The following is a 57,671-nucleotide window of genomic DNA, read 5'->3' as shown; positions in this document are numbered from 1 at the left end:
CACATCCAGCCCCTCAATCCCTTTCTCGGCGGCCTGGGTGTTACGGTTGATCAGGCTGGCGGCGTTGAGCGTCACCGTTGCGCCGCTGCGCATCAGCCCAAGCGTATTGTCGATAACCCCCGAAACGGCGTTGACCATCAGGTTACCGAAGGATTGTATTTGCCCCTCGTGGTTATCAAGGCGTTCGAGATTTAACGCGATCGCCTGCTCGCTGACCACGCGCCCGCCAGCGCGGTTATCCAGCGACGCGGCGTGCAGCGTGATATCGCTCTTTGCGCCAATCGTGCCATTCTGGTTATTCAGGATGGCAGTCGCCAGCTGCATTGACGCCAGGCTGTAGAGCGTGCCTTGCTGGTTATCCAGCTGATATCCGTGTGTATCCAGGAAAATGCCGTTGCCCTGCATCACTCCCTGACGGTTATCGGTATCGCTGCGCGTTGCAAGCGTGAGCGCGTCCAGCGCTACCAGCGTGCCAGCAATGTTGCTGAAGCGGGTGGTGTCTAGCGTCGCCTGTTTCCCCGCCAGCACGACTCCCGTATCGTTTTGCACCTCGGCGGCCAGAATCGCTATGTTCCCCTGGCTGACGATCCCGCCAGTGTCGCCGCTTTCGCGGTTGCTGATGTGCTCAACGTCCAGCGTCAGATCGCCGCCGCTCTGCACCAGACCGCCACCGTCGTTATCAAGACGTTGCGCCGTCAGCGTAACATCGCGTTGGGCGGCGATGAGCCCTCCCTGATTGACGATTTGCGCGGTTTCTATATGTGCGTCGTCACCCGAGACCAGCGTTCCCTGTGTATTCTCAAGCGTCCCGGTACGTGCATTAAGCGCTCCCGTCGCGCTGACCGTACCGAACCGGTTGTCAACGGAGAGCGCATCCAGCTGCAGGGTGGCTTCAGAGGCCAGTGTGCCGTTGCGGTTATCCACGCGGGTGGCCTGAATCGTGCTCTTTTGCGCACCGGCCAGCATGCCGTACTGGTTATCAATGGTGCTGGCACGAACGTCCAGCTCGCCAAAGCTGACGATGCCCCCCGTGGCGAGGGTGTCCTTGTTTGAAATCGCATTGCCGCGCGTGTTGATGGACATTGCCGAACCGGACTGGATAAGACCGGAATTATTATTCAAGGCACCGCTTTCGAGGGACAGCGTGGTGCGGGCGGCGATTTGTCCGCTGACGTTGGTAATCGGCTTAACGCTGGCGAGCGCGACGCGGCCCTTTTCCGCGGTAATAAGCCCGCTGTCATTGAACAGCTGGTCTGCCGTCACGCTAACGCTTTCTGCGGCGGCCAGAACACCTTCGCGGTTATCCGCCGCACCCGCGGTCTGTAACGACAAGCTACCCGCATCTGCCGCCAGGATCTGGCCTTTACGGTTATCCAGCGCGGCGGCACTAAGGGTTACAGCGGCGTTTGCGGCAATAGTACCGTCGCGGTTATCTATACCGTCCCGGTGGTTAAGTTCCAGCGTCTGCGTTCCGCTCTGGCTTATCTGGCCTTTCTGGTTTTGCAGCTTTTTCGCCGTGAGCGTGACGCGGTCGGCGGCAAGCAGGCCGCTGCTGTTATCGAGGGTGCCGTACGTGGTGACGCTGAGCCGGTCATTCGCGACGATTTGCGCGCTGGTGGTGCTGATATCGCCTTGTCCGGCATTGAGCGTAATGTTTTTTGCCTGCGTCAGGCTCCCGGAGGCATCAAGACCCAGCCCGGATGCGCTTACGTTTCCGCCCGCCGCGTTCAGGCCATGCATCTCAAGTTTTCCGCTGGCGTTGAGCGTTATGTCGCCGTCGCGGCCTAATGTGCCGTCCGGCTGTACGCCTGCGGCCAGCGTGCCGGTGCTGGCAATCGTGTTGCCTGTCAGGCTGACGTTACGCTGAGCCGCGATGGATCCGCTGTTTTGCATGGAAGCGCTGCCGGAGAGGGCAACGTCAGTGGAAGACCAGATTGCACCGCTGTTTTCGATACGGCCATCGGCTGAGAGAGTAACCATCCCGGCCTCTGCGCCAATATTGCCCGCATTACGCACGCCGACGCCTTTTTCCGTCCCGCGAAGGCGAATTTTGCCGGCGTACATGCCGCCCACCTGCGATACGTCCAGCGCCAGGCTGGGCTTTGCCGTGCCGTTATCCGCGAGCGCAGCGATCTGTTCATGAGCGGCATCCACGCTGTTTCGCCCGGTCGTAACGCGTAAATCCTGTGCATGAATGGCAGCATTTATCTGCACCGCTCGGCCAATGATATCGGTGTGGCTCTGCCCGGTAGCGTTCATTCCGTTACCGCTGATGTGGATTTCACCCTGCTCGACCCGGTAGCCCGTTATCTGACCGTTCTGCATTTGCGCCGTGCCTGTGGTGAGCGTGGCGCGCCCGGCGTTGATAAATCCGCAGCCGTTGCAGGTAATGCCCGACGGGCTGGCGATGACGACGTCCGCCTTTTGTCCTGCCACTTCGATAAAACCGTTAAGGTGGCTCGGATCGCGGGCGTTAACCTCGTTGAGGATAATTTTCGCTTCGCCTTTTGCCAGCCATGGGTTGGCTGCCACCATTCCGCCAAGCTGGGTGGCGGCATTTTTATGGGAGTTGTTAAGAACCACACCACTCTGGTCAACGTCGAACTGACTGAAGGTATTGCGGGAAACGCCGCCCGCTGAAGGGGTCTGGATATTCACCTGCGGCGTACCGTTGGCGGTGCTGATGATGGTAGGCTGCTGTTTATTGGGTGCAGATTTATCCGCCACAATCCCTGCGGCCTGTACCGTTACTGCTCCGCCTGCCAGCCACAGGCTGAGGCTAATCGCCCCGATACGGCAGATAAGCCGCTGGTGGCAATGTTGGATACCGGAAGAGGGCGCGCTGCCAGAACAGCCGCGAGCCAGCTCCGATACCACCATCAGCATGCCGCGAGCTTTGTTAAAGACGATACGGTAAAGGCGTTTGTTCATGTGAAAATCCTTTTATGTTTTATCCGTTCAGCGGGTGCGTCTTTTTCCAGTGCAGCAACGCGTCGCGCGTGACCCGTTTGCCGTAAAACGTTTTGATGCGGCGTCCTTTTTCTTCACCGCGATGCCAGAGAGAGCGGGCCATGTGATGCGGGAAAATCTCTTCGCGTAACAGGCGGAACATGTCCCGCGCGTGGCCAAAGGGAGCGATAAAGTCGCGAAACCACAGGCGATCGCCGCTGCACCAGTCTTTCTCCGGCAGAAAAATTGCGGCTTCGTTGAGGTAGCGGCGTTCAGCCTCTTCGTTCATCCACGCCCAGCTCAGAAAAAAGATCGGGCGACCTTCTTTTTCTACCAGTACGTACTGCTGGCGTTTGATGATGGGCAGAAGAACCACAGGCAGCACGTGCAGCGGCGCATCCCGGTGGTTGAAAGAATGCATCCAGAGCCAGACCGATGCGCCCAGCGCTTCTGCTTCGTTAAGGGTTTCACCCAGCATGAACGGACAGTGGACCGTGAACTCGCCATATCGCATCGTCAGAGATCCATATTCAGGTTGAAGCCGAAGGTGGCCGGGCTGGTTTTGAAGCCCTCGGGGCGAGAAAATGGCACGCCTGCAAACAGGTCGAAGCCGACTTTCCAGAGCGTGCCGCGTAGCCCGGCTGCGCCGCCGGCCAGATGATTTCCCGCCAGGTATTCCGTTCCGTTACCCGCAACTTCGCCGTAGTCGGCTGCCAGATAAAACTCGGTGCCCGGGAGAGGGGTTTGCCAGGAGAGATCGTTTCGCACCAGCCAGCCACGATCGGCATTCAGGGTGCGTTCGCCATCAAAGCCGCGCACTGTCCAGCGTCCGCCAATAGAGAATTGATCCTGCGAGGTCAGTGGAGTGGTGCTGGTCTGGCGCTGCCAGGCTATGTCGTAGCGGAAACGCTGGTCGATCAGCTCAAACGGCAGGCTCAGACGGGCATCCGTGCGAAGAATGCGCGTCAGCGCCGTGGCCTCATCGAAAACTTCTTCAGGCGCAGGCTGCGCGCCAAACCAGCGAGTACCGCGCTGATAGCTTATTCCCGCATCCAGCGTTGCCGGGCCGAAATAGTGACGGTGCGAAAGCCCTGCTTTCCAGGAGGAAACGTGGCGGCGTTGAACCTCAATTTCGGTGTCGCTGATGTAGTTTCGCGTTGTCCGGCTCTCAACGTCCCAGGTGAATGCGGTTTTTTGCGCGCTGTTGCGGTGCAGTACCCGGCTGATCTGGGCAGCCAGGCTCTGGCTCTTCCCGCTGTAGCGGTAATCACCGCTCAGTCCGGCGACCGTCTGGTGATAGTGGTAGTCGCTGCCGGTCAGGGAAAACCCCCACCAGCCAACCGGAACGGACCAGTGAGCGCTGAGGTTTTGGTTGCCTTTCTCCGGCCCGGTTTGCAGGTCGTGGTTAATGGAAAACCAGAAGAGATCGCTCAACGCCAGCGGGTTATCCAGTGAGAGGGTCAATCCACCCTGATAGCGCCCGGTTGATGACGAACCGGCGTCGTCAAGCGACAGGCCAAGCCGCCAGAACTTGCGCTGCTGGCGGGAAATGACAATATCGCTCTCGCCGGGCTGTTCGGCAGGAACAATCTCCATTTCCACCTGCACGGTGGGCAAACGCTGGAGGTTCTCAAGCCCTTGTTCAATGTCCCGTAAATCGAGCAGATTGCCGTCATGCGCCGGGAAGGCGCCGTAGAGCCAAATCCAGGGGCTGCTCTTGTCGGTTAAGGTGACGTGACGAATTTTTCCCGGTATCACGGCCAGTTTTAGATGGCCGCTTTTTATATCCTGAGCGGGGGCCAGCACGCGTGCGGTCGTCCAGCCGTGGGAAATCAGCCGGTTCTGAAGCGTGCTCATGAGGTGGTTAATCCCTTTCGCGCCGAGGCATCTTCCCACCGCCCGATCCGCGAGGCGTTGCAGCGGAAGCCAGTGTGGCAATGCCTCCTGTCCCGCGAGCGTGACGTCGTGAATAACAAAACAGGGTGTCTCGGCTGGGAATGTCGTGGTGATGGCTTTTTCGGCGGGGGGCTGCAGGCGAACGTCCGGTGCCTGCGGCGTCAGCTGGGCTTCCAGAGCATGCTGACGCTGTTGCTGAAGGATAAATTGCTCATCTGCCGGTGCGGCGACAGCCGCCGATGAAAGGCTGAGAACAGCGCAAATGAAAAAAGCGGTTCTGCCCGTCGTAAACAGTCGAAATTCCATTTCAACACTTTCCCTTACAAATAGTCATGTTTTGTTGCGAGGGATAGTGACGAAGTAATAGTGAGTTTTCTACGCGCAGCGCCTAAATAAAATCTGAAATTTCGCGCTATGGCAGGGGCTTGAGACGTGGGGAGGCGGATTTAAAAAAGCGGGAATTTACAGGCCGGGCAAGCGTGCGCCGCCCGGCACTGTCACAGGAGACTACTCCCCTTCACCCGGGAACAGGAACGGGTTAATCGAGCTGCGGGCAAAGCCCTCTTGCTCCATCTTTGCGTCCAGAATCAGCGAGGCGAGATCGTCCGCTACCGCTTCGACCTTCGGGTCTTTTTCCTGATACAGAATCTTCAGGTAGGTTCCGCAGTCGCCGCAGCTTTCGGCTTTCACCGCCGCGTCTTCATTTTCCAGCGACCAGTAGTTGAGATCGCGGGTCTGCTCGCAGTTGCTGCACTTGATGCGCACCACGTGCCACTCGGTTTCACACAGGTTGCAGTGCAGGTAGCGCAGCCCCTGCGTGGTGCCAATCTGTACCATGCTGGAGACGGGCATGGAGCCGCAAACCGGGCAGAACTGGCGCGCTTCGCCGTATTCGGCGCGGGCTTTTCCCGGGATAAGGCTTGCCATTTGCGCCCAGTAGAGCGACAGCGCGGCCCAGATAAACGGCGCTTTATCGCTGCTGACCAGCGAGAAGTCGGACGCGAACAGCGCGCTCGCCATCTCTTCCAGCTCCTGATCGGAGGCTTTTTCCAGGTTCTCAATGACCGCCAGCGCCGTGCCGCTCATCTCCGGCTTCAGCTCGGCAATCAGCGAATGCAGCAGCTTATGCCAGTGCTTGTCGCGCGGCAGGACGTGAATGTCCAGCGGCGGTTTGCCCTGCGCGTTGGCTTCTTTGATGCGTGCGGTCAGGTCCATTTGCAGCGGGTGGTCGTACAGCACCACTTCCTGCGCGTGGGCGACCAGCGCGGCAAAACGCAGAAAATCGCCCAGCGGGTTGTTCTCTGCCAGCTCGCGCAGACGCTCTGCGCGGCGGTTGTAGAGGTTCTTGAGTCTGGGGAATAACAACGGCGGAATATACTCCGCCGTGCGTTTCTCGCTCGACCCCAGCTCATCTTGCGGGATTATGCGAATACTCATTCAGTTTTCTTTTCCGTTGTCTTTCGGACTTCACGGTACCAGCGCGGGTGATGTTTCTTCGCCCACGTGCTGGTTACCCATCCTTCCACCATCGCGGTAATGGTGCCTTTCACCCAGAGGGCGGCGTAAATATGCACCATGATAACCACAATTAACGCCACTGCGGCAAATGAATGCAGCATCAGCGCGAATCGGATCACCGGGATTGAGAAAGCAGGCGCAAAGTACGGACGCCAGATGATCACGCCGCTCACCAGCAACAGGACCAGGAAGATAATCGCCGCCCAGAATACGCATTTCTGGCCGAAGTTATAACGCCCGGTATCACCTACTTCCTCGTTGACGACGATCTTACGAATATTCTTCGCCCAAAAGATATCATCCCGATTGATTAGGTTATGGTGCCAGTAGCGGAAAAACATGATGATAAACGAGGCAAACATCACCACACCCACGAATGGGTGAAGGATGCGCGCCAGCTGCGGCGTGCCCAGCACCTGCATCAGCCAGTTGAAGGAGGGGAAGAAGAACCCCAGCCCGCTTATCGCCGCCAGCATGAAGCAGAAGGCGGTGACCCAGTGGTTGATGCGTTCCGGTGCGGTGTAGCGCACGATGGTGTCACGTTTTCTCATTTGCGCACCTCGTCTTTCTCTTCATGCAGGTTGTCGTCTTCCTCTTCCGCGCGGTTCGGACCAACGCCGACGTAGTGGAAGATGCTCGCTGCGAAGGTGGCAGCAAAACCTACCGCTGCCAGCGGTTTCCAGATGCCTTTCCAGAACTTCACGGTGGCGCTGATTTCCGGGTTCTCCGGCAGGCCGTGATACAGGTTCGGCTTGTCGGCGTGGTGCAATACGTACATGACGTGCGTACCGCCAACCCCGGCCGGATCGTACAGGCCCGCGTTGTCGTAACCGCGGGTTTTCAGCTCGCCTACGCGCTCTGCCGCCAGCGTTTTCATATCCTCTTTAGAGCCAAAGTGGATAGCGCCGGTTGGGCAGGTCTTCACGCACGCTGGCTCCTGGCCCACGTTAACGCGGTCTACGCACAGCGTACATTTGTAGACGCGGTTGTCTTCCGGGTTCATGCGCGGCACGTCGAACGGACAGCCGGCGATGCAGTAGCCGCAGCCGATGCACTGCTCGGACTGGAAGTCGACGATGCCGTTGGCATACTGAATGATAGCCCCTTCTGACGGACATGCCTTCAGGCAGCCCGGATCCGCACAGTGCATACAGCCGTCTTTGCGGATAAGCCATTCCAGCTTGTCGTTCTGCTCCACTTCCGAGAAACGCATCACCGTCCAGGACTTGGCGGTCAGGTCTGCCGGGTTGTCGTACACCCCGACGTTGTGACCCACTTCGTCACGGATGTCGTTCCACTCTGAACAGGCCACCTGACAGGCTTTACAGCCGATACAGGTGGTCACGTCGATAAGCTTCGCCACTTCCTGCTGGTGGTCCCGCGCCTGAGGCGCGGGCGTGAAACCGTTAGTCGCGGAACGACGGATAATGTCTTGAGATTGATAAGCCATAAGTCGTCTCCGTTACACCTTTTCCACGTTCACGAGGAAGGCCTTAAACTCCGGCGTCTGCGTGTTCGCATCGCCGACAAACGGCGTCAGGGTGTTCGCAATGAACCCTTTCTTCGCCACGCCCTCATAGCCCCAGTGAATCGGAATACCGATAGTATCCACCTGCTGACCGTGAACGTTCAGCGTGCGAATGCGCTTGGTCACCACCGCCTTGGCTTTGATATAGCCGCGGTTAGAGGAGACCTTCACGGTATCGCCATGGGCAATGCCGAGCTTGTTCGCCAGCTTCTCGCCGATCTCCACAAACTGTTCCGGCTGCGCGATGGCGTTAAGCAGCGCGTGCTTGGTCCAGTAGTGGAAGTGTTCGGTCAGACGATAAGTGGTGCCCACGTACGGGAACTTGTCCTTTTTACCCAGCGCTTCAAAGTCACCCTTGAAGATACGGGCTGCCGGGTTAGAGACCACGTTCGGGTGCAGCGGGTTGGTGCCCAGCGGCGTTTCAAACGGCTCGTAGTGTTCCGGGAACGGCCCTTCCGCCATCTTGTCGATAGCAAACAGGCGCCCCATCCCTTCAGGCTGCATGATAAACGGCCCGACGTCGCTGCCCGGTGCGGCGGTGCTGTAGTCCGGAATATCCACGCCGCCCCATTTCGCGCCGTCCCACTTCAGAAGCTGACGCTTCGGATCCCACGGGTTGCCCTGCGGGTCAGCGGAGGCACGGTTATAGAGGATGCGGCGGTTAAGCGGCCACGCCCATGCCCAGCCCAGCGTATTGCCAAGACCCGACGGGTCGGCGTTGTCGCGGTTGGCCATCTGGTTGCCTTTCGGCGTCCAGCTACCGGCAAAGATCCAGCAGCCGCTTGACGTGGTACCGTCATCGCGCAGGTGTGCGAAGGTGCTGAGCTGATCGCCTTTCTTCGCCAGAACCGCGCCGGTAGCCGGGTCGATAACGTCCGCCAGCGCCTTGCCGTTGCTCTCCATCGCCACTTCTTCCGGCGCAGGGTTTTCCGGCGTCGAGTAGTTCCACGTCATGTTCAGCACCGGCTCAGGGTTCGCGCCGCCTTCTGCCGCGTACATCTTACGCAGGCGTAAGAAGATACCGGCCAGGATCTCGCCGTCGTTCATGGCGATGCCCGGGGCGTCCGCGCCTTTCCAGTGCCACTGCAGCCAGCGGCCGGAGTTAACGATAGAACCGTTCTCTTCCGCGAAGCAGGTGGACGGCAGGCGGAACACTTCGGTCTGAATCTTCGACGGATCGACATCGTTCGATTCGCCGTGGTTCTGCCAGAAGGTCGAGGTCTCGGTATTGAGCGGGTCAATCGTGACCAGGAACTTCAGCTTCGACAGAGATTCAACAACCTTGTTCTTGTTCGGGAACGACGCCACCGGGTTAAAGCCCTGGCAGATATAGCCGTTGACCTGGCCCTGGTGCATCATCTCGAAGTACTGGAGAACGTCGTAACCTTTGTCCCACTTCGGCAGCCAGTCAAAGCCCCAGCTGTTTTCCGCCGTCGCTTTGTCGCCGTAGAAGGCTTTCATCAGCGAGACGAAGAACTTCGGATAGTTGCCCCAGTAGTTCACCTGGCCTTCGAGCAGCGGTTTTGGCGTGCTGGCCGTCAGGTAGGTCTGCAGGTCAGGCTGTTTCTCGCTTGGCAGGTTCATATAGCCCGTCAGGCTCTGGGACAGCAGGCCGAGGTCGGTCAGACCCTGAATGTTGGAGTGACCGCGCAGGGCGTTCACGCCGCCGCCAGCCATCCCCATGTTGCCGAGCAGCAGCTGCACCATTGCCATGGTACGGATGTTCTGCGCGCCGATGGAGTGCTGCGTCCAGCCGAGTGCATACAGGAACGACGCGGTTTTGTCCTTCGCGCTGGTCTCCGCGATCAGCTCGCAGACCTTCAGGAAGTCCGCCTTCGGCGTGCCGCAGATGTTCTCAACAACGTCTGGCGTGTAGCGGGAAACGTGCTCTTTCAGCAGGTTCCACACGCAGCGCGGGTGTTGCAGAGTGGTATCGCGCTTCGCAAAGCCTTTCTCATCCAGCTCGTAGTTCCAGCTGGTTTTGTCGTATTTGCGTTTTTCCGCGTCATAACCGCTGAACAGGCCATCTTCGAAGTGGTAGTCCTCACGCACGATCAGGCTGGCGTTGGTATAGGCTTCGGTGTACTCGCGGTTATATTTTTCGTTGGTCATCAGGTACAGCAGTACGCCTGACAGGAAAGTGATGTCAGTACCTGAACGAATAGGAGTGTAGAAATCCGCCACTGACGCAGTACGCGTAAAGCGGGGATCGATCACAATCAGTTTCGCACCGTTGTGGATTTTGGCTTCCATCGCCCAGCGGAACCCGACAGGGTGCGCTTCAGCGGCGTTACCGCCCATCACCACAATGAGGTTGGCGTTCTTGATGTCGACCCAGTGGTTGGTCATCGCACCGCGACCAAATGTTGGAGCAAGACTTGCTACCGTTGGTCCGTGTCAGACACGCGCCTGGTTGTCGACCGCGAGCATACCGAGTGCGCGCGTGAATTTCTGGGTTAAATAGCCGGTTTCGTTGCTGGAGGCAGAAGCACACAGCATCCCGGTGGAGAGCCAGCGGTTAACCGTAACGCCGTCGGCGTTCTTCTCAATAAAGTTGGCATCGCGGTCTTCTTTAATATGTTTTGCGATGCGGTCAAACGCCTCTTCCCAGCTGATTTGCTGCCATTTGTCGGAGCCAGGCGCGCGATATTCCGGGAATTTCAGACGGCTTTCGGAGTGGATAAAGTCCACCAGACCGGCCCCTTTCGGGCACAGCGCGCCGCGGTTGACCGGATGGTCCGGGTCGCCTTCGATATGGAAAATAGACGCTTTGGCGTTTTTCGCACCGTCGCCGAGGCTATACATCAACAGCCCACAGCCGACGGAGCAGTACGTACAGGTGTTACGGGTTTCGCGGGTACGCAGCAGTTTGTACTGCCGCGTTTCCGCCAGCGCTACGCCAGGCGCAAAGCCCAGTGCCGCTGCCGTGGTGCCTGCCATACCGCCAGCGCAGATCTTAAAGAACTGCCTTCTGCTGACCTGCATGGGTCACTCCTTGTTCGACATTGCTTATATATGTAGTTTTAACTTCGCGGTTGAGAATTGACCGCAAAGGAGAAAAATTTGCGTTAATCCCTCATTTCTCCGAGGGATATCATCAGAATACCACAATGTCGGTATACCTGTTCCAACGGCGTTAATACAAAGTGAACGTATTATCACTGTGTTGATTATAAAGTGTGATACTGATCACACTATTAGCTCTGCATGTTAAAGGGGTGTAGCGGGGGCCGGGTTGCACCTCTTCTTAATGAGTAGGAGAATGAGTGTCGAAAAGTTGATCCATACTATGCGTAAGGCCTGTGGTTTATGCTGCAATAGCAGGCTTACTTCCGTGGTTGTTCAGGAATACCGCTGTGTCTAAACAAAACCGTGCTACCCGCTCATCGCCACTGCCTGCGGGCATTGTGGAACTGTCGGTACGCAGACCGCCCCACATTACCCATGCCACGCCCGATTTTTTGGCTGAAGAAGTGCCCGTTGCCCTCGTTTACAATGGTATTTCGCACGTGGTGATGATGGCTTCACCCAAAGATCTCGAACTGTTCGCCATCGGTTTTTCCCTTTCGGAAGGCATCATTGCGCACCCGCAGGAGATCTACGGCATGGACGTGGTGCAGGCGTGTAACGGTCTTGAAGTGCAAATCGAACTCTCCAGCCGCCGCTTTATGGGGCTGAAAGAGCGCCGCCGCGCGCTGGCCGGGCGCACCGGCTGCGGCGTCTGTGGCGTTGAGCAGCTTAATGATATTGGCAAGCCCGTCGCGCCACTGCCGTTTACCCAGACCTTCAATCTGGCGCATCTCGACCGTGCGCTTGAGCACCTCAACGACGTTCAGCCCATCGGCCAGCTGAGCGGCTGCACGCATGCGGCGGCGTGGGTATTGCCCTCAGGAGATATTGCCGGAGGGCATGAGGACGTAGGCCGCCACGTCGCGCTGGATAAGCTGCTGGGACGCCGGGCGCGTGAAAGTGAAGTCTGGCAGCAGGGCGCTGCGCTTGTATCCAGCCGCGCCAGCTATGAGATGGTGCAGAAGTCCGCCATGTGCGGCGTGGAGATCCTGTTTGCAGTTTCAGCGGCAACCACGCTGGCGGTAGAAGTCGCGGAGCGCTGCAACCTGACGCTGGTGGGTTTCTGCAAGCCGGGCAGGGCGACGATTTATACCCATCCACAGCGGTTAATAGTTAATCAGTAATTTTGAATGATAATAGCAAATCCTTCCGCTTTTAGTTGTTCAGAATGAGGGCTAGTATTTACCTCATCAAGGCACGGTGCCTTACCTAAACAACTTAATGAAAGGGTTTATATTATGAAAAGCATCAAAACTTTTGTCGCTGTAATCGCTCTGGCTGCTTCATTTGGTTCTTTCGCTGCACAGACTGTGACCGCAACCGCGTCCACTATTGATAGCGCAGAAGCGAAAATCGCGGCTCAGGCTCAGGAAGCGGGCGCGTCCTCGTACAAAATCACCCAGGCGTTTTCCGGCAACCGCGTACACATGACCGCTGAACTGAACAAATAAGTTATGCTGCCGCTGTCCCTGCTCTTCGGAGCCGGGACAGGTTTACTTTCTGCTGTTCCTTCCCCGAATCTCCCGCATATCTTCCAGGGTATTCCTGATTAACGAAACAATAACTGTAAAAGTTTCTCCTCTTTAGTTACTTTTGTTTGAAATTAAGCAATTCCATACACATTTCAAATATAAGGTCAGACCAGCCTTCTCCATATATTTATCAAAATAATACATTGTGTTTTTTTAATGCTATCTTACCGGTTTCACATTCAATGCAAATATGATTGATCTTGAGTTTTAAGGAATTCCTCAGGCGTAAATCCTAAAAGAATTTTGAAGCATTGATCGAGTTTATCTGTGATGCTATTTTCCAAAAACAAGCTGTTTTACGTAATAACCCCAGGCCAGATATTAATTATCTGGTTTATTTTGTATTTCACTTATATAAGGAAATTAAATGAACGCGATGTTTAAAAAAGGGATGCTGGCGTCCGTGCTGGCTGTAGCAGCGTCTTCTGCAATGGCGGCATCCAGCATTGATATTCAGGTTACAGGTAAAATTGTTCCGGCCTCCTGTACGCCAGCCTTTGTTAGCGGTGGCGGGATTGCTGATTTCGGTACCATGAAAGTAGCTTCACTGAATTCGACGAAGGCAACGGCGCTGGCTGATGTGAAAATCATCCCTATTTCTATTACCTGTGAAGATGCGACCCGTATTGGCGTAACGTTTAACGATGCGCATGCTGACTCTGCGCCTACTGGGGACGTTCCTGTCGCTTTCATTGACCCGGACTTTGAAACATCAGCACGAAACACGGCGGGTTTAGGGATGTATAACGGCAAGAAAATTGGTGCCTATTCATTAGGTATTCAATCTGAAGCCGGTACGGTAACGAACGATGCGGGCGATAATCTCTACCCGATTTTCTCTAAGGACGGCGCCTCGTGGGGGAGTAAATCAGGTTTCCGCTATCTGCAAATCGCGACTGACAAGAGTGAAATTTATTCCTTCAGTGACGTTCCTTCTGGTCAACCTGTCGCACAAACTAAGGTTAACTTTAACGTTGGCGTCGCAGCACAGATCAACCCAACCAATGATTTAAATATTACGGATGAAGCCACGCTGGATGGTTTAACCAACGTTGAGCTGGTTTATCTGTAATTTGAGTTTTCACAAAATCATTTAGTCATAAGCCGCAGGTTAATATTTTCTATGCGGTAGCTATTTAATTTGAATAAGGAAATGAAATGAACGCAATGTTTAAAAAAGGGATGCTGGCATCCGTGCTGGCTGTAGCGGCGTCTTCTGCAATGGCGGCATCCAGTATTGATATTCAGGTAACGGGTAAAATTGTTCCTGCTTCCTGTACACCAGCCTTTGTTAGCGGTGGTGGTGTTGCTGATTTCGGTACGATGAAAGCGGCTGATTTGAATTCTACAGCGCAAACAAAACTGGCAGACTTGAAAGTAATCCCTATTTCGATTACCTGTGAATCCGCTACGCGTGTAGGTGTTACGTTTAATGATGCCCATGCTGACTCTGCGCCAACTGTTGATGTAACCACGAACTTCGCTGCACCAGATTTACAGCTTGATCCTCCATATACTGCCGGGCTGGGCATGTACAACAGCAAGCCAATCGGCGCCTATTCCATGGGTATTGATAAAAGAGCAGGTGCAGCGACTAACGCTGACGGTGATAACCTTTATCCTTTATTTTCATCAAACAATGGTGAAGTCTGGGGTAAAAAAGGTCTTGATTACATTCCTGTTAAAACAGACAAGAGCGAAGTATATGCATTTAGCGATGTACAGGGCGACTTAATGCCTTCTGCGCAAACTCAATTTAACTTTAATGTGGCTGTGTCTGCGATCATCAACCCAACTAACGATCTCAATATTATCGACGAAGCTACGCTGGACGGTTTAACCAACGTTGAGCTGGTTTATCTGTAATAGCATCAAATTAAACACTCCACATCCGTGGAGTGTTATTTCAATATTAATGGACTAATATTATGCTGCTTTTAAAAAGAACGCTGATTTGCGCTTGCCTCTTAGCCTCGTTTAATACGCTGGCCGCCGGAATGGTGCCAGAAACGTCGCTGCTGATTGTGAAAGAAGACGAGCAGGGTGCCAGCATGGACGTCAAAAATACGGATGCTGACGCGCAACTGCTGTATACCAAACTGGTCGACTTGCCAGATGACCCAAAACCCAGCCTGATTGTGACGCAGCCGGTGGTGCGCGTGGACGCGGGCAAAACCCAGCGTGTGCGCTTTGTGCTGAAAAACAGCGCCGAACCGCTGAAGGTGGAGCATTTAAAACGCGTTATCTTCACCGCTATTCCGCAGCGCGAAAAAAATAAAGTCAAAGTAACCTTTAGCCAGAACCTCCCCGTGATTATTCGCCCGGCAGGGCTGGCGCTCAATCTGGAGCCCTGGAAAGATCTGACCTGGCAGGTAAATAACGGTAGCGTGATTGTCGAGAATAAAACGCCTTACGTTGTGCGCATGGAGCAAAAAGCAAAATTATTGCCATCAGGTTCCCTTGCTCAGTTCCCTAAACCCTATATATTGCCCGGCGAGAAAATAACGCTCAGCATTAGAGGGAAAATAGCGCCTTCAGATAAGAAAATTGAAATATTACCGGCAACGCGTTATGGCTACAAAGCGCAGAGTTATGTTGCCGAGCTGAAATAATAGCAAAAATATAACAACACATGGAGTAGTTATGTTAACGGTTTCCTGTAAAAAGGGAATGCTGGCGTTTTGCCTTTCGGCGCTGGCTTTTAGCATTCGTGCGGAAATAAACCCTACCGCAAACGAGCCGATGGAACTGGCGAGAGCGATATTCGATGCAGACGCATTAAAAAACCAGGGCCTTGACCCTGCGATTGCTGAATACTACTCCATGGCACCGCGTTTTACGCCCGGCTACCATAACGTAACCGTGAATATTAACGGGAATAAGCGAACGCTGATGCCGGTGAAGTTTGATGAGGAAGGTACGCCCTGTATTGATGACGAGTTTCTGGAAAATGCGGGTCTGATTAAAAAAACCAGACGCGGTGATTGCCCAAAAATTCATCAATACTGGTCCGGCTCGACGATTCAGTCTTCCCCGGATATCGAAGAGATATCGGTCGTGGTTCCACCGGAAGCGCTGGATCCTGATTTCGGACGCCAGTTCGCGGAAGTTCAGGGTGGCCGTGCGGCAATGCTGAATTATTCCATGTTCGGCACCCATAACCAGTATGACGATGAAAACGCCGACCGTTTCCAGTCCACCTTCGAAATGGGCTTTAACGCCGGGGACTGGATTGTGCGCAGCACGCAGTTCATCAGCGACGGCAGCGATCAGAGCTTTGATGTCGATTCCTCTTATACCTACGCCCAGCGCACCTTTGCCGATTATGGCGTGATGGTGCAGGGCGGCCAGATTAACGTGGCCAGCAGTCGCTTCAGTATTCCGTCTATCTATGGGGTACAGATGATGCCGGATAACGCCCTCCAGCCGCAGGGCGGTACGGGCGTGGAAGTAAGCGGTATCGCCCGCAACCCTCAGGCGCGTGTGGATATCCGCCAGGGCGGACAGTTGATTTACTCGACGCTGGTCCCTGCCGGGCCGTTTAACCTGGATGACGTACCGCTGGCTAACCTCAACACCGACCTGAACGTAACGGTGACCGAGACAGACGGCAGCGAAAACCGTTTTACCGTGTCGGCGAGTACTTTCCGCAGCAATCACGTGGGCCGTGCACCGGGCTTTACCATGGCGGTAGGCCGTGTTGAAGACGACATGGGTTCGCGCTTCGAAAAGCCGTGGGTGGTGTCTGCCAATAACGGCTGGTCCATCAACAAGCGCGTAAATTTCCTCGCCGGAATGGTGATGGCGGATAACCACTATTACGGTTTCTCCGGCAACCTGGATACCGTCCCGGTGCAGAACCTGTATGCCTCACTCGGTTTTCTGGCGTCGATAGATAACCAGTCGCAAACGGACGGCAACAAAACGACGCTCGACCTGGGGTATTCTCTGCCATGGGGGATCGGCATTTCGATGGGCGGCAGCTACGGCACGCCGGATTACCGCGAGATGACGGAGCTGTACGGTGACGACGACGATATATCGCAAACCAAATATGACACCAGCGTGGGTATCAACTGGTCTAACAGCACGCTCGGCCGTTTCTCTCTCAGCTACTACCGCAATGAGAGCTGGAACAGCGAATACGACAGCCGCCGCTTTATTACGTCATGGTCACAGACCTTTAAATACTTCAACGTGAGCGTGAACTGGGAGTCTGACGTCAGCCGTCACGACGACAGCGATAACGACATGCTCTATGTGAACGTGTCGATCCCACTGGGACGTACGGGCGTAAATACCAGCTCCTGGTATCGTGAGAGTGAAGGGAATAGTTCCTGGGGCACGCGCGCAATGGGATCGCTCAACGATACGAACCAGTATATGGTTGGCGTCTCTCAGGATCATGATCGGAACACCACCAGTTGGGATACTTCGCTGAACAGCAATCTGCGTTACACCAACCTGGCGCTGGCGGCGGGTGGCGATAACGACAGCAACACGAACTATTCTGCGGCCCTGAGCGGCGGGATTGTGGCACACGGCGATGGTGTGACCTTCTCGCCTTACCGCGTGGCGGATACGTATGCCATCGCCAAACTGGATAAACCGGTAGCAGGCATTGAGATTGGTACCGCGCGTGGCCCGGTATGGACGGACAAATGGGGCCAGGCCGTAATCCCTTCTCTGTCACCGTTCCGCGAAAGCACTATTGAGGTCAACACGGAAAGTCTGCCGGGCAATCTCGATGTGCGAAACGGCAGGACAGCGATCAAGGCTTCTCACGGAGCCGTAGCGAAGTGGGAGTTTGCGACGTTAAGCCAGCGCCGCGTGCTGCTGGCTATCAGCCGCCCGGACGGTACGCCGCTACCGGAAGGTGTCTCCATTGTGGACGAAGCGGGTGAGTACGTCACGACGGCACCAGAAGATGGCGTGATCTTCCTTAACGATATCTCCGCCAGCCAGCAGCTCTACGCGAAGCTCGATAAGGGGCGTTGTAAGCTGACGTATACCCTACCAGAAACGGAGCCGAATAAATTCTATGAAGAGGTGACAGGGAAATGTCTCTAAATAACGTTCAGAAGTACGCGCTGACGATTGCGTTACTCTGCGGGGTGTCAGGGATGCCGACGCTAGCGCACGCCGATGATGGTCAGTGTGAAATGATGTCTGCGGTAAAGACGGTCGACTATGGTCGCTACCGTAAAGAGGATATGCAAAAGGGATCGGCCGAGCATGTCGGCAAAGTCTATAACGGCTATGGCTCGGTCACGCGGGAGTTCCAGGTCTCGGTACTGTGTCCGGATACGCGCAAAATGCGCGTATCTATCAGCGGGGCAGCCCGGCAGAATCTGGCGTATCGGTTTACGGAGAGCGGTGCGATGAAGATCGCGTTTAAGGATGGGCGGGTAGACGGCAACGCGGTGCAGCTGGCCGCGGTCGACATCGGGGCGGTTGCCGTTCAGGGTGGGGCATCCCAGGTGACGCTGCCGCCCGAGAAAGCGCTGGCGGCTGTTAACGGCACGGAAGTGGCGGGCCAGCAGTTCACCGCGACCATGATGGTCACGACCTATCTTTCAGAAAAAGCGTTCAGCGTGACCAATGCCACGGACTTTACCGAGACGCTGACGCTAAACGCTGACACCCTTCCTGCGCAATAAACCCTCTGATGCCCGGCAGACGCGTTCTGTCGGGCATTTCTCCTAGTGGATCCCCGCCAGGCGCAGCAGCGCCGTTACCACCGCCGCCGCGACGATCACCACAATTAACGGCATTTTGCGCCAGGCAAGAAACACCGCAAACGCCACGCCCAGCACGCGCGCCATCCCCGCGAAGTGTTCCCCTTCATAAAAGGTGGTCGCCAGCGCGACGGAAAACAGCAATACCGTTGCCGCATCCGAAAGCAGCGCCTGAGACCGTTCAGAGAGCGCCAGCCGGTTGCCCAGCTTTGCCCCGCCGAGCCGCATCAGGTAGGTTCCGGCAGAAAGAATGGCGATGCCGAGAATAAAAAACGTCATGTTTCCCATTATTTTTTCCTCGCAGCGAGACCGAGTAACGAGAGCAGCACCGGCAAGCCCACCGGGGCAAACGGTACGGCGGCCAGTGATAGCGCGGCGCCGCTGCAGGCGCGGATCAGGGTGATACGGTTTTTAAACGCGGGTACCACTAACGCGAGTAAAATTGCCGGGAATACCGCATCCAGCCCGATGGTTTCCGGGTTCGGCAGCAGTTTGCCGACCATGGCTCCCAGCAGCGCCCCCACCGGCCAGACGATCGCCACGCCTAAGCCGCATAGCCAGTAGGCCGCTTTACGCTGCTCGGGCGTTTTTTGCGACAGGCCAAACACCACGCTTTCATCGTTCATGATGTGACAGCCGAGATAGCTCAACCCCCGTTTGCCCACCAGTTCACGCACCGTCACGCCAAACGGCACGTGGCGCGCGTTGACCAGCAAACCGGCGGCCGCTGCCGCCAGCGGGTTGCCGCCGCTTGACACAATGCCGATAAACATAAATTCCGATGCGCCCGCCAGCACGGTGAGGGAGAGGACAAACGGCACCCAGAGCGGGAAACCGTAGGCCATCGCCAGTGAGCCGTAGGACATCCCAACCACCCCAACCGCGAGGCAAACCAGGATGATTGCTTTTATCGTGTCGCCTTTCAGGCAAGAGAGGGGATTCTTCATACCATTTTAGCCATATCGAACGTATTTCCATTATAATGAACGCATCAAAAACGTTTTACAAGACGAACGAATCGTTCGTTATAGAGAAATAGAGGCCGTTTCTATGACGCAGCCAATCAGCGTGATCGCCAAAAGCCTGGTGCGAGAACGCCTGCGAACCGGGCTTTCGCTGGCGGAAATTGCCCGCCGTGCCGGGATCGCCAAATCCACGCTTTCTCAGCTTGAATCCGGCAACGGTAACCCGAGCCTGGAAACGCTGTGGTCGCTTTGCGTGGCGCTGGATATTCCTTTTGCCCGCTTGCTGGAGCCGCAGCAGCCGACCACGCAGGTGATCCGCCGTGGTGAAGGCACAAAAGTGGTTGCCGGACAGGCTAACTACGAGGCGATTCTGCTGGCGGCATGTCCGCCGGGCGCGCGACGCGACGTATACCTCCTGCTTACCCAGCCGGGCGCAGACCGCATTTCCCAGCCGCATCCGCCGGGGTCCGTTGAACATATTATTGTGACGCAGGGGCGCGCGTTAGTCGGCCTGATCGACGCGGCGGAAGAACTCGGTCCGGGAGATTACATCTGTTATCCCGCCGATTTGCCGCATATCTTTAAGGCGCTGGAGCCGGATACGCACGCGCTGCTGGTGGCAGAACAAAACTAACAGAGATACGGAAACTCATGTCGCTCAAAGCCATTGCGAAAGAACTGGGGCTGTCAGTCACCACCGTTAGCCGCGCCCTCAACGGATATGATGACGTCTCCGCCGAGACGCGCGCCCGCGTGGAAGCAGAGGCCCAGCGCCGTAAAGGTGATTGCCCTGAAGATGCTGCACGCGCTGGAGGTGCCGTTCCTGCTGGTGGGCTGCTTCGTGCTGGTGATTACGATGGTGTCGGCGTTTACGCTGAGCAGCAGGCAGGAGATTGCCGCCGCCGCGGGGGCAGCAGCGTTAACGCATCAGTCCAGGTAAAAGACCTCTTTAAGTTCCGCACTCACCGGGCTGTTGTCCGGGTTCGACGGCATTACATCACGCATGTGTTTCCACCAGCGCTGGCAGACGTCGGTATTCGCGACCGCGTTCCAGCGCTCCTCCGATTCAATCTCCACCGTTGCAAACAGCAGGTTGCGCTCTTTGTCGAGATAAATGGCGTAGCGGTGCGCGCCGTGGTCTTTCAGCACCGCTTCCAGCTCTGGCCAGATAGGGTTATGGCGACGCGCGTACTCCTCGTGGGCGTCCGGGTTGACCTGCATAACAAACGCTTTACGAATCATAATGCCTCCAGATACAGCTCGCGGACCTCATCGCGGCAGGCGGCTTCGTCGCTCATCCCGCGCGTGTCGACGCCCATCGCCTGTTGCGTTACGCGTATAAATCCAGGGCCGACTGCATCGGGGTAACGCCAAAACGTTTGCCCAGCGCGATCAGCTCTTCCCGGGTGATGGTCTGCTTCATGCCGCCCATGGAATAGACCTTCACCAGCACTTCCGCGGATTTCTCGGCGGTGTCGATCAGACCGAAGGTTTCATCCAGCGTCGGTCCGCTGCCGAACACGCCGTGGAACGGCCACAGTACCAGCGAGTGTTTTTGCATGGCCGCTGCGGTGGCCTCGCCGATTTCGTCCGTACCCGGCACCATCCACGGCAGAATACCGACGCCGTCCGGGAAGACCACCAGGCATTCGGTACTGCCTTCCCAGAGCTTGCGGGTGATGTAGTCGGTGCTGTTTTCCAGCACGTAGGTCAGGGCAATCAGGTTGGTTGCGTGGCAGTGCATGATGACGCGGTCTTTACCGTGGGTAGCCTTGATGCGCTCGCAGTGAGAAAGGAAATGCGCTGGCAGTTCTGACGTCGGCACCGCCTCGTCCGTCAGCCCCCAAAGGATGTGGTAGCCCGCGCCGTCGCTGTCTACCCTCACGACGCCGAGATTGGCCTGCGGGTCGAGCTGAACGTTACGAAAGAACTTGCCGGAGCCGGTGACGATAAACGGAGTGTTCGCGAGCAGCGGCATCGGCTGACTCAGCGCAATATAGCGCGGTTTTTGATGGAAATCGGCGGCGTACGGCTCGATGTCGGCATCGTCCAGACGCAGCGTCAGGTTGCCGCCGTTGCGCTCGTCCCAGCCCTTCAGCCAGGCGTCAGAGGTGGCTTTGATCATGCCCTGGACGAACCAGGAAGTCGTGATGGTCTGCATAGTTTTCTTTTCCAGTTATCGTGGTGAGAGTTTCCCCTCACCCTAACCCTCTCCCCAGAGGGGAGAGGGGATTGTTTGCTCCCTCTCCCCTCTGGGGAGAGGGCAGGGGTGAGGGGCCAGTTACTCGCGCTTTCTCAATACGTCCTTCTCATACGCCCGCACGTTCTCCAGCCACTGGCTGCCCGCAGGCGCGTCGTTACGCTGGCAGTACATCTCCCACACCGCCTGCCACGGCAGGGATTTTTGCTCCTCCAGCAGCGCCAGGCGCGCGGTGTAGTCGCCGTTTGCTTCCAGCTGTTTCAGCGCGGCAGTCGGCTCCAGCAGAGCGCGAAGCAGCGCTTTCTTCATGTTGCGGGTGCCGATTACCCACGCCGCGATGCGGTTGATGGAGGCGTCGAAGAAGTCGAGGCCGATATGCACGCGGTCGAACAGATCGTGGCGGACGATCTCGCTGGCAATGGCCTGCGTTTCGTCATCCAGCAGCACCACGTGGTCGCTGTCCCAGCGCACCGGACGGCTGACGTGCAGCAGCAGGCGCGGCACGTAGAGCATGGCGGCGGAGATTTTGTCGGAGATCACCTCGGTCGGGTGAAAGTGGCCGGCATCCAGGCACAGGGCGGTCTGGCGGCTGGTGGCGTAACCCATGTAGAACTCGTTCGAGCCGACGGTGTAGCTTTCTGCGCCAATGCCGAACAGCTTGCTCTCCACGGCGTCAATGTGGTGCGCCGGGTCGAGTTTTTCGCTGATGGCTTCATCCAGTGCGGCCAGCAGGCGCTGGCGCGGGGCGAGGCGGTCAATCGTGATGTCCTTCATGCCGTCGGGGATCCAGATGTTCATCACTGACGGCGTGCCAAGCTGTTCACCAAAATAAGCCGAGACGCGGCGGCTGGCCTTCACGTGGTCGATCCAGAACTGACGGATTTCATCGTTGGCATGGGAGAGCGTAAAGCCGTCCGCGCTGAGCGGGTGCGAGAAGCAGGAGGGGTTGAAGTCCAGCCCCAGCCCATTGGCTTTCGCCCATTCAACCCAGTGCTTAAAGTGTTCCGGTTTAATCTCGTTACGCGCGACCGGCTCGTCGGACTCAAGATAAATGGCGTGCAGGTTCAGGCGTTTTGGCCCGGGGATGAGGCTCAGCGCCAGTTCCAGATCCGCACGCAGTTCGGTGGCATTACGCGCTTTGCCTGGGTAATTACCCGTTGCCTGAATGCCACCCGTCAGCGAGCCGCCAGGATCCTCGAACCCGGCGACGTCGTCGCCCTGCCAGCAATGCATGGAGACCGGCAGACGGTCGAGCTGGCGCAGTGCCGCTTCGACATCCACGCCGACGGCGGCGAAACGCTGTTTAGCCAGGTCCCAGGCTTGTTCAAGTTGAGTGGTCATGCACAAAGCTCCTTAGTCAGACGTTTTTGCTGAAACTGCGCCCGGTAGCGGGCAATTTCATGGCAGGGATTGGGGATGAATGTAGTCAGGCGGGTATTCGCGGTGACCACCGAACGGAATTCATCGACGTCTGAAAGTTCGTCCAGGGTCATCAGCTGAATACCAATGTTACCGAGCGTTGAGGCCTCCACCGGACCCGCCACCACGGTGATGCCGCAGGCATCGGCGCAGAGCTGGTTCAGCAGCTGGTTCTGGCAGCCGCCGCCCACGATATGCAGCTGGCTGAACGGCTTGCCGCGAAGGTTTGCCAGCTCGCTCAGCACATCCGCGTAAAGCAGGGCCAGGCTGTCAAAAATACAGCGCGCCAGCTCGGCAGGACGGGAAGGGACCGGCTGTCCGGCCTCGAAACAGGCGGACTGGATTTCGGCGCTCATATGCACCGGGTTAATAAAGCGGTCGTCGTTCGGGTTGATCAGGAACGTACAGGCCTTCAGCGTTTCGGTTTCTGCGAGAAGCGCAGGCAGGTCGAAAATATGTTGCTCTTTCAGCATCCGCTGGAGCAGCCAGAGTCCCATGATGTTCTTCAGCACGCGGTAGCGCCCTTCGGCACCGCCTTCATTAGTGATGTTCGCCGCCATCGCGGCGTCGCTGGTGTACGGCGTTTTGCTCTCAAAGCCCATCAGCGACCAGGTGCCGGAAGAGAGATAGGCCGCGTCTCTGCTGGCCAGCGGCGATGCAATCACCGCGCTGGCGGTATCGTGACTGGCGACGGCGACAACAGGGATGGCGTTCCCCTGCGGGCAAAGCCACTGCCCGATCGCATTACCCGGATGGGTCGGCGTGCCGAACCAGGAAGGCGGGGCGCCCGTCCAGGCCAACAGGTGTTCATCCCAGCTATCGGTGTTGATGTTGACCAGCTGCGTGGTGGTGGCGTTGGTATATTCCCAGTTCATGTTGCCGGTCAGCCGGTAGCTTAAGTAGTCCGGGATCAGCAGCGCATGCGCCACCTTTTTCACCAGCGCCGGCTGCTGCTCGACCAGCGCGCGCAGCTGATACAGCGTGTTAAACGGCAGAAACTGAATGCCGCTGCGGCCATAGATGTTGTCTTTGCCAAGCTGGGCGATGGCATGCTCCATCAGGCCGTCCGTGCGGCTGTCGCGGTAGGAGACGGGCAGGCCAACGCGATTGCCGTTGCGGTCCAGCAGCACGTAATCAACGCCCCAGGTATCAATGCCGATGCTGTCGATGAGGATCCCGCTATCGCAGACTTTTTTGAGCCCGGTACGGATCTCTGCCTCAAGTCCGTCAATGTCCCAGGTATTAAAACCGTCCTGTTTTTGCAGGCAGTTCGCAAAACGATGCATTTCGCGAAGCGAAAGGGTGCGCTGGGTGCAGTCCCAGGTGGCGAGCATTACGCGACCGCTGGATGCGCCTAAATCGACAGCGACACAATGGCGAAAGGTCATGGTCTAATCCTTCTGGAAATCATTAGCGCTGAGTGTAAAAAAGGGAAGAAAAGACCACCTTCTCGCCACGGACAGCCCCCATTCCGCGCTGGCAAGAAAGCAAAGATGAACGTGAGGGAGTTCACACTTTCCCGCTGAAGCGCGCCGTTCAGCCAGTGTGACGCTGACCGCAATTCCGGATCTTTCCGCCTTTTTCTTGAAAAACAGGCAGGTTTTGCGGCGTTTGCTGCCGAAAATTTAAGGTGAGTATGAGAGGCCTTATTTACTATTTTGAGAACTTTTCTCATTGGTGGGGGCCGTTATGACCGTACTGCACAGCGTGGACTTTTTTCCGGCGGGTGGTTCGCCTGTAGCGATAGAACCGCGGCTCCCGCAGGCCGCTTTCCCTGAGCATCATCATGATTTTCATGAAATTGTTATTGTTGAACATGGCACGGGCATCCACGTCTTTAACGGTCAGCCCTACACCATCAGCGGGGGCACCGTCTGCTTCGTGCGCGACCACGATCGGCATCTGTATGAGCATACCGACAACCTGTGCCTGACGAACGTGCTCTACCGGTCGCCGGACGCGTTCCAGTTTCTTGCGGGGCTTCATCAGCTACTGCCGCAGGAGAAGGAGGGGCATTATCCGTCCCACTGGCGCGTGAACCAGGCCACACTGCAGCAGGTTCGCCAGATCTTGCTCCAGATGGAGCAAAGCCAGGACGGACAGGATATGCACGCGATGGCCACGCGCGAGATGCTGTTTATGCAGCTGCTGGTGGCGTTACGCCGTAGTAACCCGGTGGAGGGGGAGAGTAGCGAAGCCCGTCTGAACCAGCTGATGATCTGGCTGGAGGAACATTTTGCCGAGGACATCTGCTGGGAAGCGCTGGCGAGTCATTTTTCGCTGTCGCTTCGCACCCTGCACCGTCAGCTTAAGCAGCAAACCGGGCAGACGCCCCAGCGCTACCTTAACCGTCTGCGCCTGATAAAAGCGCGCCACCTGCTGCGCCACAGCGATGACAGCGTCACGGACATCGCCTTTCGCTGCGGTTTCGGCGACAGTAACCACTTTTCGACGCTGTTTCGCCGGGAGTTCAGCTGGTCTCCGCGTGATATTCGCCAGGGAAAGGACACCTCACTGCAGTAACGCGAGCCCAGTCAACGTTTTGCTGTCGTAAAGCGGGTAATAATGTCAGGTTTTCGCCGTTGAGGTGGTGATGTGGCCGCGCCGTTAATTCTTCGCAAAGATGACTTTTTTGCCTCCGCTGAACAAGCCGTTGCGGTGGCGGATCGCTACCCGCAAAACGTCTTTGCTGAACATACGCACGAATTTTATGAGCTGGTGCTGGTGTGGCGCGGCAACGGTCTGCACATTCTCAACGATCGGCCTTACCGCATTACCCGGGGGGATCTGTTTTACATTCGCGCCGAAGATAAACACGCCTACGCCTCGGTCAATGACCTGGTCTTACAGAACGTTATCTACTGTCCCGATCGGCTCAAACTTAACGTTGACTGGGCCGCGTGCATCCCCGGCTTTAACGGTGCGAAAGGTTCACCGCACTGGCGCTTAAGCAGCAGTGGCATGACCGCTATTCGTCAGGCAATTTCTCTGCTTGAACAGGAGAGCGCTAAAACCGATCCGCTGGTTAACCCGATGTCAGAGATCCTCTTCGCGCAGCTGGTCATGATGCTTAAACGCTATCGCTACGCGACGGATAACCTCTCTGCCACGCAGCAGGAAACGCGACTTGATAAGCTGATTGCCACACTGGCGGCCAGCCTGAATAAAAGCTTTGTGCTGGAAAAGTTCTGCGAGCAGGAGCAGTGCAGCGAGCGTGCCCTGCGCCAGCAGTTCCGTACCCAGACGGGCATGACGGTAAATCACTATTTGCGCCAGCTGCGTATTTGCCACGCCCAGTATCTGCTCCAGCATACGGAGCTCATGGTCAGTGACGTGGCAATGCGCTGCGGCTTTGAGGACAGTAACTACTTTTCGGTGGTCTTTAACCGCGAGGTGGGGATGACGCCGGTGCAGTGGCGTCATCACAGTCGAAGGGCGGCGTAATCAGTTCGCCATACCGAGGCCTACAATGTTGGCCGCAATGATAATCACCACGCAGCCCAGGCTCAGAACGCCCACTGGTCGACGTCCGGCGTTGTTCCACTCCTTCAGTACCAGCCCAACCAGCCCGCCGCACAGCACGTAGAAGCTCATGTGCAGCATCCAGCTCATATAGTCGTATTGCGCCGGAATGCTGGCGTGCCCCCAGGCGTAGAAAAAGAACTGCAGGTACCACATCAGGCCGCCGAGCGTCGAAAGGAGTACGTTGGCGATGATGACCCGTTTTGCCAGCGAGAAGTCGGCTTTTAGCGACAAACTCTCAACTTTTGCCAGGCGAATAACGCAGAAGCCGAGGTTTACCAGCGCACCGCCGCCCATAATCACCACGTAGCTGGGCAGCGCCACGTACAGCGGGTCGACGCCCAGGGCGGCGGCGGCCTCATGCATCGGTTTTGCGGCGTTCATGGCAAACGACATGCCGGCGGAGAAGATGCCGCACATGACCGCCAGCAGCAGACCTTTTTTGAGGTTAAAGTCCTCGGCTTTAATGCCCATCTTGCGTTCTTTCAACTGGCCCGCGCGGGTCACGATCCCGACGCCGATAACCGCGACCAGCACGCCCAGCAGCGTCATTCTGCCGCCTTCGGTATTAAGCAACACGTCGAGGTTACCGTTGAGGACGGGCGTCATCAGGGTGCCGACAATTAGCGTGATGCCAATCGCGATGCCGATCCCCATCGACATGCCGAGATAACGCATGGTGAGGCCGTAGTTGATATTGCCTATGCCCCACATGGCACCAAACAGAAATACCGGCAGCAGGATGGAGGCGTTAAAGGAGGAGAAGTAGCCCCAGAAATCCGGGAGTAGCAAGGCGCTGATGGCCCAGGGAAGCAGGATCCAGGAGACCACGCCGCCAACGGACCACATTGTTTCCCACGACCACCCTTTCACCTTTTTGAACGGGGCATAGAAACAGGCTGCACTGGCTGCGCCTATCAAATGCCAGAAGATACCCATCGTAATCGCATGATTCATGTTTACGTCCTCATCGTTTTTATCGATCAATGGCTTCCCACCGACCCGATGAGTGTAAAAATTAAGCAGAATGGCCACCTTCGGGAGGCTGCCGCACTTTGGTTTTGAATGGCAATCAACGCGTTAAACGGGTGAGCTGATTCACATTTTCGCGCTTCATCAGAAAACGAATAACCTTATAAAAACTACGGCATTGATAATCATTTTCAATATCATTTAATTAACTATAATGAACCAACTGCTTACGCGGCATTAACAGCTGTGCCGCCCGACAATAATGGAGAGGATTATGAGTTATACACTGCCATCCCTGCCGTATGCCTACGACGCACTGGAACCGCATTTCGACAAGCAGACGATGGAAATCCATCACACTAAACACCACCAGACCTATGTGAACAACGCGAACGCAGCGCTGGAAAGCCTGCCAGAGTTCGCTAACCTGCCTGTTGAAGAGCTGATCACTAAACTGGACCAGCTGCCGGCAGACAAGAAAACCGTGCTGCGTAACAACGCTGGCGGTCACGCTAACCACAGCCTGTTCTGGAAAGGCCTGAAAACCGGCACCACCCTGCAGGGCGACCTGAAAGCGGCTATCGAGCGCGACTTCGGTTCCGTTGACAACTTCAAAGCGGAATTCGAAAAAGCTGCTGCAACCCGTTTCGGCTCTGGTTGGGCGTGGCTGGTTCTGAAAGGCGACAAGCTGGCGGTGGTTTCTACTGCTAACCAGGACTCCCCGCTGATGGGTGAAGCGATCTCTGGCGCATCCGGCTTCCCAATCCTGGGTCTGGACGTGTGGGAACACGCTTACTACCTGAAGTTCCAGAACCGTCGCCCTGACTACATCAAAGCGTTCTGGGATGTAGTGAACTGGGACGAAGCAGCAGCGCGTTTCGCCGCTAAAAAATAAGGTTGCATTGACGCCTGTGAGAAGCGAGTCTGATGACTCGCTTTTTTTGTATCTGAAGGAGTTGAGATGCATTACCCGGTGAATGTTTTTACAGGCAAGGTAAGGGAGTACGACGGCAGCCGCCCGAGCGCCATCGCTAAAATTCAGGTCGACGGGGAGCTGACGTTAACCGACCTCGGGCTGGCGGGTGACGAGCAGGCCGAAAAGAAAATCCACGGCGGGCCGGAGCGCGCGCTGTGCCACTATCCGCGCGAGCACTATCAGCACTGGAAAGCGGAATTCCCCGAGCAGGCGGACCTCTTCGTCGCGCCCGCGTTTGGCGAAAATCTCTCGACCGAAGGGCTGAAGGAGAAAAACGTCTTTATCGGCGATATCTACCGCTGGGGTGACGCCCTGATTCAGGTGACGCAGCCACGCTCGCCGTGCTTCAAGCTCAACTACCATTTCGGGATTCAGGATATGTCGGCCCAGCTGCAAAGCGCGGGTAAAACCGGCTGGCTGTACCGCGTGGTGCTGGCAGGACAGGTATCTGCGGATGCGCCGCTGGAGCTGGTATCGCGCCTGAGCGACGTGTCCGTTTACGACGCCTGCGCGATTGCCTGGCATATGCCGTTTGACGACGAGCAGTATCACCGCCTGCTGTCTGCGGCGGGGTTATCGACAAGCTGGACCAGAACGATGCAGAAGCGGCGCTTAAGCAACAAGATCGAAGATAATTCGCGGAGATTGTGGGGGAAATAACTTCTCCTCACCCCGGCCCGTACACCCCAAAGAGGCGGGGGTGTTTTACGTCCCCTCTCCCCTATGGGGAGAGGGTTAGGGTGAGGGGATTACGAACGCTTATACAACGGCAGCCACAGCGTTAACCGCAACCCGCCCAGCGGGCTGTCGTCGGCTTTCACCCAGCCGCGATGCTGCTGCATGGCGGTTTCTACAATCGCCAGCCCCAGCCCCGTGCCGCCAGACTCGCGGTCGCGCGCTTCGTCGGTACGGTAGAACGGACGGAAAATCTGCTCGCGGTCTTCCGGGCTGACGCCAGGGCCGTCGTCATCGACAATGACGGTAATCCCGTCTTTATCCACCGAAAACGCCACCTCAATCTTCGTGTGCGAGTAGCGCAGGGCGTTACGCACGATATTCTCCAGCGCGCTTTCCAGCGTGTTGGGGTTACCGTACAGCGGCCACGGGCCCGGCGGGAAGTTGACGGTGAACGATTTACCCATCTGCTCCGCTTCGAACGCCGCGTTGTCCAGCACCTCGTGCCACAGGTGATTGGCCTTCACCGTTTCGCTCACCAGCGCGTTTTTCTGCTGATTGCGCGACATCACCAGCAGATCGTTAATCATGCTGTCCAGACGATGGGCTTCAGTTTCAATGCGCTCCAGCTCTTTGCTTTCGCCGCTGCGGCGGCGCAGCAGGGCGGTGCCCAGCTGTAAGCGCGTGAGCGGGGTACGCAGCTCGTGCGAGATGTCTGACAGCAGGCGTTGCTGCGCGGTCATCATCCGATCCAGCGCGCTCACCATCTGGTTAAAACTGGTCCCGGCGGCCAGGAACTCCTGCGGCCCGGATTCCAGCTCTGGATGCTGTCGCAGGTTACCCTGCGCCACTTCATCGGCGGCATTTTTCAGCTTACGCGCCGGTTTTGCCAGGCTCCATGCCAGCCATAGCAGCAGCGGGGAACTGACCAGCATCGTGACAATCAGCAGCAGAAGCGGACGGTCAAACAGCAGGTTGATGAAGTCGGACTGGGAGCTGCTCGCGGGGCGAATCAGATAGAGCTGATAATTGTCTTCCCCATCACGTACCGAGAAAGGACCGACCATCTCTACCCGACCATATTTCTTCTTCTGTGGGTGATCGGCGTTATCCGCCTGGCCAATAAAGTTGCGGATGATCTGCATTTCATTGCGATCGGCTCCGATCACGCGGCCTTCGCTGGTGACCAGCAAAAGACGTTGTCCTGGCGGCGCCCACTTGTCGATAGCGCGAAACAGCCTGCGCCACCACATCAAATCGTTCGGCGGATCGTTTGCCAGCTCCGCTTCCACGTGCTGCTCGATCATCACGCCCTGACGTTGCTCGCTGTCGAGAAGCTCCGTCATCTGGCGTGAGTCGAGTTTTGGCAACATCAATACGAGCATTAAAACCAGTGCCAGCGTCAGCCAGAAGATGGCGAAGATGCGGGCGGTTAAGCTGCCTATCATGAAGCGGAAACCATCAGATAACCGCGACCACGCAGGGTTTTAAACCATGGGTGACCGTCTTTACGCTCCGGCAGCTTGCGGCGCAGGTTAGAGATGTGCATGTCGATGGCGCGGTCAAACGGCGTGAGGCGTTTGCCCAGCACTTCCTGGCTTAAATGTTCACGCGAAACGACCTGGCCGAGGTGCTGCGCCAGCAGATACAGCAGCGTGAATTCGGTGCCGGTGAGTTCCAGCGTCTGGCCGTCGAAGCTCGCTTCCTGACGGCCCGGGTTCAGGCTCAGGGAGTCCACTTCCAGCGTTGGCGAGCTGTTGTCGGTATTCTGCTGCTGCTCGCTCCAGTGGGAACGGCGCAGGATCGCGCGAATACGGGCCACCAGTTCACGGTCGTTGAACGGCTTTGGTAAATAGTCATCCGCACCCAGCTCAAGGCCGAGAACGCGGTCAAGCTCGCTGCCGCGGGCGGTCAGCATGATAACGGGGGTCTGGTGTGTCTGGCGAAGCTCTTTCAGCGTATCAATACCGTTTTTCTTCGGCATCATTACGTCGAGCAAAAGTAGATCGATGCTGTCGTCAAGGAGACTCAGCGCCTGCTCGCCATCATGGGCAACCAGGACGTTGAAACCTTCCATGTCGAGCAACTCCTTTAAAAGGGATGTGAGCTCTCGGTCATCATCAACTAACAGGATTTTATTCATTGTTTAAATACCTCCGAGGCAGAAATTACGACATCAAGGCTATCTAATCCATGACTTTACGTTGTTTTACACCCCCTGACGCATGTTTGCAGCCTGAATCGTAGACTGTCTCTCGTTGAATCGCGACACGAAAGATTTTGGGAGCAAGTGATGCGCAAAGTTACCGCTGCCGTCATGGCCTCAACGCTGGCGTTCAGTGCGTTTAGCCAGGCTGCTGTAGCTATCATCGGCGATAACGGTTCCTCGCAAGAGGGCGCAACGCACAGCAGCCAAAGCCATATGTTTGACGGCATAAGTTTAACCGAACATCAGCGTCAACAGATGCGAGATCTGATGCAGAGGGCACGACACGACCAGCCCCCTGTTAATGTTAGCGAAATGGAGACAATGCATCGCCTTGTCACCGCAGAAAATTTTGACGAAAGCGCTGTCCGCGCTCAGGCCGAAAAAATGGCACAGGAACAGGTTGCCCGCCAGGTAGAGATGGCGAAGGTCCGCAACCAGATGTTCCACCTGCTAACGCCCGAGCAGCAAGCGGTTTTGAATACCAAACATCAGCAGCGGATGGACCAGCTGCGTGAGGTTGCACGGATGCAGCGAAGCTCAGAAACAACGTTTTTCAGTAGCAATAGCAGTACCCGTAGTAACCAGTAAACCCTGTTTTCCTTGCCATAGACACCATCCCTGTCTTCCCCCACATGATGTGGGGGTTTTTTTTGCCCCGCATTCTGATTTGTTAACCGATTATTCATCCTTTGCCTCCCCATGCTTCCGTTATACTAGCGGCATGACATGACAGGAGCGTTTATGAATCAATCCTATGGAAGGCTGGTAAGCCGGGCCGCCATTGCGGCGACCGTCATGGCCTCTGGCCTGCTGCTGATCAAAATCTTTGCCTGGTGGTATACCGGCTCGGTCAGTATTCTGGCGGCGCTGGTGGATTCACTGGTAGATATCGCCGCCTCGCTGACCAACCTTCTGGTGGTGCGCTACTCGCTGCAGCCGGCGGATGAAGAGCACACGTTTGGGCACGGCAAAGCGGAGTCGCTGGCCGCGCTGGCGCAAAGTATGTTCATTTCTGGCTCCGCGCTGTTCCTGTTTTTGACCGGTATTCAGCATCTGGTTTCGCCTTCACCGATGAACAATCCCGGGGTCGGCGTGGTCGTCACGGTAATTGCACTTATGAGCACACTTGTTCTGGTAACGTTCCAGCGCTGGGTCGTTCGCAAAACGCAAAGTCAGGCCGTACGGGCGGATATGCTTCATTATCAATCTGATGTTATGATGAATGGGGCTATTCTTATTGCGCTCGGTCTGGCCTGGTATGGCTGGCATCGGGCCGATGCGTTGTTTGCGTTAGGGATTGGTATCTATATTTTATATAGCGCCCTGCGGATGGGGTATGACGCGGTGCAATCACTGCTCGATCGCGCTCTTCCGGACTCAGAACGTAGTGAAATTTTTTCCATCGTGACCTCCTGGCCCGGCGTCAGCGGTGCACACGATCTTCGAACGCGGCAGTCAGGGCCGACCCGCTTTATTCAGATTCATATTGAAATGGAAGACAACCTGCCGCTGGTTCAGGCTCACGTGATTGCTGAACAGGTCGAGCAGGCGATTTTGCAGCGTTTTCCTGGTTCAGACGTCATCATTCACCAGGATCCCTGCTCGGTTGTACCCGGACATGTTGGGCTTTCGTAATTCGTTGTAAAAAAGTGAGCCAGGCCAGCATTTTGTGTATAAATTACCGCCATTTGGTCTGACCTGAATCAATTCAGCCAGAAGGGATTGATATACTATTTGCAGTATTCGTTGGTCGATAAGTTTCTTCCGGCAACAGATTTCAATTTTGCATTCCTAAGTTCAGAGGTAGTCATGATTAAGAAAATCGGTGTGTTGACAAGCGGCGGTGATGCGCCGGGCATGAACGCGGCAATTCGTGGGGTTGTCCGTGCAGCGCTGACGGAAGGTCTGGAAGTTTTTGGTATCTATGATGGTTACCTGGGTCTGTATGAAGACCGTATGGTTCAGCTCGACCGTTACAGCGTGTCTGACATGATCAACCGTGGAGGTACCTTCCTTGGGTCTGCGCGCTTCCCGGAATTCCGTGACGAACACATCCGTGAAGTGGCTATCGAGAACATGAAAAAGCGTGGCCTGGACGCGCTGGTTGTTATCGGCGGTGACGGCTCGTACATGGGTGCAAAACGTCTGACCGAAATGGGCTTCCCGTGCATCGGCCTGCCGGGTACCATCGACAACGACATCAAAGGCACTGACTACACCATCGGTTACTTCACCGCGCTGGGCACCGTTGTGGAAGCCATTGACCGCCTGCGTGACACCTCATCTTCTCACCAGCGTATCTCTATCGTTGAAGTGATGGGCCGCTACTGCGGTGACCTGACCCTGGCGGCGGCTATCGCCGGTGGCTGTGAGTTTGTGGTGGTTCCTGAAGTGGAATTCAGCCGTGAAGATCTGGTTGCTGAAATCAAAGCCGGTATCGCGAAAGGTAAGAAACACGCGATTGTGGCTATCACCGAGCACATCTGTGACGTTGACGAGCTGGCGAAGTACATCGAAACCGAAACCAAACGCGAAACCCGCGCGACCGTTCTGGGTCACATCCAGCGCGGCGGTTCCCCTGGCCCGTACGATCGCATTCTGGCCTCCCGTATGGGCGCGTACGCTATCGAGCTGCTGCTGCAGGGCCACGGCGGCCGTTGCGTCGGTATTCAGAACGAACAGCTGGTTCACCATGACATCATCGACGCGATTGAAAACATGAAGCGTCCGTTCAAAGGTGACTGGCTGGACTGCGCGAAAAAACTGTACTGATCCTTTGAGCCCTCTTCTTTCTGAAGAGGGCTTTTATTCCTCCACGTTATAGCCAATCTTTTTTTATTCTTTAATCCTCGATTCGCTTTCTGGCACGCTGCATTCATCAAAACACTACACAAGAGAGCTGGGCGATGAATAAATGGGGCGTGGGGTTAACGTTATTGCTGGCATCGACCAGCGTGCTGGCAAAGGACATTCAACTCCTCAACGTGTCGTACGACCCGACGCGTGAGCTGTACGATCAATACAACAAAGCCTTCGCGGCGCACTGGAAGCAGGAAACCGGCGATAACGTGGTGGTTCGCCAGTCGCACGGTGGCTCCGGTAAGCAGGCAACGTCTGTGATTAACGGTATTGAAGCCGACGTGGTTACCCTGGCGCTGGCCTATGATGTCGACGCCATCGCCGAGCGTGGTCGTATCGACAAAAACTGGATCAAACGTCTGCCGGATAACTCCGCGCCATACACCTCGACCATCGTCTTCCTGGTGCGTAAAGGCAACCCGAAACAAATTAAGGACTGGAACGACCTGATCAAACCGGGCGTTTCTGTGATTACCCCGAACCCGAAAAGCTCCGGCGGCGCACGCTGGAACTACCTGGCGGCCTGGGGATACGCGCTGCACCACAACAACGGTGACCAGGCAAAAGCGCAGGAATTCGTCAAATCCCTGTATAAAAACGTTGAAGTGCTGGACTCCGGCGCACGCGGTGCCACTAACACCTTCGTCGAGCGCGGTATTGGCGACGTGCTGATTGCCTGGGAAAACGAAGCCCTGCTGGCGACCCACGAACTGGGTAAAGACAAGTTTGAGATCGTGACCCCGAGCGAATCCATCCTCGCTGAGCCGACCGTTTCCGTGGTCGATAAGGTCGTTGATAAGAAAGGGACCAAAGCGGTGGCGGAAGCCTACCTGAAGTATCTCTACTCGCCGGAAGGCCAGGAAATCGCGGCGAAGAACTTCTATCGCCCACGCGATGCGGCCGTTGCGAAGAAATACGATAGCGAATTCCCGAAACTGAAGCTCTTCACCATTGATGATGTGTTCGGCGGCTGGACGAAAGCGCAGAAAGAGCACTTCTCTAATGGCGGCACCTTCGACCAGATTAGCCAGCGCTAACCGTCAACAAACGACACGGCGACCCGGTGTGAGAAATCCACCGGGTTTTTTATTTGGTCATCATTTTGCGTTACTCTTTTGCCTCTATTGAAAACAGGGAACGCGTTGTGAAAAAAATTATCTTATTGATCCTGATTGTCATCGCCCTTGCCGCAGGCGGCGTGTACTGGATAAAAGCGGGTAATCCGAATGCGTTGCGTCATATCGTTCTCGACCAGTGCCTGCCTAATCAACTGCAACACCGTAACCCGGCGCCCTGCGCGCAGGTGAAGCCTGACGCGGGCTATGTGGTGTTCAAAGACCGCAACGGGCCGCTGCAGTATCTGCTGATGCCAACGTACCGCATCAACGGCACCGAAAGCCCGCTCCTGACCGAGCCTCACACGCCAAACTTCTTCTGGCTGGCGTGGCAGTCGCGCAGCTTTATGACCCTGAAGCGTGGATCCGAGGTGCCGGATAGCGCCATTTCGCTGACGATTAACTCACCGACAGGCCGTACGCAGAACCATTTCCATATCCATATCTCCTGCCTGCGCCCGGACGTGCGCGAGAAGCTCAACGCGGCGCAGGGAGACATCAGCACCCAGTGGCTACCGTTCCCGGGCGGACTGGAAGGACATGAGTATCTCGCACGACGGGTGACGGAGAATGAACTGGTCCAGCGCAGTCCGTTTATGATGCTGGCGGAAGAGCTGCCGGAAGCGCGCGACCATATGGGGCGCTTCGCGCTGGCAATGGCGCAGCAGTCGGATGGTTCGTTTGTTTTGCTGGCGACCGAGCGTAACCTGCTCACGCTCAACCGCGCGTCGGCAGAGGAATTGCAGGATCATCAATGCACTATCCTGAAATGACCCCACCATAAATCGCGTTTACTCAGGCTGCCTGTCACCGTAGACTTGCTGAAAAATTCTACAGGAGACAGGTATGTCGCTCTGGTTAACGCATCCTCTGCTGCTGCCCTCGCTGATCGTCGGCGTCACCATCGTGCTGTGGGCGACGTCGCTATTGCCGGAATTTATCACCGCGCTGCTGTTCTTTACGGCGGCGATGGCCGCCAGAATCGCCCCTCCGGAAGCGATCTTCGGTGGTTTTGCCTCGTCGGCTTTCTGGCTGGTCTTCAGCGGCTTTGTGCTCGGCGTGGCGATCCGTAAAACCGGGCTGGCGGACAGGGCCGCCCGGTCGCTGTCGGCAAAGCTCACCGACTCCTGGATGCTGATGGTGGCGAGCGTGGTATTGCTCAGCTACGCGCTGGCGTTTGTGATGCCGTCGAACATGGGGCGTATTGCGCTGCTGATGCCCATTGTCGCGGCGATGGCGAAACGCGCCGGTATCGCCGACGGCTCCCGCGCCTGGTTCGGGCTTGCGCTGGCCGTCGGGTTCGGCACCTTCCAGCTTTCGGCCACTATCCTGCCTGCAAACGTCCCTAACCTGGTGATGAGCGGCGCGGCGGAAGGCTCGTACGGAATTCACCTGAACTATGTCCCGTATCTGCTGCTGCACACGCCGGTGCTGGGCATTCTCAAAGGCCTGATTCTGATTGGCCTCATCTGCTGGCTGTTCCCCGGCAGCCCTAAACCACCGAAGGATAGGGCGCCGTCTGAACCCATGGGGCGGGATGAGAAGCGTCTTGCCTGGCTGCTGGCGCTGGTGCTGGGGATGTGGGTAACGGAGAGCTGGCATGGCGTAGGGCCCGCGTGGACGGGGCTCGCGGCGTCGGTCATCGTTATGCTGCCGCGCGTGGGTTTCATTACCGGGGACGAATTTTCTGCCGGGGTGAACATGCGCACCTGTATCTACGTCGCGGGCATTCTTGGGCTGGCGATCGTCGTGACGCAAACGGGTATCGGAGCGGCCGTAGGCGAGGCGCTGCTGCGCATTATGCCGCTGGATGCGGACAGGCCGTTCACCAGCTTCCTGGCGCTAACCGGAATTACTACGGCACTCAACTTCATTATGACCGCCAACGGCGTTCCGGCGCTGTACACCACGCTGGCGCAGAGCTTCTCGGACGCGACCGGTTTCCCGCTGCTGTCGGTGATCATGATTCAGGTGCTGGGCTATTCCACGCCGCTGCTGCCGTATCAGGCGTCGCCGATTGTGGTGGCGATGGGGTTAGGAAAGGTGCCTGCAAGGGCGGGGATGATGCTCTGTCTGGCGCTGGCGATAGCGACGTATCTGGTGCTGCTGCCGCTGGATTATTTATGGTTTAGCGTATTAGGTAAAGTGTAGTTCAGTGCGAGGGGTTTCCCCTCACCCCAACCCTCTCCCAAAGGAGAGGGAGGAGAAGAGCGGTGGGTAAGCGCAAGCGCCACCCGCCGCAAAGGCCATTACGCCTGTTTAGCCGCTTCTGCCGCTTTAACGATCACCGCGAAAGCGTCTGCTTTCAGGGATGCACCGCCAACCAGCGCGCCATCGATGTCTGGCTGGGTGAACAGCTCAGCAGCGTTGGAGGCGTTTACGGAGCCGCCGTACTGGATGATCACTTGCTCAGCCACTTTCGCGTCGGCTTTAGCAATGTGGTCACGGATGAATTTGTGCACCGCCTGAGCCTGCGCAGGGGTAGCTGATTTGCCGGTACCGATCGCCCAGACTGGCTCGTAAGCGATAACCGCGCCTTCGAACGCTGCCGCGCCCTGCGTTTTCAGCACGGCGTCGATCTGACGTGCGCATACTTCTTCGGTTTTGCCCGCTTCGTTTTCTGCTTCGGTTTCACCGATGCACAGAACCGGGATCAGACCCTGCTCTTTTAGCACGGCGAATTTCTTCGCGATAAACTCGTCAGATTCTTTGTGGTAGGTGCGACGCTCGGAGTGGCCGATGATGATGTATTTCGCGCCGATATCTTTCAGCATTTCAGCGGAAGTTTCACCGGTGAACGCGCCAGACAGGTTAACGTCAACGTTCTGCGCGCCCAGCACGATGTGGCTTCCGTCAGCGGCACGTTTAGCCAGATCCAGGTACATATCTGGCGGAGCGATAGCAACCGCGCAGCCGGTCACGCCAGCCAGCTCTTTACGCAGGTTTGCAACCAGTTCGTTTACCATGTGGCGGCTGCCGTTCAGTTTCCAGTTACCCATCACTAAAGGATGTCGCATTTCAATTCTCCACGCTAAATAAGCGAATTAAGGAATATGGCCGCCCTGTCGGGCAGCATGGTCTGTGAATCAGTATAGAGATTTTCCCTCGAAAGGCTTTGCTTTTTGTCATTAATTCGCCCCGCCAAGGGTGTCAGATAGCGCCAGCTTAATCGGTTCAACGGCGAAGGTCAGTCCTTTTTCGCCGTTATCCGCTACCACATAACGAATCGCGCCTTCGGTGGTGGCGTAGTACCGCTTGTTTTTACCGGCGGCCAGCAGCTTTTGCAGCTTTTGCTGGCTCTGCTTTTTCGTCAGCGCAGGCGTAAACGCCTGCAGCACCGCGCTCATGTAATCAAGCGCCTTCGATTTAGCCGCTTTCTGCTCTGGCCCCTGAATCGGCAGCCAGGTGATTTGCATGCTTTTGATTTTTAACGTACCGCGCTCCAGCGCCGTAGAAGCATACAAATTCTCGTTAATCTTGCTCGCCGCACGGGTCAGGGTTGGGGTATCTCGTGAGCTATCAATGGCGCGAAATTCATCCAGCGGCAGCGCTGGGTTGGCCTGATTGAAAGCTTCGCGAAACTGGCTAATGGACTGATCGAAAGACGGTGCGCCCGCCAGTAAATACGGCGCAGCGGTGGGGGCCGCGGTGTTGGCGGCGTGCAGCGGAAAACCCGCGCCGAGCATCGCTAAACACAGGAAAAGAGAATGTGCCGAATTTTTCATCAACATTGCACCTGGCCGTAAGTGCTCATGATTAAAACGATATCTGGTCGGCTTGTCAAAAGGTCACAACTCCAGGGTAAAATGCGGGCTAAACGATAATAAGGAACCTTACATGACCATACAGCAGTGGCTGTTTTCATTCAAAGGGCGTATTGGACGCCGTGATTTCTGGGTCTGGATGGTGACGTGGGTTGTCGCCATGCTGCTTCTGTTTTTTGTTGCTTACAACGCCTGGCTGAGCACGCAAACGGCGGCCTTCACGCTGGTCTGCCTGCTATGGCCAACGGCGGCCGTCGTGGTGAAACGCCTGCACGATCGCGGCCGCTCAGGCGCATGGGCATTTTTGATTATTCTGGCATGGATGCTGGTGGCAGGTAACTGGGAGATGCTACCGTCCATCCTGCCGTGGGTCGTGGGCAGGCTGCTGCCGTCGGTTATCTTCGTGATGATGATTGTCGATCTGGGCGCGTTTATCGGCACCCAGAGCGAAAACAAATACGGTAAAGATACCGTCGAGGTGAAATACCGCTGATCACCAGTAGTGTTCGGCGGTCATATGGCCCGGTCGGCGGCGAAGATGTTTCGTCATCTGCCGGGTATCCTTCAGAAGCTGCTGCGTGTCCCGCACCATCTGCGGGTTACCGCACAGCATGACGTGGCTGGTTTCGGCCGTCATCGGTAAACCCACTGCGTCTTCCAGGGCTCCACTCTCGATTAGCGCCGGGACGCGGCCGGTAAGCGTTCCTGCTACGGTTTCACGGCTGACCACGGTCTGAATCTTTAACTTTCCACCGTACTGCTGTTCCAGCGCCTGCATTTGCGGGAGATAGCTTAAATCTGCGGCGTAGCGCGCGGCGTGCACCAGCACGATGTTTTTGAAGCGCTCCAGATCTTTGCCGTACTGCAAAATGGAAAGATAGGGACCGATGGCCGTGCCGGTTGCCAGCATCCAGAGCGTGTCACAGTCAGGGATCTCTTCGAGCACAAAGAAGCCCGCCGCTTCGCTCACAATCTGCACATCGTCGCCTGGCTTAAGGGCGGCAAGACGCGGGCTCAGCTTGCCGTCCGGGACGGTGACCAGATAGAACTCGAGGTCCGGGTTATCCGGCGCGTTAACGTAAGAGTAGGCGCGCTGCACGCGCTCGCCGTCGACATCCAGCCCCAGCTTCGCAAATTGCCCGGCCTTAAACGGGTGCACGGGAGCACGCAGGGTGAGACTAAATAGCGCATCGGTCCAGAATTCTATCTTAGTGACTTTACCTGTTACCCAGTCCGCCATGATCTTCTCCTGTGCTGTTTCTCTGTTCTATCTTCCGTACTTGTGGGAAACATTTCCAGCCCCTTCGGGCCGGAAAGCTCTATCGATCAAACGGTTTTACAGAATGTGCATCTGCACATCCGGGTCTTTGCGGTCGAGATAGTGGATAGACTGAATGCGGCGAATGGTGCGCGATTTGCCGCGGATCAGCAGCGTTTCAGTGGTCGCCATGTTGCCCTTGCGGGTGATGCCGTCCAGCAGGTCGCCTTTGGTGATGCCGGTTGCGGAGAAGACGACGTTATCGCTGCGCGCCATGTCGTTCAGCGCCAGCACTTTATTGGCTTCGATGCCCATCGCTGCGCAGCGCGCAAGCTCGTCCTCTCCGATACGACGGTTCTCGTCGCTGTCGCCTTTTACCTCATGACGCGGCAGCAGGCGCGCCTGCATATCGCCGTCCAGCGCGCGGATCACCGCCGCAGAGACCACGCCTTCCGGCGCGCCGCCGATGCCATAAAGCACGTCCACTTCGCTGTCCGGCATGCAGGTCAGAATAGACGCGGCAACGTCGCCATCCGGAATGGCAAACACGCGCACGCCGAGTGCCTGCAGATAAGAGATGGTGGCGTCGTGGCGCGGTTTCGCCAGAATAGTGACGGTGAGTTCGTTGAGCGGTTTACCCAGCGCCGCTGCGATGTTGCGCAGGTTGGCGTCCAGCGGCAGGCTGAGGTCGATTGCGCCTTTCGCACCAGGACCAACAATCAGCTTTTCCATGTACATGTCCGGCGCGTTGAGGAAGCAGCCTTTATCACCCACGGCCAGTACCGCCAGGGCGTTGGCCTGGCCCATCGCCGTCATGCGCGTGCCTTCGATTGGGTCCACCGCGATATCCACGGTATCACCTTTACCCGTTCCGACTTTTTCACCGATGTAGAGCATTGGCGCTTCGTCGATCTCGCCTTCACCGATGACGATAGTGCCGTCGATGTTGACCTGGTTAAGCACAATGCGCATGGCGTGGACGGCCGCGCCGTCTGCGGTATTTTTGTCGCCACGACCCAGCCATTTGTAGCCTGCGAGGGCGGCTGCTTCGGTGACGCGGGAAAACTCGATAGCAAGTTCACGTTTCATGAGGGACTCGTACAGTCAAAAGGAATTGCACGAAGTTTATCACAGAGTGGGGAGGGGGGAGGGACCGGTGCGGTTGGAGCCCCTCACCCCGGCCCTCTCCCCTTTGGGGAGAGGGTTAGGGTGAGGGGGATTGGCTTACTCGTCGTGCTCTTCCCACGCCAGGGCGCGTTTCACCGCTTTCTTCCAGCCGCTGTAGCGGTAGTTGCGCTCGGTGGTTTCGATGCCAGGGCGGAATTCGCGTTCGATGACCGCTTTCTCCTGCAGCTCGTCCAGGTTCTGCCAGAAGCCTACCGCCAGACCGGCAAGGTACGCTGCGCCAAGCGCCGTTACTTCACGCACTTCTGGGCGCTCAACGCGGGTGCCCAGAATGTCGGACTGGAACTGCATCAGGAAGTTGTTAGCCACCGCGCCGCCGTCCACGCGCAGGGCGTGCAGACGAATGCCGGAGTCTGCCTGCATCGCTTCCAGCACGTCGCGCGTCTGGTAGGCGATGGATTCCAGGGTGGCGCGGATGATGTGGTTAGAGTTCACACCACGCGTCAGGCCGAAAATCGCGCCGCGGGCATACGGATCCCAATACGGCGCGCCCAGACCGGTGAACGCAGGCACCACGTACACGCCGTTGGTGTCTTTCACTTTGGTCGCGAAGTACTCGGAGTCGAACGCGTCGCTGATCAGCTTCATCTCGTCGCGCAGCCACTGAATGGATGCGCCAGCCATAAACACCGCACCTTCCAGGGCATAGTTCACCTCGCCGCGCGGGCCGCAGGCGATGGTGGTCAGCAGGCCGTTTTCTGATTTCACCGCTTTCTCGCCGGTGTTCATCAGCATAAAGCAGCCGGTGCCGTAGGTATTCTTCGCCATCCCTTCCTTCACGCACAGCTGGCCGAACAGCGCCGCCTGCTGGTCACCGGCGATCCCGGCGATAGGAATACGGGTGCCGCCTTTACCGCCGATGTTGGTCTGGCCGTAGACTTCAGACGACTTACGCACTTCAGGCAGCATCGCGCGTGGGATATCCAGCGCGTCCAGCATCTTGTCATCCCACTCAAGGGTGTTGATGTTGAACAGCATCGTACGCGAGGCGTTGGTGTAGTCGGTAACGTGGACACGTCCCTGAGTCATCTTCCAGATTAGCCAGGTATCGACGGTCCCGAACAGCAGCTCGCCGCGTTTTGCACGCTCGCGTGAACCTTCCACGTGGTCGAGGATCCACTTCACTTTGGTGCCTGAGAAGTACGGGTCAACCACCAGGCCGGTGGCGCTGCGCACGTACTCTTCCATTCCGTCACGCTTAAGCTGTTCGCAGATTTCTGACGTACGGCGGCACTGCCAGACGATGGCGTTGTAAATAGGCTTACCGGTTTCGCGTTCCCACACCACGGTGGTTTCACGCTGGTTGGTAATACCAATCGCGGCAATCTCGTCGGAACTGATATCGGCTTTCGCCAGCACTTCCACCAGCGTGGAGCTTTGTGACGCCCAGATCTCCATCGGGTCGTGTTCTACCCAGCCTGGACGGGGATAAATTTGCTCAAATTCACGTTGAGACACGCTGACAATGTTCGCGTCATGATCCATTACGACAGCGCGGGAGCTGGTAGTGCCCTGGTCGAGCGCAACGATATATTTTTTTTCGGTCATGGTATGTGTCCCGTAGTCAGATTACAGCGAAGCTTTTTGTTGTGCGGTAGAAGTCGTTTCCTTCTCCTCGTCCACACAGGTGTCGCACGGTAAGTGGCGACCAATTAATTTGCGGTAGCTAAATGCGCCCAGCGCAGCCCCGACAACCGGCGCAAACAGCGGCACCAGGAAGTAAGGAATGTCTTTGCCGCCGGTGAAGGCCACGTCGCCCCAGCCTGCGATAAAGGCGAACGCTTTGGGTCCGATATCACGCGCCGGGTTCATCGCGAAGCCGGTCAGCGGGCCCATGGATGCGCCAATCACCGCAATCAGCAGACCAATCAGCAGGGGAGCCAGCGGGCCGCGCGGAATGCCGTTTCCGTCGTCGGTCAGCGCCAGGATAACGCCCATCAGAATAGCGGTAATCACCATTTCAACTGCGAACGCCTGCACAAAATTGATATGCGGGTTAGGGTAGGTTGAGAAGATGCCTGCCAGATCCAGACTTTCGACGCTGCCGCGCACCATATGATGCGTCTGTTCGAAGTCGATGAAAAGATTGTAATAAAGCCCGTAAACTAACGCCGCTGCGCAAAACGCGCCGGCAAATTGAGAAATAATGAAAGGAACAACTTTGCGTCCGTCGAAGCACGCGAACAGCCACAGTGCGATAGTCACCGCCGGGTTAAGATGTGCACCAGAGACCCCTGCAGTCAGGTAGATGGCCATCGCCACGCCCAGACCCCAGATGATACTGATTTCCCACTGACCAAAACTGGCACCTGCCACTTTCAGTGCAGCGACACAGCCCACTCCGAAGAATATCAACAACCCGGTACCAAGGAACTCGGCAATGCACTGGCCTTTTAAGGTTGATGTCTGACTCATAATCGGAATCCTGAAGAAATTGATGTTTATTGTTAGCGTGGCCGCCCGTGACAGCCACGATGCCCTGTAGACATAGTGTTAATTTATCGTTAACGAGCAAAAACGAGAAATATCGAAATTAAAATGTGTGGTCTATGTCAATAAAATGAGCGTTTTCGCGCCATAAAGCGCGTTTTTGCATCAGTCGCGCACGGCGAGTTGAATCATTTTTTTAACGAATGGGTTAACAACTTAGTGGTATATGCCGCGAACGCACCAGGACGAGGCCGAAAAGTGTTGCAAACCGCGATCTGCGTGGCATGCCGCTGGACAGGGGCGACTGCGCTCCATACAATCGGAACATATGTTGTGCGCGTTTACGTTAAAGCGTCGCCTTGCAATTCAGGAGAGGTAGGATCATGTCTTTAGAAGTGTTTGAGAAACTGGAATCGAAAGTACAGCAGGCGATTGACACCATCACGCTGCTGCAGATGGAAATTGAAGAGCTGAAAGAGAAGAACAACAGCCTGGCGCAGGAAGTTCAGAACGCTCAGCACGGCCGCGAAGAACTGGAGCGCGAAAACAACCAACTGCGCGAACAGCAGAACGGCTGGCAGGATCGCCTGCAGGCGCTGCTGGGACGTATGGAAGAGGTCTAATTCCTGTTGGGATTGCACTGAGCAGGCCGGGTAAGGCGACAACGCCACCCGGCTTTTTTATGGTTTGATGTCAGTCTGCAACAACCATAAAAAAGGCCGCCAAAGGCGGCCTTAACGCTACTTGTCCTGCGCTGTCATAGTAAGAGTAATTAACACATTGGATTCATCACTCTTTACTACGAGTACGCTGGCGACAATGAACGCAATACATAAATAGCGTTTCATTATGCGGTCCCTGCAGCTAACCGCTCCACCGTTCACCATCGGTGATAAGTCGGTGGACACAAGCCTGGTTAAAGGCTGCTTTACGGTTGTGAGTACACCTTTCCCTGGACCGATGCCCATTTGCGAGATGGCGGAAAGGGACGCAGCATCATAATGAGCAATACCTGCGTAGTTAAGGTTTCCATAGATAATTAGGAATTTATAAAGGGCTAACAGGGGTCACCTGAGGTATGAACCAGGGTAAGATAAAAATCCTGGTTAAAGGTTGCAAAATTTCCCAACGGACCGCGAATCCCGAGGGACAAAAAAACCGCCACATTGCTGTTGGCGGTTTTTTTATGGTTCACGCTGACTCTTTTACTACTCAATATCCAGCGGATCTTCGGAAAGGATAATGCCGGTATTATCGGCGTAGAGATGGTCACCGGAGAAGAAGGTCACGCCGCCGAAATTAACGCGCACGTCGCTTTCGCCGATGCCGTCACCCGCAGCGCCTACCGGAATGGCCGCGATGGCCTGAATTCCGATATCCAGGTCTTCGAGATCGTCCACCTGACGCACGGAGCCGTACACCACGATGCCTTCCCACTCGTTCTGGACGGCAATTCCGGCCAGTTCAGCATCAATCAGTGCGCGACGCACGGACCCGCCGCCGTCGACCACCAGAACGCGGCCACGGCCGTTCTGTTCGAGCAGATCGTACAGCAACCCGTTGTCCTCGAAACATTTCACCGTGACGATTTGCCCGCCAAACGATGACCGCCCACCAAAGTTGGAGAACAGCGGTTCAACGACGTTGACATCTTCCTGGTAGATGTCACAAAGCTCGGAGGTATCATATTTCATAGGTTTAACGCTCAGTTGCTGCGAATGTGTTCAGTATATCGTGCGAAATGCGTTGTTGGCAAAATCATCAATTGTTAATTGATATTTGTCAGCTAACTGAGCGTCTGGCTTAACACAATCCCAATGACGAACAACAGGTTAGTCAGCAGCGCGCCTTTTACCGTTCGCTCCAGCATCGGCGGCATGGCTACCGGGCTGAGTTCACGCATCACAAAGCGGGCCTGCTTAACCAGCAGAGGCGCGGCAAGCACAAACAGCCAGCCCCACAGACTGTGCAGGGAAATCAGGTTAAACAGCGCCAGGCAAACCAGCGCGCCAATGAGCAGGCAGGCATGATAGCGGCGCGCATTCACCGGCCCCAGACGCACCGCCAGCGTGTTCTTGCCGTTCTCACGGTCGCTGTCGATATCGCGCAGGTTATTGATATTCAGCACCGCCGTCGCCAGCAGGCCGCAGGCGGTCGCAGGGAGGAACAGGGCAGGGATCACCGTATGCGCCTGTAAATACCAGCTTCCCATCACGCTCAGCCAGCCGAAGAACACCAGCACGGAGATATCCCCGAGGCCAATATAGCCGTAAGGGCGCGTGCCGACGGTGTAGGTGATGGCCGCGACAATGGCGAGTAGGCCCAGCACCAGGAAGCCAATGAAATCGCTGGTGGTTTTCGAGGCAACCGTCACCAGCGCCAGGCCGGATAAGCAAATTAGCACTACGGTGATAATCAGCGCGCGCTTCATCTGTGCCTGGGTAATGACCCCTTTCTGCATCCCGCGCAGCGGCCCGATACGGTCAGGCTTATCGCTGCCTTTGACCGCATCACCGTAGTCGTTCGCGAGGTTGGAGAGGATTTGCAGCAGGCCGGCGGTAATCAATGCCAGCGCGGCGACCAGCGGATCAAAATAACCCTGCCACCAGGCAAGGGCGGTGCCGACGATAATCGCGGCAAAGGCCAGAGGAAGCGTTTTAGGGCGCAGACTTTCGAGCCACGCCTGAGTACGGCTGATATCAGTCATAGTAATTTAGCCAATAAAAATGGGGGCCTTAGCCCCCATTAACAGTGATGAGAATGCAATAACCGCGATTATAGGATAAAACGGCTCAGATCTTCATCTGCCACTAACGCATCCAGATGTTTGCTCACATAATCTGCGTCAATGGTAATGGTTTGACCGTTGAGGTCGCTCGCATCATACGAGATGTCTTCCACCAGGCGTTCCAGCACGGTATGCAGACGACGCGCACCGATGTTCTCGGTGGTTTCGTTGACCTGCCATGCGGCCTGGGCGATACGTTTGATACCGTCTTCGGTAAACTCGAGGTTCACGCCTTCGGTCGCCATCAGCGCTTTGTACTGCACGGTGGCAGAGGCGTTTGGCTCGGTCAGGATACGTTCGAAATCTTCGGTGGTCAGCGCCTGCAGCTCAACGCGGATTGGCAGACGGCCCTGCAGTTCCGGGATCAGATCCGACGGACTGGCCACCTGGAACGCACCGGAAGCGATAAACAGAATGTGGTCCGTTTTCACCATGCCGTGCTTGGTTGAGACGGTGCAGCCTTCAACCAGCGGCAGCAGGTCGCGCTGTACGCCTTCGCGGGACACGTCCGGGCCGGAGCTGTTGCCGCCGCGCTTACAAATTTTGTCGATTTCGTCGATAAACACGATACCGTGCTGCTCAACCGCGTCGATAGCGTCCTGCTTCAGCTCTTCCGGATTCACCAGCTTCGCCGCTTCTTCTTCAATCAGCAGCTTCATCGCGTCTTTGATTTTCAGCTTACGCGCTTTCTGCTTCTGGCCGCCCAGGTTCTGGAACATGGACTGCAGCTGGCTGGTCATCTCTTCCATGCCCGGAGGCGCCATGATTTCAACGCCCATCGGCGCGGCCGCGAGGTCGATCTCAATCTCTTTGTCGTCCAGCTGGCCTTCACGCAGTTTTTTGCGAAACGCCTGGCGCGCGGCTGAAGGCTCAGCCTGCTGTTCTGCCTGACCCCAGTTGTTTTTCGCCGGCGGGATCAGCACGTCGAGAATACGCTCTTCCGCCATCTCTTCCGCGCGGTAGCGGTTTTTCTCAATCGCCTGGACGCGCACCATCTTGATCGCTGAATCGGTCAGATCGCGGATGATAGAGTCCACTTCTTTACCCACATAGCCCACTTCGGTGAACTTGGTGGCTTCAACTTTGATGAACGGCGCGTTCGCCAGCTTCGCCAGACGGCGGGCGATTTCGGTTTTACCGACGCCGGTCGGGCCGATCATCAGAATGTTTTTCGGCGTGACTTCGTGACGCAGCTCTTCGTCGAGCTGCATGCGGCGCCAGCGGTTACGCAGCGCGATAGCCACGGAGCGCTTGGCGTTATCCTGGCCGATAATGTGTTTGTTCAGTTCGCTGACAATTTCGCGTGGGGTCATTTCAGACATGGGAGATCCTTACGCTTTGGAGGTCAATTCTTCGATGGTGTGGTTGTGGTTGGTATAGATGCAGATATCACCTGCAATATCCAACGCCTTCACCGCGATATCACGCGCGTTCATGTCGGTATTCTCCAACAGCGCGCGGGCTGCAGCCTGGGCATAAGGGCCGCCAGAGCCTATGGCAATCAGGTCGTTTTCCGGCTGAATCACGTCACCGTTACCGGTGATGATCAGCGAGGCGGTTTCATCCGCGACCGCCAGCAGCGCTTCGAGCTTGCGCAGCATACGGTCGGTACGCCAGTCTTTTGCCAGCTCAACGGCAGCTTTCACCAGATGACCCTGGTGCATTTCCAGCTTGCGTTCAAACAGTTCAAACAGCGTGAAGGCATCCGCCGTGCCGCCTGCAAAACCGGCGATCACTTTGTCGTTGTAGAGACGACGCACTTTCTTCACGTTGCCTTTCATGACGGTATTACCCAGCGTGGCCTGGCCATCACCGGCAATTACCACCTGGCCGTTACGGCGTACACTTACTATTGTTGTCACGAGCAGACCCCCTGGTTACAAATTCGGGAAACAGAAGCCCTGAGCCTGTGCTCAGGGCTGAATTAAATGATAGATGGGGGGGATTTTGGGGGTTTCAACCCCCGGAGGCGAGTCGAATGCAGTTTGTGTGACCGGCCACTTTCAGGCGCGAAATGGTGCCATCGGCATTTTCTTTGCCTTTGACCGGGCCAATCACCACGCGATTCCAGCCGTTGTTGGTGGTAATGCGTGAGTCAAATCCTTCAAAGGCCAGCTGAGCACGCACGGTTTCCGCCTGCTCGGCACCTTTAAACGAACCGCACTGCACCATCCAGCGGCGCTCGTCTTTTTTCTCTGCCGTCTGCTTCGGCGCTTCGGTCTCTTTGGTCACCGGCGCGGCCTGCTGCGTTTTCGGCTGCTGCGCGGTAGTATGCGCTGGCGTCTGGAGCAGATCCTGATACGGCTGCGCCGTTTGCTTTTGCGGCTGCGCTTTTGGCTGTTGAACAGGCTGCGACTGCGCCGTACGCGTTTGCTGCTGCGGCTGCTGGTATGGCTGGGCCTTCGGCTGCTGTACCGGCTGAGTTTGCGTCCACTGCTGCTGCTGCTGCTGTTGCTGCTGTTGAATTTGTGCCTGGCGCTGACGCTGCAGCTGCAACGTTTGCTGACGCTGCGCTGGCGTTTGTTCATTCCACGGCACTTCGTTCAGCTGCGTCGGCTGCTGGCGCATATCGGCCTGCATCTGTGCCAGCAGCTGCCGCTGCTCGTCCGTCAGCTGGTCGGCATTTTTCACTTCGCCACCGGCTGAGGGCTCAGTAGGTGCGCGCACGCCGGGCTGACGGCTTTCCAGCTCTTTAATATAGCGCCAGCGCTCTTCAGGTTTCGGCGGCAGACCATTTCCCACCACTTTGTTGCCCTGAAGCGCCTCGGACTCTTCTTTTTTATGGTGCGTGATGAAGTACAGGCCGCCAATAAAGGCCACCAGCACTGCCGCAGCAATAGCGACCATTGCTGGCGAGACCGCAGGCAGATTACGCTGCTTGCTTTTTGAACTACTCTTTTTGCGTCGCGAAGGTGCCGGCTGGCCGCGACGTACATAATCTCGTTGTGCCACTATCGTTTCGCTGTATTTATTCGTTCGTCAGCCCGCCATGTTACTTAAGCGGCGGGGCTTTGACCAGATAAGGGTGTCCGAAAGGCGTTTACTTTAAGTCAATGCCTGGGTAGAGCCGCGAACAATCAGCTCGCAGTCCAGTAACCGCGAACCGCTGCTAACCGTTTGACCCTGCAGCTGATCCAGCAGAAGCAGCATCGCTTCACGGCCAATCTGATAGCGCGGTTGTGAAACGGTGGAGAGCGGCGGATCGCAAAACTCTGAAAGCGAAATGTTATCGAAGCCGATAATCGACAGGTCTTTCGGCACGCGTAACCCACGGCGCTTGGCGTATGATAGCGCCCCCAGCGCCATCACGTCGCTGTGGCAGAACACCGCCGTTGGCGGTTCCGGCAGCGCCAGCAGTCTCTCCAGCGCCTGTCCGCCCGCTTCGAAAGTAAAATCACCGCGCGCAATGTAGTGCGGATCGACAATCGCCCCGGTACGGCGCAGCGCCTGAACATAGCCCTGCAGGCGATAGTGGCAGAGCGGCATCTCTTCCGGCCCGGCAATGCAGCCAATGCGCTTATGCCCCAGCTCCTGAAGATAGTTCACCGCGTTGAACGCGGCCGTCAGGTTATCGATATGCACCGTCGGCAGTTCCAGCTCAGGCGCAAATTCGTTGGCCATCACCATCGGCGGTAAATTACGCTGTTCTTCGATGCTGGCATCAAACGGCAGGCGCGATCCAAGCAGCAGCATGCCGTCAATCTGCTTGGTGATAATGAGGTCGATAAAGGTTTTTTCCTGCTGGTTCTGGTGGGCGCAGTCGCCAATCAGCACCAGATAGCCCTGCTCCGCCGCCGTCACTTCGATACCGCGAATGATCTCGCTAAAGAAGGGATCGCAGATGTCCGGCACTATCACCAGGATGGTCCGCGATTCATTGCGCTTGACGTTCCGCCCCATCGCCTGCGGGAAGTAACCCACTTCCAGCGCCGCCTGTTCAACCTTGTTACGGGTCGCCTGGGAGACTTTATCCGGGTTCATTAATGCGCGGGACACGGTTGCCGTTGAGACTTGTGCTTTCTCGGCAACGTCTTTCATGGTCGCCGTGGCAACCTCTTTCCTGGACTTCAACGTCTTCTCCTCGCCTGAACACCGAACTGCGGACGTCACCATTTTTACAGATAGTTAATGGAATCGGTTACAGAATTTTCATAAAAAGTGTGAGGCGCGTTAAATTTTTCGATCCGTCTTCAGCCTTCGATGGGATCGACATCCAGTACCCACTTCACTTTACGCGCTTCCGGCAGGGTGTTGATGAGCGCCAGCGTGCCGCTGACGATGTGCTGCAGGCGAATACGCGAGGGGTGCTGAAGCAAAATTTGCCAGCGGAAACGTCCACCGCGTTTTGGTGCCAGCGCCGGGACCGGGCCCAGGATCCACAGCTGGTTATCCACCAGCGGGCTGGCCTGCAGGAGATTCCTCAGCTGTTGCAGGAAAAGCGGCGCCTGCTGGTTGTTATGATCTTCCGCGCGGATGATGACGTGGCTGGTCCACGGCGGCAGCTGCATGGTCTGGCGTTCGGCCAGCGCCTGCTCGGCAAAGGCGTCATAGCCTTTGTGCAGCAGCGTTTGCAGCAGCGGGTGCTCAGGATGGTGCGTTTGCAGTACCACCTCGCCCTGCTTGCCAGCGCGTCCCGCACGCCCTGCCACCTGCGTATAAAGCTGGGCGAAGCGCTCGGCGGAGCGGAAATCTGCCGAGAACAGCGCGCCGTCGACGTCCAGCAGGGCGACCAGCGTCACGTCCGGGAAGTGGTGCCCTTTGGCCAGCATCTGGGTGCCAATCAGGATGCGCGCGCCGCCGCGGTGCACTTCCGCAAGCTGCTGCTCCAGCGCCCCCTTGCGGCTGGTGGTGTCCCGGTCGATTCGGGAAATAGGCACGTCCGGGAAGAAGGGGCCAAGCGCCTGTTCCAGCTGTTCCGTGCCCAGACCCACCGGCACGATATGCGTTGATCCGCACGACGGGCACTGGCGCGGCACCGGGCGCTGGCTGTCGCAGTGGTGGCAGCGCAAATGTCGCTGGGCCTGGTGGAAGGTGTAGTAGTGGTCGCAGCGCGGGCATTCGGCAATCCAGCCGCAGTCGTGGCACAGCAGGGCGGGGGCGAATCCGCGACGGTTCAGGAACAGGATCACCTGGTTCCCCGCCTGCAAATGCTGGCGCATGCGGGTAATTAAGGCAGGCGCGAGCCCGGCCTGCACCTGCTGGCCTTTGAGATCCAGCACGTGCTGAATGGCCGGGCGGGCATTTCCCGCCCGGCGCGTCAGGCGCAGCATGTGGTACTTACGCTGGCGTACGTTATGCAGCGTTTCGAGCGCAGGCGTGGCGGATCCGAGAATAATGGGAATTTGCTCGCTGTGCGCGCGGTAAACCGCCAGGTCGCGGGCATGGTAGCGCCAGCCTTCCTGCTGTTTATAGGAGCTGTCGTGCTCTTCGTCGATGACGATAACACCGAGGTTTTTAAACGGCGTAAACAGCGACGAGCGGGTGCCAATCACAATCGCCGCTTCGCCGTTTTTCGCTTTCAGCCAGGCGCTGAGGCGCTCGCTGTCGTTCAACCCCGAGTGCAGTACCTCAACCGGCGCGTTAAAGCGCTCGCGGAAGCGGGCGATGGTCTGCGGCGTCAGGCCGATTTCCGGCACCATCACCAGCGCCTGTTTGCCCTGAGCGAGCACGTTTTCCAGCACGCTCAGATACACTTCAGTCTTGCCGGAGCCCGTCACGCCCGCCAGCAGCCAGGCGGAAAAATGGTCCGAGGCGCTGTGAATGGCGCCTACCGCGGTAGCCTGCTCGGTATTCAGGCGCAGGCGATCGCCCGAGACGGAGAAGCCGTCGCGCCAGTCGTGAAGGGCGGGCGCTTCGCTGGCCAGCTCGCTCAGCCCTTTCTTTCTTAATGCCTGTAGCGCCGTTTCGCTGACCTCAAGCTCGTCGACCTGATGCCGCCAGATTTTTCCCTGACGCAGCGCCGCCAGCGCCTGCTGCTGTTTCTGCGAGCGCTTCAGGCTGTTGATGTCCACGGCCTGACCCTGTTCGGTGGCAAACCAGTACCACATCGGGGCGTGGCTGGCGCTCTTGCCCTGGCGCAGCAGGATCGGCAGAGCGTGGAAAAGGACGTCGCCAATCGGGTGATGATAATAATCCGCCGCCCACAGCAGCAGTCGCCAGGTGCTGGTGGAGTAAACCGGCTCGCTGTCCAGCACCTCAACCACCGACTTCAGTTCATTGAGGGGCAATTCGCTTTTATCGCTGACGGAGACGACGATCCCCACGCGCTGCTGTTTGCCAAACGGCACGGTCACGCGACAGCCCGCTTTGGCGCTCATGCTGTCGGGCAGCAGGTAGTCAAAGGTGCGGGGAAGCGGAACGGGCAGGGCAACGTGAGCGACGGGCATCGAATCTTCCTGACTTGAAAAGTGGCGCGTTAGTATACACATTAGTAAAAGCGGCGTGCGGATCAGTTTGCATACGTTGGTTAAATTCTGTATGATTCGCCGCCTTTGGTGTACTTTACGCCAAAGAACTTACATTCAACATCGCGTGGTGTCTGGCGTTAGGGCTGGAAGAGCGACGCGGCCTTAACTGAGGTTCTCCCATGAAAAAAGATATTCACCCGAAATACGAAATGATTACTGCAAACTGCTCTTGCGGTAACTCTATCCAGATCCGCTCTACCGTGGGTCACGATCTGAACCTGGACGTGTGCGGCAAATGCCACCCGTTCTACACTGGTAAGCAGCGTGATGTTGCAACCGGTGGCCGTGTTGACCGCTTCAACAAGCGTTTCAGCATCCCGGGCGCTAAATAAGTTTCCCGAAAAAAAGGCACCGCGAGGTGCCTTTTTTGTATCCGCTTCTCAGTATTCCCACGTCTCCGGGTCGATACCCAGTTCACGCATGATCACCTTCGCCTCTTCCGGGATTTCGTCGCTACGCTCTTTGCGCAGATCGTCATCGTTCGGCAACGGTTGGCCGGTAAACGCATGCAGGAACGCTTCGCACAGCAGTTCGCTGTTGGTCGCGTGGCGCAGGTTATTCACCTGACGACGCGTACGTTCATCGGTGAGGATCTTCAACACCTTCAGAGGAATGGAAACCGTAATTTTCTTTACTTGCTCACTCTTCTTACCGTGCTCAGCGTATGGGCTGATATATTCGCCGCTCCATTCAGCCATGAGATACCTTTAATCCTCTCAGTCATTAATCTAAAGGTGCAAACCGGTCACTGCCCGTTTTGAACCGTAATCTTGCGTAGTTTACCGTAGAGACGATACCGTGGCACGGATATTGCCGCTGCAGCGTGCACTAAAGCATATAATTTTAACGGCTATTTGCGCATTGCTCAATCTATACGCAAAGAAGTTTAGATGTCCAGATGTATTGACGTCCATACTTTCAATGTTTACTCTGATGCCTGACTTTTCACCTCATTCGCCAGGAAGCCCTCACCATGACGCGTAAACAGGCCACGATCGCAGTGCGTAGCGGATTAAATGATGACGAGCAGTACGGCTGCGTTGTCCCGCCCATTCATCTTTCCAGTACCTACAATTTCACCGGATTTAATGAACCGCGCGCGCATGACTACTCGCGTCGTGGCAACCCTACGCGTGATGTAACCCAGCGTGCGCTGGCCGAGCTGGAAGGGGGCGCAGGGGCAGTATTAACCAATACGGGGATGTCCGCCATTCACCTGGTGACGACAGTGTTTCTGAAACCGGGCGATCTGCTGGTTGCGCCGCATGACTGCTACGGCGGGAGCTATCGTCTGTTTGACAGCCTGGCAAAGCGCGGCTGCTACCGCGTGCTGTTTGTCGATCAAAACGACGAGCAGGCGCTGAAACAGGCGCTGGCAGAGAAGCCGAAGCTGGTTCTGGTGGAAAGTCCAAGCAACCCATTGTTGCGCGTTGTCGACATTGCGAAAATTTGTCAGCTCGCAAGGGATGCGGGAGCGATAAGTGTAGTGGATAATACCTTCCTCAGTCCGGCCCTTCAGAACCCGTTAGCACTGGGTGCGGATCTGGTATTGCATTCATGTACTAAATATCTGAACGGCCATTCTGACGTGGTGGCGGGCGTGGTGATTGCAAAAGATCCCGACGTTGTCACGGAACTGGCATGGTGGGCCAATAACATTGGCGTCACCGCGGGCGCGTTCGACAGCTACCTGCTGTTGCGCGGCATCCGCACGCTTTCGCCGCGCATGGACGTGGCGCAGCGTAATGCCCAGGCGATTGTCGATTTCCTGAAAAACCAGCCGCTGGTGAAGAAGCTTTATCACCCGTCGCTGCCGGAAAACCAGGGACACGAGATTGCCGCGCGCCAGCAGAAGGGATTTGGCGCGATGTTAAGTTTTGAACTGGACGGTGACGAGCAAACGCTGCGTCGCTTCCTGAGCGGGCTGTCATTGTTTACGCTGGCGGAATCCTTAGGTGGGGTTGAAAGCTTGATCTCCCACGCCGCGACCATGACGCACGCAGGTATGGCACCGGAAGCGCGTGCCGCCGCCGGGATTTCCGAGACGCTGCTGCGTATCTCGACCGGTATTGAAGATTCTGAAGATTTAATTGCCGATCTGGAAAATGGCTTCCGGGTCGCAGCCAAGGGGTAATCATGAGTGTGATAGCGCAGGCAGGGGCGAAGGGTCGTCAGCTGCACAAGTTTGGTGGTAGTAGTCTTGCTGATGTGAAATGTTATCTGCGCGTCGCAGGGATCATGACCGAATATTCACAGCCGGGTGACATGATGGTTGTCTCGGCGGCGGGCAGCACCACCAACCAGTTGATTAGCTGGCTGAAACTGAGCCAGACCGATCGCCTTTCTGCGCATCAGGTGCAACAGTCCTTACGTCGTTACCAGAGCGAGCTGATTGCCGGCCTGCTGCCTGCGGACGTGGCGGACGGGCTGATCGGCGCCTTCACGCATGACCTTGAGCGTCTGGCTGCCCTGCTGGACAGCGGGATTACCGACGCGGTGTATGCCGAAGTGGTGGGCCACGGTGAAGTGTGGTCCGCGCGCCTGATGGCCGCCGTGCTGCAACACCTGGGCGTGGACGCGGCCTGGCTCGACGCGCGTGATTTTCTGCGCGCTGAACGCGCCGCTCAGCCGCAGGTGGACGAAGGGTTGTCCTATCCGCTGCTGCAACAGCTGCTGGTGCAGCATCCGGGTAAACGTATTGTCGTCACCGGCTTTATCAGCCGCAGCAACGCCGGTGAAACCGTGCTGCTGGGCCGTAACGGCTCGGACTACTCGGCAACGCAAATTGGTGCCCTGGCGGGCGTGTCCCGCGTTACCATCTGGAGCGACGTGGCCGGTGTCTACAGCGCGGACCCGCGTAAAGTGAAAGATGCCTGCCTGCTGCCGCTGCTGCGTCTCGACGAAGCCAGCGAGCTGGCGCGTCTGGCGGCACCGGTGCTGCACGCGCGTACGCTGCAGCCGGTTTCCGGCAGCGATATCGACCTGCAGCTGCGCTGTAGCTACACGCCGGATCAGGGTTCCACGCGCATCGAGCGCGTGCTGGCATCCGGCACGGGCGCGCGCATTGTCACCAGCCACGATGACATCTGTCTGATTGAGTTCCAGGTCCCTGCGGGTCAGGACTTCAGGCTGGCGCATAAAGATATCGACACGATCCTAAAACGCGCCCAGGTGCGTCCGCTGGCCGTTGGCGTTCACAATGACCGCCAGCTGCTGCAGTTCTGCTATACCGCCGAAGTGGCGGACAGCGCGCTGAAAATTCTGGATGAAGCGGGCCTGCCGGGCGAGCTTCGCCTGCGTCAGGGGCTGGCGCTGGTGGCAATGGTCGGCGCGGGCGTCACCCGTAACCCGCTGCACTGCCACCGCTTCTGGCAGCAGCTGAAGGGCCAGCCGGTGGAGTTCACCTGGCAGTCGGAAGAGGGCATTAGCCTGGTCGCCGTCCTGCGTAAAGGCCCAACCGAAAGCCTGATTCAGGGCCTGCACACCTCGCTGTTCCGCGCGGAAAAACGCATCGGCCTGGTGCTGTTTGGTAAGGGTAACATCGGTTCCCGCTGGCTGGAGCTGTTTGCCCGCGAACAGGTCACGCTTTCGGCGCGTACCGGGTTTGAATTTATTCTTGCGGGCGTGGTGGACAGCCGCCGCAGCCTGCTGAACTACGAGGGACTGGACGCCAGCCGGGCGCTTGCCTTCTTTAACGATGAAGCGGTTGAGCAGGACGAAGAGTCGCTGTTCCTGTGGATGCGCGCACACCCGTATGACGATCTGGTGGTGCTGGACGTCACCGCCAGCGAACAGCTTGCCGATCAGTATCTGGATTTCGCCAGCCACGGTTTCCACGTCATCAGCGCCAACAAGCTGGCGGGGGCGAGCAGCACCGATAAATACCGTCAGATCCACGACGCGTTTGAAAAAACGGGTCGCCACTGGCTCTATAACGCCACCGTTGGCGCGGGGCTGCCGGTCAACCATACCGTGCGCGACCTGATTGAAAGCGGCGACAGCATTCTGGCGCTGAGCGGGATCTTTTCCGGCACGCTCTCCTGGCTGTTCCTGCAGTTTGACGGCACCGTACCGTTCACCGACCTGGTGGATCAGGCCTGGCAGCAGGGCTTAACCGAGCCCGATCCGCGCGTTGACCTCTCCGGTAAAGACGTGATGCGCAAGCTGGTGATCCTGGCGCGCGAAGCCGGTTATGACATCGAGCCGGATTCCGTACGCGTCGAGTCGCTGGTGCCTGCGGGCTGCGAGGAAGGGTCCGTTGACCATTTCTTCGAGAACGGCGACGAGCTGAATGACCAGATGGTGCAGCGTCTGGAAGCGGCGAACGAGATGGGGCTGGTGCTGCGCTACGTGGCGCGTTTCGAGGCGAACGGTAAGGCGCGCGTGGGTGTCGAGGCGGTGCGTCCTGACCATCCGCTGGCGGCGCTGCTGCCGTGCGATAACGTCTTCGCCATTGAAAGCCGCTGGTACCGCGATAACCCGCTGGTGATCCGCGGCCCGGGCGCGGGACGCGACGTCACCGCCGGGGCAATCCAGTCCGATATTAACCGTCTGGCTAAGCTGCTGTAATCTCTCCCCCTCACCCCAGCCCTCTCCCCAAAGGGGAGAGGGTGTAATCGTTCCCTCTCCCCTTTGGG

At 57.0% G+C, this 57,671-nt stretch carries 53 protein-coding genes and 1 pseudogene (1 of these 54 running past the window's edge); 24 read left to right on the top strand and 30 right to left on the bottom strand.

Annotated features, from left to right (window positions below):
- From OSH03_RS22255 to fdnG, 7 genes are all read right to left on the bottom strand, one after another.
- Positions 1-2,931, bottom strand: the 5' portion of a protein-coding gene (locus OSH03_RS22255) for a two-partner secretion domain-containing protein (protein WP_266179933.1). 1,839 nt of this gene lie to the left of the window's left edge; 2,931 of the gene's 4,770 nt are visible here — the first part of the coding sequence; its start codon is at positions 2,929-2,931; its stop codon lies off the left edge, out of view.
- Positions 2,932-2,950: 19 nt separating this feature from the next.
- Positions 2,951-3,463 (bottom strand): toxin-activating lysine-acyltransferase, encoded by a 513-nt coding sequence (locus OSH03_RS20300; RefSeq protein ID WP_266179932.1) that lies wholly within the window; start codon positions 3,461-3,463, stop codon positions 2,951-2,953.
- A 2-nt stretch (positions 3,464-3,465) separates the two neighbouring features.
- Positions 3,466-5,151: a ShlB/FhaC/HecB family hemolysin secretion/activation protein gene (locus OSH03_RS20295; protein ID WP_266179931.1), complete on the bottom strand. Its 1,686-nt coding sequence runs from the start codon at positions 5,149-5,151 to the stop codon at positions 3,466-3,468.
- A gap of 201 nt (positions 5,152-5,352) precedes the next feature.
- Positions 5,353-6,282: a formate dehydrogenase accessory protein FdhE gene (gene fdhE / locus OSH03_RS20290; protein WP_061096528.1), complete on the bottom strand. Its 930-nt coding sequence runs from the start codon at positions 6,280-6,282 to the stop codon at positions 5,353-5,355.
- A complete protein-coding gene (fdoI, locus tag OSH03_RS20285) occupies positions 6,279-6,914 on the bottom strand; it encodes a formate dehydrogenase cytochrome b556 subunit (protein ID WP_266179930.1) in 636 nt (211 codons plus the stop codon). The genes fdhE and fdoI overlap by 4 nt, the downstream gene beginning before the upstream one ends.
- Positions 6,911-7,813: a formate dehydrogenase subunit beta gene (gene fdxH, locus OSH03_RS20280; protein ID WP_003861960.1), complete on the bottom strand. Its 903-nt coding sequence runs from the start codon at positions 7,811-7,813 to the stop codon at positions 6,911-6,913. Before fdxH ends, fdoI begins: the two co-directional genes overlap by 4 nt.
- A 12-nt stretch (positions 7,814-7,825) precedes the next feature.
- Positions 7,826-10,876 carry a formate dehydrogenase-N subunit alpha gene (gene fdnG / locus OSH03_RS20275; protein ID WP_266179929.1) on the bottom strand — a complete coding sequence of 1,017 codons (3,051 nt, stop codon included), beginning with the start codon at positions 10,874-10,876 and terminating at the stop codon, positions 7,826-7,828.
- A gap of 371 nt (positions 10,877-11,247) precedes the next feature.
- Between fdnG and fdhD the strand changes: the two genes are divergently transcribed.
- The 7 genes from fdhD to OSH03_RS20240 all read left to right on the top strand — a co-directional run bounded on the left by fdhD (position 11,248) and on the right by OSH03_RS20240 (position 18,152).
- A complete protein-coding gene (fdhD, locus tag OSH03_RS20270) occupies positions 11,248-12,084 on the top strand; it encodes a formate dehydrogenase accessory sulfurtransferase FdhD (RefSeq protein WP_266179928.1) in 837 nt (278 codons plus the stop codon).
- A 114-nt stretch (positions 12,085-12,198) separates the two neighbouring features.
- Positions 12,199-12,411: a YdgH/BhsA/McbA family protein gene (locus tag OSH03_RS20265; RefSeq protein WP_266179926.1), complete on the top strand. Its 213-nt coding sequence runs from the start codon at positions 12,199-12,201 to the stop codon at positions 12,409-12,411.
- Positions 12,412-12,859: 448 nt separating this feature from the next.
- On the top strand, positions 12,860-13,564 hold the full coding sequence (locus OSH03_RS20260) for a DUF1120 domain-containing protein (protein ID WP_266179925.1): 705 nt from the start codon (positions 12,860-12,862) through the stop codon (positions 13,562-13,564).
- A gap of 86 nt (positions 13,565-13,650) precedes the next feature.
- Complete coding sequence (locus OSH03_RS20255; protein ID WP_151412538.1) at positions 13,651-14,358, top strand: DUF1120 domain-containing protein; 708 nt, start codon at positions 13,651-13,653, stop codon at positions 14,356-14,358.
- 62 nt (positions 14,359-14,420) lie between these two features.
- Entirely contained in the window at positions 14,421-15,104 is a 684-nt protein-coding gene (locus tag OSH03_RS20250) for a fimbria/pilus chaperone family protein (protein WP_151412537.1), read from the top strand.
- Between the two features lie 31 nt (positions 15,105-15,135).
- Positions 15,136-17,562, top strand: a complete 2,427-nt coding sequence (locus tag OSH03_RS20245; protein ID WP_151412536.1) for a fimbrial biogenesis usher protein — start codon at positions 15,136-15,138, stop codon at positions 17,560-17,562.
- On the top strand, positions 17,553-18,152 hold the full coding sequence (locus tag OSH03_RS20240; RefSeq protein ID WP_266179924.1) for a DUF1120 domain-containing protein: 600 nt from the start codon (positions 17,553-17,555) through the stop codon (positions 18,150-18,152). Before OSH03_RS20245 ends, OSH03_RS20240 begins: the two co-directional genes overlap by 10 nt.
- A 42-nt stretch (positions 18,153-18,194) precedes the next feature.
- Here OSH03_RS20240 and OSH03_RS20235 read toward each other — a convergent pair whose 3' ends face one another.
- Positions 18,195-18,518, bottom strand: coding sequence for an AzlD domain-containing protein (locus OSH03_RS20235; protein WP_151412534.1), 324 nt, complete (start codon positions 18,516-18,518; stop codon positions 18,195-18,197).
- Positions 18,518-19,177, bottom strand: a complete 660-nt coding sequence (locus OSH03_RS20230; RefSeq protein ID WP_266179922.1) for an AzlC family ABC transporter permease — start codon at positions 19,175-19,177, stop codon at positions 18,518-18,520. The genes OSH03_RS20235 and OSH03_RS20230 overlap by 1 nt, the downstream gene beginning before the upstream one ends.
- Positions 19,178-19,280: 103 nt before the next feature.
- On the opposite strand from OSH03_RS20230, the gene OSH03_RS20225 reads away from it, so the two are divergent.
- Positions 19,281-19,829 (top strand): helix-turn-helix domain-containing protein, encoded by a 549-nt coding sequence (locus OSH03_RS20225; protein ID WP_033146956.1) that lies wholly within the window; start codon positions 19,281-19,283, stop codon positions 19,827-19,829.
- A 17-nt stretch (positions 19,830-19,846) separates the two neighbouring features.
- Positions 19,847-20,065, top strand: a pseudogene (locus tag OSH03_RS22215) (LacI family DNA-binding transcriptional regulator); the annotation flags it as partial.
- A gap of 57 nt (positions 20,066-20,122) precedes the next feature.
- Here OSH03_RS22215 and rhaM read toward each other — a convergent pair.
- The 4 genes from rhaM to rhaB form a co-directional block, all read right to left on the bottom strand.
- Positions 20,123-20,437, bottom strand: coding sequence for an L-rhamnose mutarotase (rhaM, locus tag OSH03_RS20210; protein WP_266179921.1), 315 nt, complete (start codon positions 20,435-20,437; stop codon positions 20,123-20,125).
- A gap of 88 nt (positions 20,438-20,525) precedes the next feature.
- A complete protein-coding gene (gene rhaD, locus OSH03_RS20205) occupies positions 20,526-21,356 on the bottom strand; it encodes a rhamnulose-1-phosphate aldolase (protein ID WP_266179920.1) in 831 nt (276 codons plus the stop codon).
- Positions 21,357-21,476: 120 nt separating this feature from the next.
- Complete coding sequence (gene rhaA, locus OSH03_RS20200) at positions 21,477-22,736, bottom strand: L-rhamnose isomerase (RefSeq protein WP_266179919.1); 1,260 nt, start codon at positions 22,734-22,736, stop codon at positions 21,477-21,479.
- Positions 22,733-24,202 (bottom strand): rhamnulokinase, encoded by a 1,470-nt coding sequence (gene rhaB, locus OSH03_RS20195; protein WP_266179918.1) that lies wholly within the window; start codon positions 24,200-24,202, stop codon positions 22,733-22,735. Before rhaB ends, rhaA begins: the two co-directional genes overlap by 4 nt.
- 301 nt (positions 24,203-24,503) lie before the next feature.
- Between rhaB and rhaS the strand changes: the two genes are divergently transcribed.
- Together rhaS and rhaR are read left to right on the top strand one after the other, a co-directional pair.
- Positions 24,504-25,337: an HTH-type transcriptional activator RhaS gene (rhaS, locus tag OSH03_RS20190; RefSeq protein WP_266179917.1), complete on the top strand. Its 834-nt coding sequence runs from the start codon at positions 24,504-24,506 to the stop codon at positions 25,335-25,337.
- A gap of 72 nt (positions 25,338-25,409) precedes the next feature.
- On the top strand, positions 25,410-26,258 hold the full coding sequence (rhaR, locus tag OSH03_RS20185) for an HTH-type transcriptional activator RhaR (protein ID WP_061096508.1): 849 nt from the start codon (positions 25,410-25,412) through the stop codon (positions 26,256-26,258).
- Here the strand turns inward: rhaR and rhaT are convergent, their stop codons facing one another.
- Entirely contained in the window at positions 26,259-27,293 is a 1,035-nt protein-coding gene (rhaT, locus tag OSH03_RS20180) for an L-rhamnose/proton symporter RhaT (RefSeq protein ID WP_061099597.1), read from the bottom strand.
- 289 nt (positions 27,294-27,582) lie between these two features.
- On the opposite strand from rhaT, the gene sodA reads away from it, so the two are divergent.
- Together sodA and yiiM are read left to right on the top strand one after the other, a co-directional pair.
- Positions 27,583-28,203, top strand: coding sequence for a superoxide dismutase [Mn] (gene sodA / locus OSH03_RS20175; RefSeq protein ID WP_003861999.1), 621 nt, complete (start codon positions 27,583-27,585; stop codon positions 28,201-28,203).
- A gap of 66 nt (positions 28,204-28,269) precedes the next feature.
- Positions 28,270-28,944, top strand: a complete 675-nt coding sequence (yiiM, locus tag OSH03_RS20170) for a 6-hydroxyaminopurine reductase (protein ID WP_266179915.1) — start codon at positions 28,270-28,272, stop codon at positions 28,942-28,944.
- Positions 28,945-29,033: 89 nt separating this feature from the next.
- Here the strand turns inward: yiiM and cpxA are convergent, their stop codons facing one another.
- Entirely contained in the window at positions 29,034-30,407 is a 1,374-nt protein-coding gene (gene cpxA, locus OSH03_RS20165) for an envelope stress sensor histidine kinase CpxA (RefSeq protein WP_015569937.1), read from the bottom strand.
- A complete protein-coding gene (gene cpxR / locus OSH03_RS20160; RefSeq protein ID WP_006179159.1) occupies positions 30,404-31,102 on the bottom strand; it encodes an envelope stress response regulator transcription factor CpxR in 699 nt (232 codons plus the stop codon). The genes cpxA and cpxR overlap by 4 nt, the downstream gene beginning before the upstream one ends.
- A gap of 150 nt (positions 31,103-31,252) precedes the next feature.
- Between cpxR and cpxP the strand changes: the two genes are divergently transcribed.
- The 6 genes from cpxP (at position 31,253) to OSH03_RS20130 (ending at position 37,293) form a co-directional block, all read left to right on the top strand.
- A complete protein-coding gene (gene cpxP, locus OSH03_RS20155; protein WP_061096505.1) occupies positions 31,253-31,756 on the top strand; it encodes a cell-envelope stress modulator CpxP in 504 nt (167 codons plus the stop codon).
- 153 nt (positions 31,757-31,909) lie between these two features.
- A complete protein-coding gene (gene fieF / locus OSH03_RS20150; protein WP_266179914.1) occupies positions 31,910-32,803 on the top strand; it encodes a CDF family cation-efflux transporter FieF in 894 nt (297 codons plus the stop codon).
- A gap of 174 nt (positions 32,804-32,977) precedes the next feature.
- The gene (gene pfkA, locus OSH03_RS20145) at positions 32,978-33,940 is read left to right on the top strand and encodes a 6-phosphofructokinase (protein ID WP_028014852.1); all 963 of its coding nucleotides are present in this window, start codon (positions 32,978-32,980) and stop codon (positions 33,938-33,940) included.
- Positions 33,941-34,074: 134 nt separating this feature from the next.
- The gene (locus OSH03_RS20140; protein ID WP_028014851.1) at positions 34,075-35,064 is read left to right on the top strand and encodes a sulfate ABC transporter substrate-binding protein; all 990 of its coding nucleotides are present in this window, start codon (positions 34,075-34,077) and stop codon (positions 35,062-35,064) included.
- A 107-nt stretch (positions 35,065-35,171) separates the two neighbouring features.
- A complete protein-coding gene (locus OSH03_RS20135) occupies positions 35,172-35,915 on the top strand; it encodes a CDP-diacylglycerol diphosphatase (protein WP_061099596.1) in 744 nt (247 codons plus the stop codon).
- A gap of 73 nt (positions 35,916-35,988) precedes the next feature.
- Positions 35,989-37,293 (top strand): SLC13 family permease, encoded by a 1,305-nt coding sequence (locus OSH03_RS20130; protein WP_266179912.1) that lies wholly within the window; start codon positions 35,989-35,991, stop codon positions 37,291-37,293.
- Between the two features lie 98 nt (positions 37,294-37,391).
- Here the strand turns inward: OSH03_RS20130 and tpiA are convergent, their stop codons facing one another.
- Together tpiA and OSH03_RS20120 are read right to left on the bottom strand one after the other, a co-directional pair.
- Positions 37,392-38,159 carry a triose-phosphate isomerase gene (gene tpiA / locus OSH03_RS20125; RefSeq protein WP_006808674.1) on the bottom strand — a complete coding sequence of 256 codons (768 nt, stop codon included), beginning with the start codon at positions 38,157-38,159 and terminating at the stop codon, positions 37,392-37,394.
- A gap of 111 nt (positions 38,160-38,270) precedes the next feature.
- On the bottom strand, positions 38,271-38,867 hold the full coding sequence (locus OSH03_RS20120; RefSeq protein ID WP_061096502.1) for a DUF1454 family protein: 597 nt from the start codon (positions 38,865-38,867) through the stop codon (positions 38,271-38,273).
- A 112-nt stretch (positions 38,868-38,979) separates the two neighbouring features.
- Here OSH03_RS20120 and OSH03_RS20115 point away from each other — a divergent pair, with 112 nt between their 5' ends.
- Complete coding sequence (locus tag OSH03_RS20115) at positions 38,980-39,399, top strand: DUF805 domain-containing protein (RefSeq protein WP_266179911.1); 420 nt, start codon at positions 38,980-38,982, stop codon at positions 39,397-39,399.
- On the opposite strand, the gene fpr is transcribed toward OSH03_RS20115, so the two are convergent.
- From fpr to OSH03_RS20095, 4 genes are all read right to left on the bottom strand, one after another.
- Complete coding sequence (gene fpr / locus OSH03_RS20110; RefSeq protein WP_266179910.1) at positions 39,400-40,146, bottom strand: ferredoxin--NADP(+) reductase; 747 nt, start codon at positions 40,144-40,146, stop codon at positions 39,400-39,402.
- A gap of 96 nt (positions 40,147-40,242) precedes the next feature.
- On the bottom strand, positions 40,243-41,253 hold the full coding sequence (gene glpX, locus OSH03_RS20105) for a class II fructose-bisphosphatase (RefSeq protein ID WP_266179909.1): 1,011 nt from the start codon (positions 41,251-41,253) through the stop codon (positions 40,243-40,245).
- A gap of 135 nt (positions 41,254-41,388) precedes the next feature.
- Positions 41,389-42,897 (bottom strand): glycerol kinase GlpK, encoded by a 1,509-nt coding sequence (gene glpK / locus OSH03_RS20100; RefSeq protein WP_061096497.1) that lies wholly within the window; start codon positions 42,895-42,897, stop codon positions 41,389-41,391.
- 21 nt (positions 42,898-42,918) lie between these two features.
- Positions 42,919-43,764: an MIP/aquaporin family protein gene (locus OSH03_RS20095; RefSeq protein ID WP_013099317.1), complete on the bottom strand. Its 846-nt coding sequence runs from the start codon at positions 43,762-43,764 to the stop codon at positions 42,919-42,921.
- A gap of 398 nt (positions 43,765-44,162) precedes the next feature.
- Between OSH03_RS20095 and zapB the strand changes: the two genes are divergently transcribed.
- Positions 44,163-44,402, top strand: coding sequence for a septal ring assembly protein ZapB (gene zapB, locus OSH03_RS20090; protein WP_010436935.1), 240 nt, complete (start codon positions 44,163-44,165; stop codon positions 44,400-44,402).
- A gap of 585 nt (positions 44,403-44,987) precedes the next feature.
- On the opposite strand, the gene rraA is transcribed toward zapB, so the two are convergent.
- From rraA to priA, 7 genes are all read right to left on the bottom strand, one after another.
- Positions 44,988-45,473 (bottom strand): ribonuclease E activity regulator RraA, encoded by a 486-nt coding sequence (rraA, locus tag OSH03_RS20085; RefSeq protein WP_014885702.1) that lies wholly within the window; start codon positions 45,471-45,473, stop codon positions 44,988-44,990.
- A gap of 92 nt (positions 45,474-45,565) precedes the next feature.
- Complete coding sequence (gene menA, locus OSH03_RS20080; protein ID WP_266179953.1) at positions 45,566-46,492, bottom strand: 1,4-dihydroxy-2-naphthoate polyprenyltransferase; 927 nt, start codon at positions 46,490-46,492, stop codon at positions 45,566-45,568.
- 62 nt (positions 46,493-46,554) lie between these two features.
- Positions 46,555-47,889, bottom strand: coding sequence for an HslU--HslV peptidase ATPase subunit (gene hslU / locus OSH03_RS20075; RefSeq protein WP_028014840.1), 1,335 nt, complete (start codon positions 47,887-47,889; stop codon positions 46,555-46,557).
- 9 nt (positions 47,890-47,898) lie between these two features.
- The gene (gene hslV, locus OSH03_RS20070; protein ID WP_014072345.1) at positions 47,899-48,429 is read right to left on the bottom strand and encodes an ATP-dependent protease subunit HslV; all 531 of its coding nucleotides are present in this window, start codon (positions 48,427-48,429) and stop codon (positions 47,899-47,901) included.
- A 94-nt stretch (positions 48,430-48,523) separates the two neighbouring features.
- Positions 48,524-49,519 carry a cell division protein FtsN gene (gene ftsN, locus OSH03_RS20065; RefSeq protein ID WP_266179908.1) on the bottom strand — a complete coding sequence of 332 codons (996 nt, stop codon included), beginning with the start codon at positions 49,517-49,519 and terminating at the stop codon, positions 48,524-48,526.
- A gap of 93 nt (positions 49,520-49,612) precedes the next feature.
- On the bottom strand, positions 49,613-50,638 hold the full coding sequence (gene cytR, locus OSH03_RS20060) for a DNA-binding transcriptional regulator CytR (protein WP_061096494.1): 1,026 nt from the start codon (positions 50,636-50,638) through the stop codon (positions 49,613-49,615).
- Positions 50,639-50,757: 119 nt separating this feature from the next.
- Positions 50,758-52,953, bottom strand: a complete 2,196-nt coding sequence (gene priA / locus OSH03_RS20055; protein WP_253543436.1) for a primosomal protein N' — start codon at positions 52,951-52,953, stop codon at positions 50,758-50,760.
- Between the two features lie 200 nt (positions 52,954-53,153).
- On the opposite strand from priA, the gene rpmE reads away from it, so the two are divergent.
- Positions 53,154-53,366: a 50S ribosomal protein L31 gene (rpmE, locus tag OSH03_RS20050; RefSeq protein ID WP_003862040.1), complete on the top strand. Its 213-nt coding sequence runs from the start codon at positions 53,154-53,156 to the stop codon at positions 53,364-53,366.
- 48 nt (positions 53,367-53,414) lie between these two features.
- On the opposite strand, the gene metJ is transcribed toward rpmE, so the two are convergent.
- A complete protein-coding gene (gene metJ, locus OSH03_RS20045) occupies positions 53,415-53,732 on the bottom strand; it encodes a met regulon transcriptional regulator MetJ (RefSeq protein WP_003862042.1) in 318 nt (105 codons plus the stop codon).
- 275 nt (positions 53,733-54,007) lie between these two features.
- Here metJ and metB point away from each other — a divergent pair, with 275 nt between their 5' ends.
- Together metB and OSH03_RS20035 are read left to right on the top strand one after the other, a co-directional pair.
- On the top strand, positions 54,008-55,168 hold the full coding sequence (gene metB, locus OSH03_RS20040) for a cystathionine gamma-synthase (protein WP_032654101.1): 1,161 nt from the start codon (positions 54,008-54,010) through the stop codon (positions 55,166-55,168).
- A gap of 2 nt (positions 55,169-55,170) precedes the next feature.
- Positions 55,171-57,603 (top strand): bifunctional aspartate kinase/homoserine dehydrogenase II, encoded by a 2,433-nt coding sequence (locus OSH03_RS20035; protein ID WP_266179907.1) that lies wholly within the window; start codon positions 55,171-55,173, stop codon positions 57,601-57,603.
- Positions 57,604-57,671: the final 68 nt, after the last annotated feature.

The organism is Enterobacter nematophilus (assembly GCF_026344075.1).
In the GTDB taxonomy this organism is placed as follows: domain Bacteria; phylum Pseudomonadota; class Gammaproteobacteria; order Enterobacterales; family Enterobacteriaceae; genus Enterobacter; species Enterobacter nematophilus.
This window is presented reverse-complemented; position numbering and strand designations above follow the sequence as displayed.

Coding starts and splice junctions, on each gene's coding strand:
- metJ (WP_003862042.1), bottom strand. CDS start 53,732: ATGGCTGAATGGAGCGGCGAATATATCAGCCCATACGCTGAGCACGGT.
- OSH03_RS20295 (WP_266179931.1), bottom strand. CDS start 5,151: ATGGAATTTCGACTGTTTACGACGGGCAGAACCGCTTTTTTCATTTGC.
- OSH03_RS20235 (WP_151412534.1), bottom strand. CDS start 18,518: ATGGGAAACATGACGTTTTTTATTCTCGGCATCGCCATTCTTTCTGCC.
- rhaM (WP_266179921.1), bottom strand. CDS start 20,437: ATGATTCGTAAAGCGTTTGTTATGCAGGTCAACCCGGACGCCCACGAG.
- OSH03_RS20230 (WP_266179922.1), bottom strand. CDS start 19,177: ATGAAGAATCCCCTCTCTTGCCTGAAAGGCGACACGATAAAAGCAATC.
- hslU (WP_028014840.1), bottom strand. CDS start 47,889: ATGTCTGAAATGACCCCACGCGAAATTGTCAGCGAACTGAACAAACAC.
- OSH03_RS20140 (WP_028014851.1), top strand. CDS start 34,075: ATGAATAAATGGGGCGTGGGGTTAACGTTATTGCTGGCATCGACCAGC.
- rhaB (WP_266179918.1), bottom strand. CDS start 24,202: ATGACCTTTCGCCATTGTGTCGCTGTCGATTTAGGCGCATCCAGCGGT.
- zapB (WP_010436935.1), top strand. CDS start 44,163: ATGTCTTTAGAAGTGTTTGAGAAACTGGAATCGAAAGTACAGCAGGCG.
- fpr (WP_266179910.1), bottom strand. CDS start 40,146: ATGGCGGACTGGGTAACAGGTAAAGTCACTAAGATAGAATTCTGGACC.
- OSH03_RS20130 (WP_266179912.1), top strand. CDS start 35,989: ATGTCGCTCTGGTTAACGCATCCTCTGCTGCTGCCCTCGCTGATCGTC.
- OSH03_RS20245 (WP_151412536.1), top strand. CDS start 15,136: ATGTTAACGGTTTCCTGTAAAAAGGGAATGCTGGCGTTTTGCCTTTCG.
- rhaA (WP_266179919.1), bottom strand. CDS start 22,736: ATGACCACTCAACTTGAACAAGCCTGGGACCTGGCTAAACAGCGTTTC.
- OSH03_RS20300 (WP_266179932.1), bottom strand. CDS start 3,463: ATGCGATATGGCGAGTTCACGGTCCACTGTCCGTTCATGCTGGGTGAA.
- fieF (WP_266179914.1), top strand. CDS start 31,910: ATGAATCAATCCTATGGAAGGCTGGTAAGCCGGGCCGCCATTGCGGCG.
- rhaT (WP_061099597.1), bottom strand. CDS start 27,293: ATGAATCATGCGATTACGATGGGTATCTTCTGGCATTTGATAGGCGCA.
- fdoI (WP_266179930.1), bottom strand. CDS start 6,914: ATGAGAAAACGTGACACCATCGTGCGCTACACCGCACCGGAACGCATC.
- OSH03_RS20260 (WP_266179925.1), top strand. CDS start 12,860: ATGAACGCGATGTTTAAAAAAGGGATGCTGGCGTCCGTGCTGGCTGTA.
- rpmE (WP_003862040.1), top strand. CDS start 53,154: ATGAAAAAAGATATTCACCCGAAATACGAAATGATTACTGCAAACTGC.
- OSH03_RS20265 (WP_266179926.1), top strand. CDS start 12,199: ATGAAAAGCATCAAAACTTTTGTCGCTGTAATCGCTCTGGCTGCTTCA.
- rhaD (WP_266179920.1), bottom strand. CDS start 21,356: ATGCAGACCATCACGACTTCCTGGTTCGTCCAGGGCATGATCAAAGCC.
- rhaS (WP_266179917.1), top strand. CDS start 24,504: ATGACCGTACTGCACAGCGTGGACTTTTTTCCGGCGGGTGGTTCGCCT.
- priA (WP_253543436.1), bottom strand. CDS start 52,953: ATGCCCGTCGCTCACGTTGCCCTGCCCGTTCCGCTTCCCCGCACCTTT.
- tpiA (WP_006808674.1), bottom strand. CDS start 38,159: ATGCGACATCCTTTAGTGATGGGTAACTGGAAACTGAACGGCAGCCGC.
- rraA (WP_014885702.1), bottom strand. CDS start 45,473: ATGAAATATGATACCTCCGAGCTTTGTGACATCTACCAGGAAGATGTC.
- yiiM (WP_266179915.1), top strand. CDS start 28,270: ATGCATTACCCGGTGAATGTTTTTACAGGCAAGGTAAGGGAGTACGAC.
- OSH03_RS20095 (WP_013099317.1), bottom strand. CDS start 43,764: ATGAGTCAGACATCAACCTTAAAAGGCCAGTGCATTGCCGAGTTCCTT.
- cpxP (WP_061096505.1), top strand. CDS start 31,253: ATGCGCAAAGTTACCGCTGCCGTCATGGCCTCAACGCTGGCGTTCAGT.
- fdxH (WP_003861960.1), bottom strand. CDS start 7,813: ATGGCTTATCAATCTCAAGACATTATCCGTCGTTCCGCGACTAACGGT.
- cpxA (WP_015569937.1), bottom strand. CDS start 30,407: ATGATAGGCAGCTTAACCGCCCGCATCTTCGCCATCTTCTGGCTGACG.
- OSH03_RS20250 (WP_151412537.1), top strand. CDS start 14,421: ATGCTGCTTTTAAAAAGAACGCTGATTTGCGCTTGCCTCTTAGCCTCG.
- fdhE (WP_061096528.1), bottom strand. CDS start 6,282: ATGAGTATTCGCATAATCCCGCAAGATGAGCTGGGGTCGAGCGAGAAA.
- sodA (WP_003861999.1), top strand. CDS start 27,583: ATGAGTTATACACTGCCATCCCTGCCGTATGCCTACGACGCACTGGAA.
- glpX (WP_266179909.1), bottom strand. CDS start 41,253: ATGAAACGTGAACTTGCTATCGAGTTTTCCCGCGTCACCGAAGCAGCC.
- metB (WP_032654101.1), top strand. CDS start 54,008: ATGACGCGTAAACAGGCCACGATCGCAGTGCGTAGCGGATTAAATGAT.
- OSH03_RS20225 (WP_033146956.1), top strand. CDS start 19,281: ATGACGCAGCCAATCAGCGTGATCGCCAAAAGCCTGGTGCGAGAACGC.
- cpxR (WP_006179159.1), bottom strand. CDS start 31,102: ATGAATAAAATCCTGTTAGTTGATGATGACCGAGAGCTCACATCCCTT.
- OSH03_RS20115 (WP_266179911.1), top strand. CDS start 38,980: ATGACCATACAGCAGTGGCTGTTTTCATTCAAAGGGCGTATTGGACGC.
- OSH03_RS20120 (WP_061096502.1), bottom strand. CDS start 38,867: ATGAAAAATTCGGCACATTCTCTTTTCCTGTGTTTAGCGATGCTCGGC.
- OSH03_RS20255 (WP_151412538.1), top strand. CDS start 13,651: ATGAACGCAATGTTTAAAAAAGGGATGCTGGCATCCGTGCTGGCTGTA.
- glpK (WP_061096497.1), bottom strand. CDS start 42,897: ATGACCGAAAAAAAATATATCGTTGCGCTCGACCAGGGCACTACCAGC.
- pfkA (WP_028014852.1), top strand. CDS start 32,978: ATGATTAAGAAAATCGGTGTGTTGACAAGCGGCGGTGATGCGCCGGGC.
- OSH03_RS20240 (WP_266179924.1), top strand. CDS start 17,553: ATGTCTCTAAATAACGTTCAGAAGTACGCGCTGACGATTGCGTTACTC.
- OSH03_RS20035 (WP_266179907.1), top strand. CDS start 55,171: ATGAGTGTGATAGCGCAGGCAGGGGCGAAGGGTCGTCAGCTGCACAAG.